General features: G+C 72.3%; 55 protein-coding genes, 1 pseudogene and 1 riboswitch (2 of these 57 running past the window's edge). Of the genes and pseudogenes, 12 read left to right on the top strand and 44 right to left on the bottom strand.

Features of this window, described 5'->3' with window-relative positions:
* The 4 genes from AC4BGB_RS20700 to AC4BGB_RS20685 all read left to right on the top strand — a co-directional run.
* Positions 1-130, top strand: the final stretch of a protein-coding gene (locus AC4BGB_RS20700; RefSeq protein ID WP_490548880.1) for an IclR family transcriptional regulator. Its footprint begins 662 nt before the window's first position; 130 of the gene's 792 nt are visible here — the last part of the coding sequence; the start codon falls outside the window, past its left edge; it ends in the stop codon at positions 128-130.
* Positions 131-242: 112 nt separating this feature from the next.
* Entirely contained in the window at positions 243-809 is a 567-nt protein-coding gene (locus tag AC4BGB_RS20695) for a hypothetical protein (RefSeq protein WP_490548879.1), read from the top strand.
* Positions 806-2,413, top strand: coding sequence for a GMC family oxidoreductase (locus tag AC4BGB_RS20690; RefSeq protein ID WP_490548878.1), 1,608 nt, complete (start codon positions 806-808; stop codon positions 2,411-2,413). Before AC4BGB_RS20695 ends, AC4BGB_RS20690 begins: the two co-directional genes overlap by 4 nt.
* A gap of 74 nt (positions 2,414-2,487) precedes the next feature.
* Entirely contained in the window at positions 2,488-5,235 is a 2,748-nt protein-coding gene (locus tag AC4BGB_RS20685; RefSeq protein WP_490548877.1) for an FAD-binding and (Fe-S)-binding domain-containing protein, read from the top strand.
* A gap of 6 nt (positions 5,236-5,241) precedes the next feature.
* Here the strand turns inward: AC4BGB_RS20685 and AC4BGB_RS20680 are convergent, their stop codons facing one another.
* The 16 genes from AC4BGB_RS20680 to AC4BGB_RS20605 all read right to left on the bottom strand — a co-directional run bounded on the left by AC4BGB_RS20680 (position 5,242) and on the right by AC4BGB_RS20605 (position 21,764).
* A complete protein-coding gene (locus tag AC4BGB_RS20680; RefSeq protein ID WP_490548876.1) occupies positions 5,242-5,427 on the bottom strand; it encodes a nuclear transport factor 2 family protein in 186 nt (61 codons plus the stop codon).
* Positions 5,372-7,852, bottom strand: a complete 2,481-nt coding sequence (pheT, locus tag AC4BGB_RS20675) for a phenylalanine--tRNA ligase subunit beta (protein WP_490548875.1) — start codon at positions 7,850-7,852, stop codon at positions 5,372-5,374. The genes AC4BGB_RS20680 and pheT overlap by 56 nt, the downstream gene beginning before the upstream one ends.
* Positions 7,849-8,955: a phenylalanine--tRNA ligase subunit alpha gene (pheS, locus tag AC4BGB_RS20670; protein WP_490548874.1), complete on the bottom strand. Its 1,107-nt coding sequence runs from the start codon at positions 8,953-8,955 to the stop codon at positions 7,849-7,851. Before pheS ends, pheT begins: the two co-directional genes overlap by 4 nt.
* Before the next feature lie 112 nt (positions 8,956-9,067).
* Entirely contained in the window at positions 9,068-10,111 is a 1,044-nt protein-coding gene (locus tag AC4BGB_RS20665; RefSeq protein WP_490548873.1) for a sensor histidine kinase, read from the bottom strand.
* 118 nt (positions 10,112-10,229) lie between these two features.
* The gene (locus tag AC4BGB_RS20660) at positions 10,230-11,261 is read right to left on the bottom strand and encodes a phosphatase PAP2 family protein (RefSeq protein ID WP_490548872.1); all 1,032 of its coding nucleotides are present in this window, start codon (positions 11,259-11,261) and stop codon (positions 10,230-10,232) included.
* Between the two features lie 87 nt (positions 11,262-11,348).
* Complete coding sequence (locus AC4BGB_RS20655; protein ID WP_490548871.1) at positions 11,349-12,197, bottom strand: PIG-L deacetylase family protein; 849 nt, start codon at positions 12,195-12,197, stop codon at positions 11,349-11,351.
* Positions 12,194-13,282, bottom strand: a complete 1,089-nt coding sequence (locus AC4BGB_RS20650; RefSeq protein WP_490548870.1) for a glycosyltransferase family 4 protein — start codon at positions 13,280-13,282, stop codon at positions 12,194-12,196. Before AC4BGB_RS20650 ends, AC4BGB_RS20655 begins: the two co-directional genes overlap by 4 nt.
* Positions 13,279-14,304 (bottom strand): lysylphosphatidylglycerol synthase transmembrane domain-containing protein, encoded by a 1,026-nt coding sequence (locus tag AC4BGB_RS20645; protein ID WP_490548869.1) that lies wholly within the window; start codon positions 14,302-14,304, stop codon positions 13,279-13,281. The genes AC4BGB_RS20650 and AC4BGB_RS20645 overlap by 4 nt, the downstream gene beginning before the upstream one ends.
* Before the next feature lie 52 nt (positions 14,305-14,356).
* Positions 14,357-16,927 (bottom strand): DUF4153 domain-containing protein, encoded by a 2,571-nt coding sequence (locus AC4BGB_RS20640; RefSeq protein ID WP_490548868.1) that lies wholly within the window; start codon positions 16,925-16,927, stop codon positions 14,357-14,359.
* Positions 16,927-17,634, bottom strand: coding sequence for a response regulator transcription factor (locus tag AC4BGB_RS20635; protein WP_490548867.1), 708 nt, complete (start codon positions 17,632-17,634; stop codon positions 16,927-16,929). The genes AC4BGB_RS20640 and AC4BGB_RS20635 overlap by 1 nt, the downstream gene beginning before the upstream one ends.
* Positions 17,635-17,743: 109 nt before the next feature.
* The gene (locus AC4BGB_RS20630; protein ID WP_490548866.1) at positions 17,744-18,247 is read right to left on the bottom strand and encodes a hypothetical protein; all 504 of its coding nucleotides are present in this window, start codon (positions 18,245-18,247) and stop codon (positions 17,744-17,746) included.
* A gap of 389 nt (positions 18,248-18,636) precedes the next feature.
* The gene (locus tag AC4BGB_RS20625) at positions 18,637-19,470 is read right to left on the bottom strand and encodes a TrmH family RNA methyltransferase (protein ID WP_490548865.1); all 834 of its coding nucleotides are present in this window, start codon (positions 19,468-19,470) and stop codon (positions 18,637-18,639) included.
* 134 nt (positions 19,471-19,604) lie between these two features.
* A complete protein-coding gene (rplT, locus tag AC4BGB_RS20620) occupies positions 19,605-19,988 on the bottom strand; it encodes a 50S ribosomal protein L20 (protein WP_490548864.1) in 384 nt (127 codons plus the stop codon).
* A gap of 87 nt (positions 19,989-20,075) precedes the next feature.
* Positions 20,076-20,270 (bottom strand): 50S ribosomal protein L35, encoded by a 195-nt coding sequence (rpmI, locus tag AC4BGB_RS20615; RefSeq protein ID WP_490548863.1) that lies wholly within the window; start codon positions 20,268-20,270, stop codon positions 20,076-20,078.
* Between the two features lie 21 nt (positions 20,271-20,291).
* Positions 20,292-20,993, bottom strand: coding sequence for a translation initiation factor IF-3 (infC, locus tag AC4BGB_RS20610; protein ID WP_490548862.1), 702 nt, complete (start codon positions 20,991-20,993; stop codon positions 20,292-20,294).
* A gap of 261 nt (positions 20,994-21,254) precedes the next feature.
* Positions 21,255-21,764 carry an SseB family protein gene (locus tag AC4BGB_RS20605; protein ID WP_490548861.1) on the bottom strand — a complete coding sequence of 170 codons (510 nt, stop codon included), beginning with the start codon at positions 21,762-21,764 and terminating at the stop codon, positions 21,255-21,257.
* 50 nt (positions 21,765-21,814) lie between these two features.
* Between AC4BGB_RS20605 and AC4BGB_RS20600 the strand changes: the two genes are divergently transcribed.
* From AC4BGB_RS20600 to AC4BGB_RS20590, 3 genes are read left to right on the top strand one after another with little or no spacing between them, the layout of a single operon-like run.
* Positions 21,815-22,300: a hypothetical protein gene (locus AC4BGB_RS20600; protein WP_490548860.1), complete on the top strand. Its 486-nt coding sequence runs from the start codon at positions 21,815-21,817 to the stop codon at positions 22,298-22,300.
* A gap of 2 nt (positions 22,301-22,302) precedes the next feature.
* Complete coding sequence (locus AC4BGB_RS20595; RefSeq protein WP_490548859.1) at positions 22,303-23,520, top strand: alanine racemase; 1,218 nt, start codon at positions 22,303-22,305, stop codon at positions 23,518-23,520.
* Positions 23,517-24,077 carry a nucleoside/nucleotide kinase family protein gene (locus AC4BGB_RS20590; RefSeq protein WP_490548858.1) on the top strand — a complete coding sequence of 187 codons (561 nt, stop codon included), beginning with the start codon at positions 23,517-23,519 and terminating at the stop codon, positions 24,075-24,077. Before AC4BGB_RS20595 ends, AC4BGB_RS20590 begins: the two co-directional genes overlap by 4 nt.
* A gap of 13 nt (positions 24,078-24,090) precedes the next feature.
* Here the strand turns inward: AC4BGB_RS20590 and AC4BGB_RS20585 are convergent, their stop codons facing one another.
* The 8 genes and pseudogenes from AC4BGB_RS20585 to ribD form a co-directional block, all read right to left on the bottom strand.
* Positions 24,091-24,570 (bottom strand): PH domain-containing protein, encoded by a 480-nt coding sequence (locus AC4BGB_RS20585; RefSeq protein ID WP_490548857.1) that lies wholly within the window; start codon positions 24,568-24,570, stop codon positions 24,091-24,093.
* Positions 24,554-25,429: an ATP phosphoribosyltransferase gene (gene hisG, locus AC4BGB_RS20580; RefSeq protein WP_490548856.1), complete on the bottom strand. Its 876-nt coding sequence runs from the start codon at positions 25,427-25,429 to the stop codon at positions 24,554-24,556. The genes AC4BGB_RS20585 and hisG overlap by 17 nt, the downstream gene beginning before the upstream one ends.
* Before the next feature lie 10 nt (positions 25,430-25,439).
* Positions 25,440-25,703: a phosphoribosyl-ATP diphosphatase gene (locus tag AC4BGB_RS20575; protein WP_490548855.1), complete on the bottom strand. Its 264-nt coding sequence runs from the start codon at positions 25,701-25,703 to the stop codon at positions 25,440-25,442.
* Positions 25,704-25,766: 63 nt separating this feature from the next.
* The gene (locus AC4BGB_RS20570) at positions 25,767-26,204 is read right to left on the bottom strand and encodes a hypothetical protein (RefSeq protein ID WP_490548854.1); all 438 of its coding nucleotides are present in this window, start codon (positions 26,202-26,204) and stop codon (positions 25,767-25,769) included.
* 7 nt (positions 26,205-26,211) lie between these two features.
* Positions 26,212-26,688 (bottom strand): 6,7-dimethyl-8-ribityllumazine synthase, encoded by a 477-nt coding sequence (gene ribH, locus AC4BGB_RS20565; RefSeq protein ID WP_490548853.1) that lies wholly within the window; start codon positions 26,686-26,688, stop codon positions 26,212-26,214.
* Positions 26,685-27,986, bottom strand: a complete 1,302-nt coding sequence (locus tag AC4BGB_RS20560) for a bifunctional 3,4-dihydroxy-2-butanone-4-phosphate synthase/GTP cyclohydrolase II (protein ID WP_490548852.1) — start codon at positions 27,984-27,986, stop codon at positions 26,685-26,687. Before AC4BGB_RS20560 ends, ribH begins: the two co-directional genes overlap by 4 nt.
* On the bottom strand, positions 27,983-28,582 hold the full coding sequence (locus tag AC4BGB_RS20555) for a riboflavin synthase (protein WP_490548851.1): 600 nt from the start codon (positions 28,580-28,582) through the stop codon (positions 27,983-27,985). The genes AC4BGB_RS20560 and AC4BGB_RS20555 overlap by 4 nt, the downstream gene beginning before the upstream one ends.
* Positions 28,583-28,733: 151 nt before the next feature.
* Positions 28,734-29,729 (bottom strand): annotated as a pseudogene (ribD, locus tag AC4BGB_RS20550) (bifunctional diaminohydroxyphosphoribosylaminopyrimidine deaminase/5-amino-6-(5-phosphoribosylamino)uracil reductase RibD); the annotation flags it as partial.
* Between the two features lie 73 nt (positions 29,730-29,802).
* Positions 29,803-29,933, bottom strand: a riboswitch (FMN riboswitch).
* A gap of 148 nt (positions 29,934-30,081) precedes the next feature.
* On the opposite strand from ribD, the gene AC4BGB_RS20545 reads away from it, so the two are divergent.
* From AC4BGB_RS20545 to AC4BGB_RS20525, 5 genes are all read left to right on the top strand, one after another.
* Positions 30,082-30,669, top strand: coding sequence for a carboxymuconolactone decarboxylase family protein (locus AC4BGB_RS20545; protein ID WP_490548850.1), 588 nt, complete (start codon positions 30,082-30,084; stop codon positions 30,667-30,669).
* Between the two features lie 4 nt (positions 30,670-30,673).
* Positions 30,674-31,561: an RNA polymerase sigma factor SigJ gene (sigJ, locus tag AC4BGB_RS20540; RefSeq protein ID WP_490548849.1), complete on the top strand. Its 888-nt coding sequence runs from the start codon at positions 30,674-30,676 to the stop codon at positions 31,559-31,561.
* Positions 31,562-31,632: 71 nt separating this feature from the next.
* Positions 31,633-31,944 carry a hypothetical protein gene (locus tag AC4BGB_RS20535; protein WP_490548848.1) on the top strand — a complete coding sequence of 104 codons (312 nt, stop codon included), beginning with the start codon at positions 31,633-31,635 and terminating at the stop codon, positions 31,942-31,944.
* On the top strand, positions 31,944-33,899 hold the full coding sequence (locus AC4BGB_RS20530) for a hypothetical protein (RefSeq protein ID WP_490548847.1): 1,956 nt from the start codon (positions 31,944-31,946) through the stop codon (positions 33,897-33,899). The genes AC4BGB_RS20535 and AC4BGB_RS20530 overlap by 1 nt, the downstream gene beginning before the upstream one ends.
* The gene (locus AC4BGB_RS20525; protein ID WP_490548846.1) at positions 33,896-34,453 is read left to right on the top strand and encodes a hypothetical protein; all 558 of its coding nucleotides are present in this window, start codon (positions 33,896-33,898) and stop codon (positions 34,451-34,453) included. Before AC4BGB_RS20530 ends, AC4BGB_RS20525 begins: the two co-directional genes overlap by 4 nt.
* Here the strand turns inward: AC4BGB_RS20525 and rpe are convergent.
* The 20 genes from rpe to AC4BGB_RS20425 form a co-directional block, all read right to left on the bottom strand.
* Positions 34,447-35,103, bottom strand: coding sequence for a ribulose-phosphate 3-epimerase (rpe, locus tag AC4BGB_RS20520; protein ID WP_490548845.1), 657 nt, complete (start codon positions 35,101-35,103; stop codon positions 34,447-34,449). The genes AC4BGB_RS20525 and rpe overlap by 7 nt on opposite strands.
* A gap of 13 nt (positions 35,104-35,116) precedes the next feature.
* Positions 35,117-36,541 carry an RsmB/NOP family class I SAM-dependent RNA methyltransferase gene (locus AC4BGB_RS20515; RefSeq protein ID WP_490548844.1) on the bottom strand — a complete coding sequence of 475 codons (1,425 nt, stop codon included), beginning with the start codon at positions 36,539-36,541 and terminating at the stop codon, positions 35,117-35,119.
* Complete coding sequence (locus tag AC4BGB_RS20510; RefSeq protein WP_490548843.1) at positions 36,538-36,975, bottom strand: MmcQ/YjbR family DNA-binding protein; 438 nt, start codon at positions 36,973-36,975, stop codon at positions 36,538-36,540. The genes AC4BGB_RS20515 and AC4BGB_RS20510 overlap by 4 nt, the downstream gene beginning before the upstream one ends.
* Positions 36,976-36,985: 10 nt before the next feature.
* Positions 36,986-37,912 (bottom strand): methionyl-tRNA formyltransferase, encoded by a 927-nt coding sequence (fmt, locus tag AC4BGB_RS20505; RefSeq protein WP_490548842.1) that lies wholly within the window; start codon positions 37,910-37,912, stop codon positions 36,986-36,988.
* Positions 37,912-38,457: a peptide deformylase gene (gene def / locus AC4BGB_RS20500; protein ID WP_490548841.1), complete on the bottom strand. Its 546-nt coding sequence runs from the start codon at positions 38,455-38,457 to the stop codon at positions 37,912-37,914. Before def ends, fmt begins: the two co-directional genes overlap by 1 nt.
* Positions 38,458-38,562: 105 nt before the next feature.
* Entirely contained in the window at positions 38,563-40,647 is a 2,085-nt protein-coding gene (locus AC4BGB_RS20495; RefSeq protein WP_490548840.1) for a primosomal protein N', read from the bottom strand.
* Between the two features lie 48 nt (positions 40,648-40,695).
* Positions 40,696-42,345: an alkaline phosphatase family protein gene (locus tag AC4BGB_RS20490; protein WP_490548839.1), complete on the bottom strand. Its 1,650-nt coding sequence runs from the start codon at positions 42,343-42,345 to the stop codon at positions 40,696-40,698.
* Between the two features lie 171 nt (positions 42,346-42,516).
* Complete coding sequence (metK, locus tag AC4BGB_RS20485) at positions 42,517-43,719, bottom strand: methionine adenosyltransferase (protein WP_490548838.1); 1,203 nt, start codon at positions 43,717-43,719, stop codon at positions 42,517-42,519.
* 102 nt (positions 43,720-43,821) lie between these two features.
* Positions 43,822-45,087 carry a bifunctional phosphopantothenoylcysteine decarboxylase/phosphopantothenate--cysteine ligase CoaBC gene (gene coaBC / locus AC4BGB_RS20480; protein WP_490548837.1) on the bottom strand — a complete coding sequence of 422 codons (1,266 nt, stop codon included), beginning with the start codon at positions 45,085-45,087 and terminating at the stop codon, positions 43,822-43,824.
* A gap of 13 nt (positions 45,088-45,100) precedes the next feature.
* Positions 45,101-45,454 carry a DNA-directed RNA polymerase subunit omega gene (rpoZ, locus tag AC4BGB_RS20475; protein ID WP_490548836.1) on the bottom strand — a complete coding sequence of 118 codons (354 nt, stop codon included), beginning with the start codon at positions 45,452-45,454 and terminating at the stop codon, positions 45,101-45,103.
* 60 nt (positions 45,455-45,514) lie between these two features.
* Positions 45,515-46,087, bottom strand: coding sequence for a guanylate kinase (gene gmk / locus AC4BGB_RS20470; protein ID WP_490548835.1), 573 nt, complete (start codon positions 46,085-46,087; stop codon positions 45,515-45,517).
* Positions 46,088-46,109: 22 nt separating this feature from the next.
* Complete coding sequence (gene mihF, locus AC4BGB_RS20465; RefSeq protein WP_490548834.1) at positions 46,110-46,427, bottom strand: integration host factor, actinobacterial type; 318 nt, start codon at positions 46,425-46,427, stop codon at positions 46,110-46,112.
* A 234-nt stretch (positions 46,428-46,661) separates the two neighbouring features.
* Positions 46,662-47,081, bottom strand: a complete 420-nt coding sequence (locus AC4BGB_RS20460) for a hypothetical protein (protein WP_490548833.1) — start codon at positions 47,079-47,081, stop codon at positions 46,662-46,664.
* 11 nt (positions 47,082-47,092) lie between these two features.
* Positions 47,093-47,962, bottom strand: coding sequence for an orotidine-5'-phosphate decarboxylase (gene pyrF, locus AC4BGB_RS20455; RefSeq protein ID WP_490548832.1), 870 nt, complete (start codon positions 47,960-47,962; stop codon positions 47,093-47,095).
* Entirely contained in the window at positions 47,959-49,044 is a 1,086-nt protein-coding gene (locus AC4BGB_RS20450) for a quinone-dependent dihydroorotate dehydrogenase (RefSeq protein ID WP_490548831.1), read from the bottom strand. The genes pyrF and AC4BGB_RS20450 overlap by 4 nt, the downstream gene beginning before the upstream one ends.
* Positions 49,041-52,343, bottom strand: a complete 3,303-nt coding sequence (gene carB, locus AC4BGB_RS20445; RefSeq protein ID WP_490548830.1) for a carbamoyl-phosphate synthase large subunit — start codon at positions 52,341-52,343, stop codon at positions 49,041-49,043. Before carB ends, AC4BGB_RS20450 begins: the two co-directional genes overlap by 4 nt.
* On the bottom strand, positions 52,343-53,485 hold the full coding sequence (carA, locus tag AC4BGB_RS20440) for a glutamine-hydrolyzing carbamoyl-phosphate synthase small subunit (protein WP_490548829.1): 1,143 nt from the start codon (positions 53,483-53,485) through the stop codon (positions 52,343-52,345). Before carA ends, carB begins: the two co-directional genes overlap by 1 nt.
* Positions 53,482-53,970: a PH-like domain-containing protein gene (locus AC4BGB_RS20435; protein WP_490548828.1), complete on the bottom strand. Its 489-nt coding sequence runs from the start codon at positions 53,968-53,970 to the stop codon at positions 53,482-53,484. Before AC4BGB_RS20435 ends, carA begins: the two co-directional genes overlap by 4 nt.
* A complete protein-coding gene (locus AC4BGB_RS20430) occupies positions 53,971-55,260 on the bottom strand; it encodes a dihydroorotase (RefSeq protein WP_490548827.1) in 1,290 nt (429 codons plus the stop codon).
* A protein-coding gene (locus AC4BGB_RS20425; RefSeq protein ID WP_490548826.1) for an aspartate carbamoyltransferase catalytic subunit crosses the window boundary here: on the bottom strand, positions 55,257-55,426 show its final stretch. It continues 766 nt past the right edge of the window; only the last 170 of its 936 coding nucleotides appear in the window; its start codon lies off the right edge, out of view; its stop codon occupies positions 55,257-55,259. Before AC4BGB_RS20425 ends, AC4BGB_RS20430 begins: the two co-directional genes overlap by 4 nt.

The following is a 55,426-nucleotide window of genomic DNA, read 5'->3' as shown; positions in this document are numbered from 1 at the left end:
CGGCTCGGTGGCGCTCTCCGGACCGGACGCGCGGATGCAGGTGGCCCCCGCCGAAATGGAGGCGGCCCTGCGCACGACCGCGTCGAGGGTGAGCCGGTTCTACCGGTCCGGGCGCACCCAGGAGGGCTGAGCGGCTCCCCGGCACCGGGGTTCTCATCGGCCGATAAGGCGGCTGGCCGGGCGAGGTGGCGGTTCCTAGTGTGGCGAGGGTCACACCGTCCCACCACCCTTGGAGCAACCCCATGGCCGACGCCTCGACCACACCCGCCATCACCGACAGCGCCCGGGACTCCCTGGTGCGCCTGCTCCGCGTGGCCTATCCGCACCCCAGCTTCCCCGACGGTCCCTACGAGCGGACCGCCGCGGAGGTGATCAGGCAGCTCGACGAGTCGCTGTGGCACCGGCTCACGCTGACCCAGGGCCTGGCATCGCTCGACGCCGCCGCCGGTGGCGACTTCGCCGGCCTGGACGACACGGCGGCGCTGGGGCTGCTCCGGGGGATGGAGGACGCGGAGTTCTTCACCTTCGTGCGCAGCGTCGCGGTGGCCTTCCTCTACAACGACCACGAGACCTGGGAGCTCCTCGGCTACGAGGGGCCGTCCTTCGACCAGGGCGGCTACCTGCACCGCGGCTTCGACGACCTCGCCTGGCTGCCGCCGGCGCGGATCGAGGAGTACGACGGGCCCGATCAGCTGGTCGAGGTCGCCCCCGATGACCAGCCCGACGAGCTGCCGGCCGTCGACCCTGCAGCGCCCACGCCCGTGACCACGACGCTGACGACGCCCCTGACGACGGAGGCCGCGCGATGAGCACCCAGGACCCCGGCCTCTCCCTGGGCCGCGACCACGGCAAGCCGATCGGCCACGACGAGGAGGTCGTGGTTGTCGTCGGCTCGGGAGCCGGCGGCGGCACCGTCGCCTACGAGCTCACCGCGCGGGGAGTCCCGTGCGTGGTCCTCGAGGCAGGCCCGCACCTGCTCCCGGAGGACTACGAGAACGACGAGTGGGCGGCGTTCAACCAGATGGCCTGGCTGGACAACCGCACGGCGTCGGGCTCGTTCCGGGTCGCGCGCGACTTCCCCAACCTGCCCGCCTGGCTGATCAAGGCGGTTGGTGGGACGACCACCCACTGGGCCGGGGCGACCCCGCGGTTCCGCGACTACGAGTTCCGCACCGCCACCCACTACGACGGCATCGAAGGCGCGAACCTGCTGGACTGGCCGATCAGCCTGGCCGACCTCGCGCCGTACTACGACCGCGCGGAGCGGGCGATCGGCTCCAGCCACCGGCACGGCCGTCCCCCGATGCCGGCCAACAACAACTACAAGGTGCTGGCCAACGGCGCCGAGAAGGTCGGCTACAAGTTCTTCGCGACCGGCCCCTACGGCACCAACTCCGAGCCGTACGACGGCCGGCCCGGGTCGGTCCAGGACGGGTTCAACTTCCAGGGGGACAAGCAGTCCTCGAAGTGGAGCACCGCCGTGCGCGAGATCCCACGGGCCGTGGCGACCGGGCTGTGCGAGCTGCGGCCCGAGTCCCAGGCCGTCCAGGTCACCCACGACGCCACCGGCCGCGCCGACGGCGTGCTCTACCTCGACAAGGACGGCAACCTGCACCGCCAGGCGGCGAAGGTGGTGTGCGTGGCGGGCAACTCGATCGAGTCCACCCGGCTGCTGCTGATGAGCGCGAGCTCGATGCACCCCGACGGTCTCGCGAACTCCTCGGGCCAGCTGGGGCGCAACTACATGCGCCACACCACCGGCTCGGTCTACGCACGGTTCGAGGAGCCGGTGCACATGTACCGCGGCGAGACCATGGCCGGCATCGTCGCCGACGAGGCGCGGCTCGACACCTCCCGCGGCTTCGCCGGTGGATACTACTTCGAGACCCTCTCCCTCGGCCCGGCCTTCCTCGCCTCGTTCGTCGAGCCGGGAGCATGGGGTCCGGAGCTGACCCAGCTGCTCGACGCCTACGAGAACACCGCAGGGCTGTGGATCGTCGGTGAGGACATGCCCCAGGAGAGGAACCGCGTGACCCTCAACCCGGCCGTGCAGGACCAGTGGGGCCTCCCCGTGCCCGACGTGAACTTCGAGGACCACCCCAACGACGTCGCGATGCGCGAGCACGCCTTCTCCCGCGCGGACATGCTCTACGAGGCCGTCGGCGCGCTCGGCACCCACCACACGCCGCCGTACCCGTCGACGCACAACCTCGGCACCTGCCGGATGAGCGAGCGTCCGCAGGACGGGGTGGTCGACAAGTGGGGTGAGGCGCACGACGTGCCGGGGCTGTTCGTCAGCGACGGCTCGGTGATGACCACCGGCGCCGCGGCCAACCCGACGCTGACGATCGTCGCGCTGGCGATCCGCCAGGCCGAGCACATCGCGGACCGGCTGGCCGGAGCGGGCTCCTGAGCACCCAGCATGCAGAAGCCGGCACCGGGCTCGCGTCCTCCCTCAGACGCGAGCTCGGTGCCTCTGCGTGCACCGTGAGCGGACGGGCGATCGACCTGCTCGCCCATGCCCACGACGCCTCGCACTACCTGCTCCACCCGCAGGTGCTGGTGACGCCCACGGGGGTCCCGGACGTCGCCGAGGTGATGCGCGCCTGCGGTCGCCTCGGCGTGCCGCTCACCTTCCGCGGCGGCGGCACCTCGCTCTCGGGCCAGGCGCTGAGCGACTCCGTGCTGGTCGACACCCGCGAGGGGTTCCGTCAGATCGAGGTGCTCGACGGCGGGGACCGGGTGCGGGTGGGTCCCGGTGCCACCGTGCGGTCGGTGAACGCACGGCTGGCCCCGCACGGGACCCGGCTCGGCCCCGACCCGGCCAGCGAGATCGCCTGCACGGTCGGCGGCGTGATCGCCAACAACTCCTCGGGGATGCAGTGCGGCACCGAGCTGAACACCTACAACACCCTGGAGTCGATGGTCGTCGTGCTGCCCTCGGGCACGGTCGTCGACTCCGGTGCGGCCGACGCCGCCCGCCACTTCGCCCAGGCCGAGCCCGAGCTGCACCGGGGGCTGGCCGAGCTGCGCGACCGGGTCCGCCGCGACCCGCGCTCGGTGGCGACCCTGGAGCGGCTGTTCAGCCTGAAGAACACGATGGGCTACGGGCTGAACGCGTTCCTCGACCACGACGACCCGCTGGAGATCCTCGTCCACCTGATGGTGGGCAGCGAGGGCACGCTGGGCTTCGTCGCCTCCGCGGTCTTCCGCACCGTCGAGGTGCTCCCCCGGGCCGCGACCGGGCTCTACGTCTTCGACGACCTCACCCAGGCGTCGAGGTCGGTCCCCGACGTCCTGGCCACCGGGGTCGCGACTGCGGAGCTGCTCGACGCGGCATCCTTGCGGGTGGCCCAGCAGGACCCCGGCTGCCCCTCGCAGATCCTGCGGCTCGACGTACGCCAGCACGCGGCGCTGCTGGTGGAGTTCCAAGCGCGCACGGCCGAGGAGCTCGCCGGGCTGCGCGCGGACGCCGAGCCCGCCGTCGGCCGGCTGCCGCTGTCGATGCCGGCCGAGATGACCGCGGAGCCCCGGGAGCGGGCCAGCCTGTGGCGCACCCGCAAGGGCCTCTACAGCGCCGTCGCCGGAGCACGCCCCCAGGGGATGAGCGCACTGCTGGAGGACGTCGCGGTGCCGGTGGCCAGCCTCGAGGAGATGTGCCGGGGGCTGACCACGATGATGGACGCCCACGGCTACGAGGACTCCGTGATCTTCGGGCACGCGCGCGACGGCAACCTGCACTTCATGCTCAACGAGCGCTTCGACGACCAGCGGCTGCTGGAACGCTACGAGGCGTTCACCCACGAGATGGTCGACCTGGTCCTCGGGCTCGGCGGCACCCTCAAGGCCGAGCACGGCACCGGGCGGATCATGGCGCCCTTCGTGGAGCGGCAGTACGGCGCCGACCTCACCGCGGTGATGCGCGACCTCAAGCGGCTGGTCGACCCGGCGCAGACGCTGAACCCCGGCTCGGTGCTCACCGACGACCCGCGCGGCTGGCTGAGCGACCTCAAGCCCAGCACCCGGGTCGAGGAGGAGGTCGACCGCTGCGTGGAGTGCGGCTTCTGCGAGCCGGTGTGTCCCTCCCGGTCGCTGACCACCACGCCCCGGCAGCGGATCGTGCTGCGCCGGGAGATGGCGCTCGCCGAGGCCCGCGGGGACGACGACCTGGTCCTGGAGCTGCGCCGCGACTTCGAGTACGACGGCATCCAGACCTGTGCGGTGGACGGGATGTGCGCCACCGCCTGCCCGGCGCTGATCAACACCGGCGACCTGGTCCGCCGGCTGCGGGCCGCCACCGAGAGCCCCCGGGAACGCCGGGCCTGGTCGTTCGCGGCCGGGCACTGGTCCGCGGCCACCCGCGGGGCCGCCGCCGCGCTCACCGTCGCCGACCGGCTCCCGGCCCCGGTGCCGGTGGCGCTCTCCCGGCTCGGTCGCGAGGTCGCCGGTGCCGAGCAGGTGCCGCTCTACGACCCGGGCCTGCCCCGGGGCGGCAGCGCCCGCTCCCCCGGCCCGTCCGCTGCTCCCGCCGCATCGCAGGGCGAGCCGGAGGCGGTCCTGTTCGCCGCCTGTGTGGGGACGATGTTCGGCGGCGGGAGCACCGCCGCGCTGCGCCGGGTGTGCGAGCGCGCCGGCGTGGTCCTGCGAACCCCCGACGACCTCGACGGGCTGTGCTGCGGGACCCCGTGGAAGTCCAAGGGCCACCTCGACGGCTACGCCCGGATGGCCGACCGCGTGCGGGCGTCGGTGCTGGTCGCGACCGAGGGAGGCCGGCTGCCGGTGATCGCGGACGCCAGCTCGTGCACCGAAGGGCTGGTGCAGATGCTCGCCCCCTCCGGGGTCGAGGTGCGCGACGCCACCGACTTCGTCGCCGACCGGGTGCTGCCCGGCCTGCGGGTCAGCACGCCGGTGCCGGCGGTGGTGGTCCACCCGACCTGCGCGAGCACCGCCCTGGGCAGCACCGACGCTCTCGTGCGGATCGCCGGCTTCCTCTCCGAGGAGGTCGTCGTCCCGGCCAGCTGGGGGTGCTGCGGGTTCGCCGGCGACCGGGGGCTGCTCCACCCCGAGCTCACCGCGTCGGCCACCGCCCCCGAGGCGGCCGAGATCGCCGGACTCGCGACACCGGCCGGGACGGCGTACGTCTCCAGCAACCGGACCTGCGAGCTCGGCATGCACCGCGCCACCGGCCAGGAGTACCGCCACGTCCTCGAGGTCCTCGACGAGTCGACCCGCTGACCCGGCTCAGGCGTCGGGGACCGAGCCGTGGAAGTGCGCGATCCTCCAGTCCCCGTCCACCCGCACCAGCCACAGCGAGAGCCGGTGGCCGCACCCTAGTGGCTCTCCGAGAGCCTCGCCGGAGTTCGGGAGGAGATCAGGCGCGCTGCTCGGCCCCGTGCCGCTCGACCGCCAGCGCCACCGCTGCGTCACGGGCGGCCGAGGTCTCCGGCTCGGTCAGCGTCCGGTCCGGTGCCCGGAAGCGCAGCGCGAACGCCAGTGACTTGCGGCCCTCACCCACCTGCTGCCCGGTGTAGACGTCGAAGAGACGCACCGACTCGCACAACGTCCCGGCTCCCTCGCGCAGCGTCGCCGCGAGCTCCTCGGCCGGCAGGTCGGCTGCCACCACGAGGGCGACGTCCTCCTTGGCGACCGGGTAGGTCGAGAAGTCGGGTGCGGCCGGTACGACGTCCGCGCGGGACAGCAGCGCCTCCAGGTCCAGCTCGGCGACCGAGGTGCGCGGCGGCACCCCGAAGTCCCGGCACACGTGCGGGTGCAGCTCACCGGCGTGGCCGACCGAGATCTCGCCGACGAGCAGCTCGGCGCAGCGACCCGGGTGCCACGGCGCAACAGCCGCCGACCTCACGGTGAGCTCGAGACCGAGCGCCTCCGCGAGGACCCGCGCGGTCTCGATGACGTCGCTCCAGCCGGCTGCCCGACCCTTGCCCCACCAGCCACCACGGTCGCGCTCACCGCACACGGCGAACGCGAGGTGGAGCGGCTGGTGCGGGACGGCTCGGTTCAGCGCCTCCCACTCCTGCTCGCTCGGTCGGCGGTCGACGGGCAGGATCGGCGCGCCGCCTCCGCGCGGGAGCGTGACCGGGGACGCCTCGAACAGGGCCAGGTCGTTCGCGCCGCGGCTGACGTTGCGGGCCACAGTGCGCAGCAGCCCGGGCAGCAGCGTCGTGGTCATCAGCGGCTCCTCGCTGCTCAGCGGGTTCGCCAGCCGCAGCGTCGTACGCCGGGCGTCGTCGGCCTCGAGCCCGAGCCGGTCGAGGTCGGCCTCCCCGACGAACGGGAAGTTCAGCACCTCGACGTACCCCTGGCCCGCGAGCGTGCGACCCACGCGGCGGCGCAGGGACTGCTCGACGGTGAGGCCGCGTCCGGGCGGCGCCTGCGGGAGCACGCTGGGGATGTCGTCGTACCCGACGATCCGGGCGACCTCCTCGACGAGGTCGAAGGGGTCGTTGAGGTCGGGGCGCCACGGCGGCACCGTCGCGGTGAGCGTGTCCGCCGCCGCGTCGACCTCGCAGCCGACCGCCTCGAGGTTCGCGATCGAGGTGTGCGAGGCGATGTCCATCCCGGTGACGCGGGCAGGCAGGTCGATCGGGATCGTGATCGAGGGCTGCACGGGCGGCTCGCCGACGACGGTCACGCCGTCCTCGATGGTGCCGCCGCCGTACTCCGCGAGCAGCTCGGCGACCCGGTCGGCCGCGGCCTCGCAGATCGTCGGGTCGACGCCGCGCTCGTTGCGCTTGCCGGCCTCCGAGGTCAGCTTGTGGCGCCGGCCGGTGCGGAACATCGAGCGCGCGTCCCAGTGGGCCGCCTCGATCAGCACGCGAGTGGTGGTCTCGGACATCTCCGTGGTCTGGCCGCCCATCACCCCGCCGAGGCCGATGATGCCCGAGTCGTCGGTCACCACCAGGTCCTCCGGTGACAGGGTGCGGTCGTTGCCGTCGAGGGTGGTCAGGTGCTCGCCCTCGGTGGCGCGGCGTACCCGGATCGGGCCGGTGAGCTTGTCGGCGTCGTAGCCGTGGATCGGGCGCCCCAGCTCGAACATCACGTAGTTGGTGACGTCGACGGCCAGGGAGATCGGCCGCTGCCCGACGAGCAGCAGGCGCCGGGCCATCCAGTCCGGGGTCGGCGCGCTCGGGTCGAAGCCGGAGACGGTGCGGGCGACGAAGACCGGGCAGCCCTCGGCGTCGTCGACGACGACCGGGTAGCCGTCCGCGTTCGGCGCCGGGGTCTTCCGGTCGGCGGGGTCGTGGAACGCGACTCCGTGGGCGAGCGCCGCCTCGCGGGCGACGCCGCGCAGCGACAGCGCGTAGGCACGGTCGGGGTTGATCTCGAACTCGATCACCTCCTCGCGCAGCTTCAGCAGCTCGAAGACGTCGTCGCCCGGCTCCCCCGCGTCGGCGGGGAGCACCAGGATGCCGTCGTGGTCGTCGCCGAGGCCGAGCTCGCGGGTGGAGCAGATCATCCCGGCGGAGAGGTGCCCGTAGGTCTTCCGCGCGGAGATCTCGAAACCGCCGGGCAGCACGCCGCCCGGGAGCACGACCACCACGAGGTCGCCGGGGGCGAAGTTGTGCGCGCCGCAGACGATCCCCTGGGGCTCACCGGTCCCGTTGGCCGCACCGACGTCCACGGTGCACCAGTTGATGGTCTTGCCGTTCTTCTGCGGCTCGGGCTCCATCGTCAGCACGCGGCCGATCACCAGCGGGCCGGTGATGTCGTGGCCGGGGCGCTCGATCGCCTCGAGCTTGAGGCCGAGCGCGGTCAGCCGGGCGGCGAGGTCGTCGACGGAGACGTCGGCCGGGAGGTCGGCGTACTCGCGGATCCAGGAGACGGGGGCCTTCATGACAGATCCGATCCGAAAGCGTTGGAGAAGCGGACGTCACCCTCGAACATGTCGCGCATGTCGGCGACTCCGTGACGGAACATCAGGGTGCGGTCGATGCCCATGCCGAACGCGAAGCCGGTGTAGCGCTCCGGGTCGACGCCGCAGGCGGTGAGCACCCGCGGGTTCACCACGCCGCAGCCGCCCCACTCGATCCAGCCCTCGCCCTTGCAGGTGCGGCAGTCCTCCACGGCGGGCGACTGGCCGCGGCACACGAAGCAGCGCAGGTCGACCTCGGCGCTCGGCTCGGTGAACGGGAAGTACGACGGCCGGAACCGGGTCGTGATCCCGGCGCCGAAGATCGACTCGGAGAAGTGGTCCAGCGACCCCTTCAGGTGGGCCATCGTGATCCCGCGGTCGATGACGAGTCCCTCGACCTGGTGGAACATCGGGCTGTGCGTGGCGTCGTACTCGTCGGTGCGGAACACGCGGCCCGGGCAGACGACGTAGATCGGGGGCTCGCGGGTCAGCATCGTGCGCGCCTGCACCGGGGAGGTGTGCGTGCGCAGCACCAGGTGGTCCTCGGGCGGGTCGGCCCAGAACGTGTCCTGCATCGTCCGCGCCGGGTGGTCCGGGCCGAGGTTGAGCGCGTCGAAGTTGAGCCACTCGGCCTCGACGAGCGGACCCTCGGCGACCTCCCAGCCCATCGCCACGAACACGTCGGCGATCCGCTCGGAGAGCGTCGTGATCGGGTGCCGGGCGCCCTTGGTGGCCCGGTCCCAGGGCAGCGTGACGTCGACGGCCTCCTCGACGAGCATCCGGGCCTCGGCCTCGGCCTCGAGCTCGGCCTGCTTCTTCGCGAGCGCCTGGTTGACCGCGCCGCGTGCCTGCCCGACCCGGCGGCCGGCGTCCTTGCGGGCCTGCGGGGGCAGCGCCCCGATCTCCCGGTTCGCCAGCGCCAGCGGCGACCGGTCCCCGGCATGCTCGGTCCGCACCTGCTTGAAGCTCTCGAGGTCGGTGGCCGCGGCGATCGCCGCGAGGGCGCTCTCCCGCATCGCGTCCACCTGCTCCTCCTCCAGCGGGGTCACCTGGACCGGGTCGTACTCGGAGTTGGGGCCCGACATCGTTGCCTCTCGCTGGACTCACACGGAACAGTGCGCCTGCCAGTCTAGGAAGTCGGAGCCCGGACCGGCGAACCGACCGGCCAACCCACCGGCCAGCCGGTACCGCCTGCGGCTAGCTCCGCAGGTCCTCGCAGGGCCAGCGGACCTCGATCCGGGCGCCGCCGGAGTCGGAGTCGGTGATCTCGACCTCGCCGCCGTGGACCCGGACGAGGCCGTTGACGATGTACATCCCCAGGCCGCTGCCCCCGCGGACGCCGTGCTTCCAGAACTTGGTGAACACCCGCGCGCGGATGGGCTCGGCGATGCCCTCGCCCTCGTCGTCGACGCGGATCCGCACGCCGGCGAAGGGCTCGGTGATCGCCGAGACGCTGACCTGGACGGTGCCCTCCCCGTGGCGCAGGGCGTTGTCGACGAGGTTGGTCACGACCTGGGTGCACTTGTCGGGGTCCGCGGACACCTGCGGGAGGTCGTCGTCGTACGCCGACTCGATGGTGCGGTGCGTACCGACCCGCAGCGACTCCACGCACCGCTCCACCAGGGCCTGCGGGTCCACCGGCCGGGGGTAGAGCGGAAGCCGCCCGGTGTCGATGCGGGCCACGTCGAGGAGCTCGGTGATCAGCCGGGACAGTCGCTCGGCGTCGGAGTGCACCGTGTGCAGCATCAGCTTCTTCTGCTCGTCGTTGAGCCGGTCCCACTTGCTGAGCAGGGTGGAGACGAACCCCTTGACCCCGGTCAGCGGGGAGCGCAGCTCGTGCGCGACGGTGGCCACCAGGTCGGAGCGGTCCCGGTCCAGCCGGGCCCGCCCGCGACCGGAGCGGATCACCAGGCCGACGCTGCCGACGGGGCCGAACCGGCCCACCCGGTTGATCCGTCCGGTGACCAGGACCTCGACGCCGGCGGAGGTCAGCCAGGACTGCTCGGTGAGGCCGACCCGGCTGCCGAGCCCGTCGTATGGGTTGTTCACGGAGTACCAGTCGTGGCTCTCCTGGTCCTGCAGCGCCATCACGTCGCGGAGGTGCTGACCGGGTTTAGCACTACGGCCGAGCAGCCGCCGCGCGACCGCGTTCACCACGGTGACCACGCCGTCGGCGTCCGCGATCACGACCCCGTCTGGCAGCTGGTCGACGACACTGGCGCTGGGCTCCTCCTGGTCCACGGGCGTCAGCCTAGGGTGCGGGCGCCGTCTCGACGGCCGACGCGCTGCCGCCGAGAAGGCGCTTCTCCCGACCAGCGCTCACCGCACGGGCTCAACGCACGGGCCTCATCGCACCGGCTCACCGAACGGGAGCAGCCACGGCCCCGCGGTCGGGCACCCGGGGCGAGACGGTCCACCGGCCGAGCCGCACGCTGACCCAGGCGATGAGCAGGCCGGCCACGTCGTCGAGGGCGAAGTGCCAGCCCAGGTAGACGGTCGCCACGATCGTGGCGACCAGGTAGACGGCCAGCACGCGGGCGGTGCGGCGCAGGCCGTAGTACGCCGCCATCAGCACGATCACCGCGGTCACGCCCACGTGCAGGCTGGCGAAAGCGGAGACCTGCGCGAAGGCGTCCGGCGCCCCCGGGTCCGCGAGCAGGTGGGCGCGCTGAGCCAGGTAGCGGGCCTGGGTGTCCTGGATCATCGTGTGCGGCAGGCCGGCGAACTCCTGGGGGGCCGACCAGAACGGGCCCAGTGACGGGATCGCGTAGTAGCAGGCGACGCCGAGGATCCACACCCACACCATCGAGGCGACGTAGACCGCGCCCTCACGGAGCCGCTCGGTGAGCACCACCGCGGCGACCAGCGCCACCGAGACCAGCGAGGAGAACGACTCGTAGACGACCATCAGCACGTAGGCGGCAACGTGCTCGCCCAGCAGGTCGTGCAGCAGCACCGCCGGGCTGTGCCCACCGAGCAGCCAGCGGTCCGCGGCCAGGAGCAGGTCGTCGCGGGGGCGGTTGAACACGTCCCAGCTCTTCAGGTTGTGGTAGCACAGGTAGACCAGCTGGTAGGCCAGCAGCAGGCTGCCGGCCCCGGCCAGCCGCAGCCAGGTCCACCGCGCCCGTGCCGCTCCCCAGGCCGCGCGGGGCGTACGCCGTCCGCCGGCGCGACCGGCCCGGACCCAGCCGTCGAGCAGCACCAGCACGACCAGGATCCACAGCAACTCGGCCCCGCGGCCCCAGAAGAAGCCCCCGTGGGGGTCCCGCACCGGGATGCCGACCTGCGCCGAGCGCACCAGGGTGATCGCGGCGAACACGGCGACCACGGCCCACAGCCGCAACATCCACCCCGGCGGCCCACCGAGCGGCGACCCTGCGCTGTGCTGCATCTGCGCCTCCCTGGTCGGTTGTCCTGTCCTGGTCTGGAGGGGTCTGGTCGGGTCTGTCTCGCGGCGCCGTCCGGTGGGCGGTCGGCCTCAGTCGCGCAGCGAGGCGAACACGTCCTCGAGCCGGTCGGGGGCCCGGCGGCCGTGCTCGACGTACCACTCCCGGCCGAAGACCACCCAGAACAGCGGCAGCGGTAGCCGCGCGAACCGGTCGAGCGCCCGGACACCTCCTCCGCCCCGCCGCTGCGAGCCGTGTGCCGCGATCGCTGCCCGCTTCTGGCGCAGCGCCCCCCGCACCCCGACCCGGTGGGTGATCGTCCCGGGGTCGGCGAAGACCCGGGTGGTCGCCACCGGCGACGTGCCGAGCGGGTGGCCGAGCAGGGCGAGCAACCGCAACCCGGTGGAGAACAGCCGCCCCGGGACCGTCGCCTCCAGCACGACCGGCGTCCCCACCAGCCGGGCAGCGAGCACGCCCACCCGGTGCACCTGGACATGGTCGGGATGCCCGTAGCCGCCGTTGCGGTCGTAGATCGTGAGCACGTCGGCCTGCTCCTCGCGCAGCACCGCGGCCAGGTCGGCCGCGCACCGGTCGGCGTCGGCGCGGCTGAACGACTCAGGCCCACCCAGCCCATGGTCGGGCCCAGAATCCAGCCCGGAATCCAGCCCAGAATCCAGCCCGGAGTCGGCGAGGCCCAGCCCCACCACCCGGGCACAGCCCAGGATCCGCGCGGAGGCGGCGAGCTCGGTCATCCGTACGCCGGCGAGGGTGTCGCCGGAGCCGTCCCGCTCACCGGCCAGCCCGCGCTCCCCCGCGGTCGCCGTGACCAGGACGACGCGGTGCCCCTGCGCCGCCGTCCGGGCGAGCAGTCCGCCGGTCAGCAGGGCCTCGTCGTCGGGATGGGCGTGGAAGGAGACCATCGTGAATCGCTGCTCGCTCATCGCGACTGCTCCACGCGTGGTGCCGCGCCCCGGGCCTCGGCGTAGACGCGCTCGTGGGTCCCCAGGGACCGCTCCCAGGAGAGGCCGTGCGCGACGGTGCGGTTGTGCTCGGAGATCTCCTGGCGCAGCGGCGCGTCCTCGACGAGGCGGACCAGTGCACGCGCCAAGCCGGTGTCGTCGACGCCGAGCAGCCCGTCGACACCGTCCTCGATGAACTCCACCAGGCCCGTGCCGCGCCGCCCCACGACCGGGAGCCCCACCGCACGTGCCTCGAGCGCGGCCAGTCCGAAGGACTCCAGGACCGCCGGGGCGACGTAGACCTCGGAGTGCGCCAGCTCCTCCAGAACTCCCTCGGGGTCGAGCCGGCCGGTGACCCGGACCCGGTCCGCGACGTGCAGCCGCCGCGCGAGCCGCTCCAGCCCGCGCCGCTGCGGACCGTCCCCGACGACGGTGAGCCGGACCGGTCGGCTGGTCGCCTCGCCGACCGCCGCGAAGACCCGCAGCAAGTCCAACGGGCGCTTGCGGTGGGCGACCCGCATGGTGCTCACCAGCCGGACCTCCTGGCCCTCGGCCGGCGTCCGCGCACGGGGTGCGGCGTCGACCGCGTTCGGGATCACCTGTACCCGGGTGCCGACTGGCAGCCGGCGGCGTACCTCGCCCGCCGCCACCCCGCTCACCGCCGTCCAGGTCACTGGCGCCGAGCGCAGCCCGCTCAGTGCCGCGGCCAGCGCCGGGACCGGTCCCATCCCGCTCCACAGCGAGTGCACCGTCACCACCGTGGGCACCCCGCGGCGGGCCAGCACCCCGGCCAGCGGAGCGGTGAACGGCGCGATCACCGAGACGTGGGCGTGCACCAGGTCGAAGTCCTCGGCGCGGACCCGGAGGCCCTGGGCCAGCGACCGCGCCCGGATCACCTGCACCGGTCCTGCGTCCGCGCTGGTCACGGTCTCCGCGGTGCGGGGGCTGGAGGTGAGCACGGTGACGCGGGCGCCGTCGAGCGCCTGCTGCAGCGCCAGGCAGGCGACGTGCGCCTCGATGCCGCCGACCACCGGCGGGTAGTGGTCGGTCAGGTGCAGGATCCTCATGCGGCCGCCCCGGCCCGGGAGCGCGTCCCTCGCTGGCACCACAGCCAGCCCGCGAGCATGGCGCCGCCGAGCGGGATCTCCATCACCACCAGGAAGACGCGGCACAGCAGCACCCCGGCCACGGCCTGGACCGGCGAGAGACCGGACCCGACCAGCCAGGCGATCGCGCCCACCTCGGCGACCCCCGCGCCCCCGGGCGTGATCGCGACCAGGGTGCCGAGCCGCTCGATCGCCGCGGCCATCAGCACGACTGTCACCGGGGCCTGGAGACCGACCGCGCGCAGGCTGACGTCGAGCAGCGCCACCTGGGCCGCGATGTAGCCGGCGCTGGCGAGGAGCAGCCGCGGTGCCCCGGCGCGGAGCAGCCCGCGGACCCGGGACCAGCACTCCACCGTCTGCTGCCGCAGCCGTCCGAGCACCACGACCCGGCTGCTCGTGCCGGGGCTGAGCCGGTGCAGCGCTGGCACCAGCAGCGCCGCCGCCAACAGGCCCACCGCACAGCAGGCGGCCATCGCCCAGACGGTGGTCGGCACCTGCGCGGAGACCAGGACCAGCCCGGCCACCGCCACCAGCGGCAGCACCAGCTTGGTGAGCGCGTCCAGCGCGTTGGTGAGCAGGCAGTACGCCGCGAACGCATGGTTGCTGTGCCCCCACCGGGTCACCATCCGCCAGTTCAGCGCCGTACCGACGGCCCCGCCGAGCGGCACCACGTTGGCCACGGCGCTGCCGCTGAGGTTGAGCAGCAGGCTGCGGGAGACGCCGAGGCCGGGAAGCGCTGCGGAGAGCACCAGGCAGTAGACGGCCAGCCCGCCGAGCCAGATCGTGGTCAGCACGAGGAGCTGCTCGGCAGAGACACCCCGCAGGATCGCGGCGACCTCACCCCACCCCACGTGGGCGACGCCGTGGGTGGCGGTCCACAGCCCGCCGCCGAGCACCGCCGCCACCAGGAAGGTCCTTCCCAGCAGCCGCGCACACGCACTGCGTCGCGACCTGCGGATCCGAGGCACAGGAGTGATCTCCATCACTTCAGTACAGCAGGGCACGCCTGACCTGCACAGGTGGACCTTCGGCGGGCTACGGGCAGCTCTGCCTGCCGCCCGGCGTCCCGGGTCCGGGCAGGACCAGCCTCGCCCACGTGTCGTCGGCCCTGGCCCGGGACAGGTTCCAGCCCTGCCAGGAGTCCTCGGCGGGACGGAACCCCCGGAGCGCGCATGCTGCCTGCTCGGGCGGGAGCTCGGCGAGGGTGGGCACCGCGTCCGCGCTCAGCCCGCGCAGGTAGCCCCAGTCGACCTTGCCGGTGGCCTCGTACCGCTCGAGGTTGTGCCGCGCGATCCACGCGTCCGGGTTGGCGACCGCCAGGCCCAGCAGCATCGCGGCGCCGGAGAGCAGCGCCATCCGGGGCAGCCACCAGCCGCGCAGCCGGATGCCCGCCACCACGACCGCGACCACCACCAGCCCCAGCCAGAGCTCGAACACGTCGACCAGCAGCCGAAGCCGGGTGAAGCCGTAGGCGTCCTGGTAGAGGTCCATCCGGTGCAGCGCGGAGACCACGACCACCAGGGTGAGCAGGCACAGCACCCCCAGCGATCCCCGCAACCACCACTGGTCGGCGGGGGTCGTGCCCGCCTTGCGCGATGCCACCCACACCACCAGCAGGGTGAGCGCGGTGGCGACCGTGAGCTGGCCGAACCCCTGGTGCACGTACTGCGCGTAGGTCAGCCCCGTGACCCGGCGCACGTAATCGTGCCCGCCGAGGAACGCGGCGGCCTGCGCCGCGAGGAAGAGCACGAACACCGCGTCCACGAGCAGCACCGGCGCCAGCCACTCGAAACGGTGCTGGGCCGGTCGGCGTACGACGGGAGACTCGACGGCCGGCGGGTTGATGGCGAGGTACGCCGCCGCGAGCACCACCCCGCCGACCGCCACGGTCACGAACACCCGCAGGAGCACGCTGTCCCGCACGTCGGGGACGACCGTGTTGACCCAGTGGCCGAAGATCGCGTCCCCGCTGGCGAACAGGACGCCGAAGACGAGCACACCCATCACGGAGAGCGCGACCGTCCTGGCCACGGCCGCGCTGTTGCTGCCACCGGCGAGGACCCGCATGGTGCGGCCCAGCCAGGGCAGTCCGCGCAGCCCGGCGAACGGCCAGGCGATCGCCGCGAGCACCATCCCCCAGGCCGACCTGGCGCCGGTCACGGCCGCGGTGACCAGCACGACGGAGACCAGGACGCCGAGCGCCGTGAGCCACCCGGCGTCGCGGAACGTGGGCAGCAGGGCGAACCCGGTGGCCAACGCGGCGCACGCCCAGGCGAACGGCGTACGCCGCCGCCGGCTGACCCAGAGCACCACCAGGCCGGAGGCCAGCATCACCAGCGACGCCCCCAGGCCCAGGGCCGCGAACGGGAGCGCGAGCCCGGCGAAGACCCCGATCGCGAGGCAGGCGAGCAGCACCCCGCGCCTCGGCGGCACGCCGCGGTCCGGCCACACCTGGCCGAACAGGGAGTCCAGGACGCCCTCGGGCATCGGGCGCGGCGGCAGCGGTCGCGCCACTGGCGGGGACGCAGGCCCCGGGGCCGTGGGAGGTGGGGTCATCGTGGGGTTCCTCTCGTGGTTTCCGGGGGGTGCGGTGGGGGTGGCGTGCGCCGGCAGCTCGACGCGGAACCGGGCGCCGGCCTCACCGGCCCCGGGCTCCACCAGCCGGATCTGCCCCCCGTGCAGATCCGTCACCCACCGGGCGATGGCCAGTCCCAGACCGGTCCCGCCACCCAGCGGGTCGTGCAACGTGCCGAACCGCTCGAAGACCCGTTCCCGGTCCTCCGGCGCGATTCCCGATCCCTCGTCCGACACCTCGATGCGCACCAGCTCGCCGACCCGGCCCGCGTGCACCCGCACGGTCGCGCCGGCAGGGCTGTGCCGCACGGCGTTGTCCAGCAGGTTGGCCAGCAGCTGGTGCAGTCGCGAGCGGTCGGCGTGCACGACCAGGTCGGCCGGCTCGACACGTACGTCGAACCGCACCTCTCGCGCCGGGGCACCCGCCTCCCCCACGGCCTCGGCGACCAGCTCGGCCACCGGCACCTCGGTGCGGTCCAGGGGCACCACGCCGGCATCGACGCGGGAGAGGTCGAGGAGGTCGGCGACCAGGTTGCTCAAGCGCTCCGCCTGGCCGAGCGCGACCCGGATCGTGGCCGGGTCGGGCTCGCTGACCCCGTCGTCGAGGTTCTCCAGGACGGCGACGAGCGCCGTCAGCGGCGTACGCAGCTCGTGGGAGACGTTCGCGACCAGGTCGCGGCGCTGCCGGTCGACCCCGGCCAGGTCGGCGGCCATCCGGTTGAAGGCGCGCGCCAGCTCCCCCACCTCGTCGTTCGAGGAGGTCTGCACCCGCACGTCGTAGTCGCCGGCGGCCATCCGCCGGGCCGCCTCGGTCATCTGCCGCAGCGGGGAGGTCATCCCCACGGCGAGGAGCTGGGTGACGCCAAGTGCGAGCAGCACCGTCACCGGGATGCTCAGCGCCGCGGGCACCGTCCCTGCGCCCAGGGTCGCCAGGACCGCGGCGACCAGCACGCTGACGGCCACGAGCAGACCGAGCTTCACCTTGATCGAGGTGAGCTGGCGCAGCGGCTCGCGTGGGGCCGGAGCCGACATCAGCAGGCCTCGAGCGCGTACCCGACGCCGTGCACCGTGCGCACCCGCTCCGCGCCGATCTTCGAGCGCAGCGCCTTCACGTGGCTGTCCACCGTGCGGGTGGCGCCGGCACCGCCGTCCCAGCCCCAGACGTCGGCCAGCAGCCGCTCCCGGGTCAGGACCTGGCCCGGCTTGCTGGCCAGGGCGCCGAGCAGGTCGAACTCGGTGGGGGTCAGGTGCAGCTCCACGCCCTGCAGCCAGGTACGCCGGGCGCCCGGGTCGATCCGCAGGGCGCCGACCTCCATGCTCCGGGGCGGGCTCGCCGCAGCCTGGTCCACCAGCTGCTGGGCGCGGCCCACCCGGCGCAGCAGGGCGGCGACCCGGGCGACCAGCTCGCGCATCCGGAACGGCTTGGTCAGGTAGTCGTCGGCCCCGACCCCGAGCCCGACGAGCACGTCGGCCTCGTCGTCGCGGGCGGTGAGCATCAGCACCGGGACGGGACGGCGCTGCTGGATCCGCCGGCACACCTCGAGGCCGTCGAAGCCGGGCAGCATCACGTCGAGCACCACCAGGTCGGGGTGGTGCTCCTCGAAGGCGACGACCGCGCCAGGGCCGTCGTACGCCGAGACGACGCGGTGCCCCTCCGCCCGGAGCCGGTCCCCCACGGCCTGGTTGATCAGCGGCTCGTCCTCGACGACCAGCACGGTCGTGGGGTTCTCCGGGTCCATGTCAGGAGCGTAGGAGCGCCGGTGGTCGGGAGGTGTGCGCGCAACGTGAAGGTTGTGTGCAGATCGCGCGGTCCCGGCCGCCCGGTGATGCGTAGTGGGGCCGGGACGCCTACGGCAGGCGTGCCACGTAGTCGGTGAGCAGCTTGCGGGCGAGGTCCTCGGCGTGTCCGGCTGGGTGACCGTCGTCGTCGGAGCCCACGTTGACGGTGATGGTCACGCGGCCCTTGGCCACACGCAGGTTCACGGACTGGCGCTGCATGGTCCTGCCGTCGAAACCGAAGGAGCCCGAGCGAGAGCTGATGAAGCCCTCCCAACCGTCCAGGGACAGGTTCTCGTTGACGCCGGTACCTCGTTCTCCCGGGATGATGTAGTCGTCCTTCCGAGCCTCCTTGATGGAGTACTTCCCGGCGTAGACGGCGACCGCATCCTTCGCGGTCCGCACGTTCCTCTGCGCTGCTCCTGGACTCTCGTGCCGCCACACGTCGATGCTCGCGTCGTCCTCGATGACGGCCTCAGCGGCCGCGCGTTCGAGGTCGGCGCCCTTCGGGCTGCCCGGGAGCTCGAGCGCGAAGCTCACGCTGACGGAGGCACCCTCGTCGCGCTCAGGGCACATCGGGCTGTCCTTCTTCGGGCAGACGATCAGAATCTTCCTGGCCCCCGGAACGTCCGCCCTGGACGGCAGGGTCGCCTTCAGCTCCTGGAGGGTGTAGTCCCTCTCGGTGGCCGGAGCAGCAGACGTCGCCACCGGTTGCCTTGGTGTTGCCGCCGGAGCCGGCTTGTCCTGGGCGGGGGTTCCTCCACACCCAGCCAGCAGCGTGATCGTGGACAGGGCAGCCGCGACGCGCGCGAGAGTGTTGATGGTCGTCCCACCTTCTTGGTGTAGTTCGCTGACGGGCCGCTCCGTGAGATCGGCCGCGCAGCTGGGATCACGACCAGCCGTGGCCCAGGCGCGCGGCCGGGCGGCAGGTTCGAGGACCCTGGACCTGGTGCCGGCGGCGAACGCTAGCGCAGAGCGCGCGCGCTCGCATAGAGGCAGATCGCGGCTGCGGTGGAGAGGTTGAGGCTCTCGGCGCGCCCCAGGATCGGGATCGAGACGCGGTGGTCGGCCAGCGCGGCGAGGTCCTCGGGCAGGCCCCAGGCCTCGTTGCCGAACAGCCAGGCGACCGGCTGCCGGAGCAGGCCGGAGGACTCAGCCTCGAACAGGTCGGTCTCCCCTGCCCCGTCGGCGGCAAGCACGGTGAACCCCGCTGCCTGCGCGGCACCCACGCACTCGGCGGGGCTCTCGGCCCGGGCGATCGGGAGGTGCCACAGGCTGCCGACACTCGCCCGGACGGTCTTGTCGTTGTAGGGGTCCACGCTGTTCCCGGCGAGCACCACCCCCCGCGCTCCGGCCGCGTCCGCGGTGCGGATCACGGTGCCGGCGTTGCCCGGGTCGCGCACGTCGGCGCAGATCACGAGCGTGGGCGCCTGTGCCTCGGGGCTCGGCCCACTTGCCTCGAGGAGGAGGTCGAGCTCGACGTCGAGGAACCGGCACACCGCCACGATCCCCTGGGGCGTGACCGCTCCGCTCAGGGCGGCGACGGCTCCCTCGTCCGCCTCCCGCCACGGGACCCCGAGGTCGTCGACGGCCTTGCGCAGCGCGGCGTACTGCTCGGTCGCGGCCTCGGTCGCATAGACCTCGACCACCCCGCCGGGCAGGTGCAGCGCCTCGGTGAGCGCCTTGGCCCCCTCGGCGAGGAACAGCCGCTCCTCGGCCCGCGCACTGCGCCGCGTGAGCCGGCGTACCGCCTTGACCCGCCCGCTCTTCGCCGACAGCGGCCGCTCGGGTGGGGTCACTGGGTTGCCTGGGTGGTTGCGTCGGCGGCGGCAGTTTCCCAGGTCATGAACCAAAACTGCCTCTTCACACACGTGGTGGTGTGTGTGAAGAGGCAGTACGGGTTCATGACCTGGGAAACCGGACGAGCGTCAGGTCACGCCGAGACGGGCGCGTTGACGTCCTCGGGCAGGTTGGCCTTGGCGGTCTCGACGAGGGCGACGAAGGCCGGGAGGTCGTTGACGGCCAGGTCGGCCAGGATCTTGCGGTCGACCTCGACACCCGCGGCCTTGAGGCCCTGGATGAAGCGGTTGTAGGTGAGGCCGTTGGCGCGGGCGCCAGCGTTGATGCGCTGGATCCAGAGCTTGCGGAAGTCACCCTTGCGCTTCTTGCGGTCGTTGTAGCTGTAGACCAGCGAGTGGGTGACCTGCTCCTTGGCCTTGCGGTAGAGCCGCGAACGCTGACCCCGGTAGCCGGAGGCGCGCTCGAGGACGACCCGGCGCTTCTTGTGGGCGTTTACTGCCCGCTTGACGCGTGCCATTTCAGTACTCCTTTGAGATTCTTCGTGGTCCGCTGGTCGCGACCACCCGGGTGTGCACCCGGTGTGTCAGGGGGTGAGCGGGGTGACTTACAGGCCGAGCAGCTTCTTGGCGCGCTTCACGTCGGCCTTGGCCACCTCGGCGGTGCCCGACATGCGGCGAGTCACCTTGGAGGACTTCTTCTCGAGGTTGTGGCGCAGGCCCGTCTTCTGGCGACGGATCTTGCCGGAGCCCGTCACGCGGAAGCGCTTCTTCGCACCGGAGTGCGTCTTGTTCTTCGGCATCTGTGTCTATTCCTTTTCTCGTTACGCTTCGATCTCGGGGTCGAGGTTCTCGGAGCGACCGCGCTCCTTCTTCGGAGAGGGAACCGGGTGCGCCGCCTTGATCTCGGCGCGCTCCGCCTCCCGCTCGGCCGTGCGCTCGGCAGCTCGTGCGTCGCGCTCGGCCTTTACCTCGGCCTTGGCCTCGGACTTCTTCTTGTGCGGGCCGATCACCATGGTCATGTTGCGGCCGTCCTGCTTGGGCGAGGACTCGACGAAGCCGAGGTCACTCACGTCCTCGGCCAGACGCTGCAGCAACCGGTATCCCAGCTCGGGACGGTGCTGCTCGCGACCGCGGAACATGATCGTGATCTTGACCTTGTCGCCCGAGCGAAGGAACCGTACGACGTGACCCTTCTTGGTCTCGTAGTCGTGCGCGTCGATCTTCGGTCGGAGCTTCATCTCCTTGATGACCGTGTTGGTCTGGTTACGCCGGGCTTCACGGGCCTTCTGGGCGTTCTCGTACTTGAACTTGCCGTAGTCCATGAGCTTGCAGACCGGGGGTCGCCCCATCGGCGCGATCTCGACGAGGTCGAGGTCCGCCTCCTGGGCCAGCCGTAGGGCATCGCTCGTGGAGACGATGCCGACGGTTTCGCCGTTGGGTCCAACGAGCCGGACTTCCGGTACCCGGATCCGATCGTTGATTCGCAGCTCGGTGCTGATGGGTCCTCCTGTGGTGGTCTTCATGGTTGACCCCGGGAGAACATCCGCTGCGGCGCATTTCTGCCCCGACATGGAAGAAGGCTCCCGGCGTGACGCACGGGAGCCTCAGTCGTCGAGCTGATCGGCGACAGGCGTCACCCAACTCGTTGACCAGAACCCGACGACCTGGTGGAGAACGGTCGATGCGGGTGGGAGAAGGCCTCCGCTTGTCAGATCGGTACCACCCTCACGGGCAGGACTGATCGGTCACAGACAACTCTACTAGGCGGGGCCCGGTAATGCACATCAGCCGAGCACCCAGGCCCAGCCTTCCGCGTCGCGGACCAGCCGGTGGCCCTGGGCGAGGGCGGCGAGCTCCTCGGAGTCGACCACGAACATCACCGGTCCCGCGAGGTCGAGAAGCAGCGCCGACGCCTCGTCCTGGATCGCCGACCGGGCCGCCTCCCGCAACGTCACCGGCACCGGCCGCGGGTCGCTGCCGGGCTGGGTCTGCGCCCAGCGCTGGAGAGGCTGGGTCCCGGTGAACCCGAGCAGCGCCGTGCGTCCGTCCCGGCCGGTGATCAGCACCGCAGCCATGTCGCTGGTCTTGTCGTGGGCCAGGCCCTGCTTGTCGTACTCGACCTCGCCGAGCACGGCCACCACGGGGACGAGCACGCGCGAGTCCTGCAGCACGGCCAGGGTGGCGAGGTGCTGCTCGGCGCCCGGCGCCGCGTCGTACGCCGCCAGGGCGGAGGTGACCTCGGGGGCGGGGCGGCCGTCGTCGCCGGCGAAGCCCGGATCGGGAATGGTGCGCATCATCGCGATCCTGCCAGACCGATCTCTCGCCGATTCCGTAGGCTGGGGCCATGCCCCTGGCCACCGACGTCACCGTGGACTCCACCACCTGGGCCGCGCTCGCTCTCGTGCTGACCTTCGTCGGCGCCGCCCTCTCCTGGGTCGCCTGGCGCCGTCGCGGCGTCGCGGCCGGCCTGCGCGGCCTGGCCTGGACCCTGCTGCCCGTCGCGGCCTGGCTCACCGGCACCCTGAAGCTGGCCGCGAACATCGCCAACGACGTCGTCAACTGGGCCACCCGGCTGGTGTTCTCCCCCACCGTGTGGGCAGGCATCTCCGTGGCCGGCGTCGCCGTGGTGCTGTGGCTCGTCTCCGGCCTGCTGCGCTCCCGCGGCGTCGGGACCCGCGCACCCGCGAGGAGCGTGCCCGAGGCCAAGGCCGGGCCGGCAGCGGTCGAGAAGGCCCCCGCGAAGCGCGCACCCAAGCGCGGCAAGGCCGCCGACGACGACATCGAGGGCATGGACGACATCGAGGCCATCCTGAAGCGGCACGGCATCTAGCCGTGCCCCGTGGAGCCTTCGGCAGCGACGCTGCCCGCACGCAGCTTGCCCGACGCCTGGACGCCGCGGTCGCCCACCTCGAGGACCCCGCGACCCCGATGGTCGTGATCGACCTCGACGCGTTCGACGCCAACGCCGCAGACCTGGGCCGTCGCGCCGCCGGCAAGCCGGTGCGGGTGGCGTCGAAGTCGCTGCGGATCCCGGCGCTGGTCGAGCGCGCTCTGGCCCGCCCCGAGTTCACCGGGGTGCTCGCCTACACCTTGCGCGAGGCCCTGTGGCTGGTGCGCGAGGGATTCACCGACGACGTGGTGATGGGCTACCCCTCGGTCGACCGCGGCGCCATCCGGACGCTCCTGGCCGACCCCCGGGCGCCCGCGGCGATCACCCTGATGGTCGACGACCCCGCCCACCTGTCCCTGATCGAGGCCTGCGGGGACGCCCGGGGCGTGCGGGTCGCGATCGACATCGACGCCGGGCTGCGGCTCGGGCCCTCCCACGTCGGGCCGAAGCGCTCCCCGCTTCACGACGCCGACGCGGTGGCCGCGTTCGCCGAGCAGGTGGTACGGCGCGGCTTCGCGCTCGTCGGGGTGATGACCTACGAGGGCCAGGTGGCCGGCGTACCCGACGCTGTGCCCACACAGAAGGCGCGCTCGCTCGTCGTACGCCGGCTCAAGTCCGCCTCGATCACGCAGCTGGCCGACCGCAGGCGCACGATCGCCGACGCCCTCGCCGACCTGGCCGACCTCGAGTTCTGGAACGCGGGCGGCTCCGGCAGCGTGGAGACGACCGTGGCCGACCCCGTGGTCACCGAGGTCGCCGCCGGGTCCGGGCTGCTCGTGCCGGGCCTCTTCGACCACTACGCGAGCTTCGATCCCCGCCCCGCGGCCTTCTTCGGCGTCCAGGTCGTACGCCGCCCCGCCGCCGGTGTGGCCACAGTCGCTGGCGGCGGCTTCGTCGCGAGCGGGGCCACCGGCAAGGACCGCGCTCCCCTGCCCTGGGCACCACCCGGCCTGGCGCTGACCGGTCTCGAGGGCGCCGGTGAGGTGCAGACGCCGCTGACCGGAAAAGGAGCCGGGCTGCTGCAGATCGGCGACTGGGTGTGGTTCCGGCACGCGAAGTCCGGTGAGCTCGCCGAGCACACGAACACCGTGCACCTGCTCAGCGGTGACTCGTTCGTCGATCGCGTGCCCTCCTACCGGGGCCTCGGCCTGGCCTGGTGAGCACCGGCCCGACCCCCGCGTCCGACGCGGCTGCCGTGGTGGACCTGGCGCTGGCCCGGCCGGCGACCCTGGGCGCCGGGCGGCTGGTGTGCATCGACGGTCCCGCCGGCTCGGGCAAGACCACCCTCGCTGCCGCCGTGGGCGCGCTGACCGGCTGCCCGGTGATCCACATGGACGACCTCTACCCCGGCTGGTCCGGCCTCGCCGAGGTCGAGACCCAGCTCGACGGGCTGCTCACCCCGCTCTCCGCAGGCGCGACCGGCCGCTACCGTCGCTACGACTGGGTCGCGGGCCGGTTCGCCGAGACCGTGGCCGTGGAGCCGGGACCGCTGCTGGTGCTCGAGGGCGTCGGGAGCGGAGCCTCCCGGTTCGGGGCGCTGGTCACCGTGCTGGCCTGGGTGGAGGCGCCGCACGACCTGCGCCTGGAGCGGGGCCTGGCGCGTGACGGCGAGGCCTTGGCGCCCCACTGGGAGCAGTGGGCCCGCGACGAGGCGCTGGTGTTCGCCCGGGAGCGGACCCGGGAGCGTGCCGACCTGGTCCTCGACGGGACCCGGTGACGGGTTCGTCCGCTCAGGAGGGGGCGGTGCCGGGTGTGTTCGCCTCCACGGTCGCCCGGATCTCGCGCACCGCCCTGCGCGCCCGCTCACCGTCGGAGCCCTGCACCCCGACCATGGACACGGTGGTGCCGTCGGAGAGGTCGATCGTCCCCCACGGCGCTCCCCGGCGCATCGACACCGAGATCACCTGCGACCACTCGTAGTGGCGCTTGCGGAAGCCGTTGACCACGGTCAGCCCCCCGGCGGTGGCCGTCACCCGTGAGCGCACCAGCGCGAACCAGCAGCCGAACAGCAGCAAGCCAAGGACCACGAGGGTGCCGCGCTGGAAGGGGGTGAACTGGGAGCGGGTGTCCTCGGGGAGGAAGACCCACACCGCACCGACCAGGACGAGCAGCAGCACGCCCAGCGCCCACACCGCGATGCGGACCCCGAGGGGCCGCCACGTGTGCGGCAGGCTGGGGGCCGTCGTCTCCCGCTCAGAGCCGGCAGGCATGGATGTCGGTCAGCAGGATCGCGCGGGCGCCGACCCGGTAGAGGTCGTCCATCAGCTTCTGGGCCCCGTCGCGCGGCACCATCGCCCGGACAGCCACCCAGCCCTCGCGATGCAACGGCGACATCGTCGGGCCCTCCAGGCCCGGGGTCAGGGCGACGGCCGCCTCGACCGATGCCTGGGGGCAGTCGTAGTCCATCATCACGTAGGTCCGCGCCACCAGGACTCCGTCGAGCCGCCGCTTGAAGACCTCGAAGCCGGTCGGCTCCGGCGCGTCGGCGCGGGTGATCAGCACCGCCTCGGAGTCGAGGATCACCTCGCCGACGATCTCGAGCCCGGCCGCCTTCAGGGTGCTCCCGGTCTCCACGACGTCGGCGATCACGTCGGCCACGCCGAGCTGGATGCTGGTCTCCACGGCGCCGTCGAGGCGGATCACCTCGATGCCGCTGGTGTCGATGCTCATCTGCTCGAGGTAGCGGCGCACCACTCCGACGTACGACGTGGCGATGCGCTTGCCGGCGAGGTCCTCGAGCGAGGACAGCGTGCCGGGACGCGCCGCGAACCGGAACCGTGAGCGGCCGAACCCGAGCTGGCGGGCCTCGTGGGCCTTGGCACCGGAGTCGAGCAGCAGGTCGCGGCCGGTGATGCCGATGTCCAGGGTCCCCGCGCCGACGTACAGCGCGATGTCGCGCGGGCGCAGGTAGAAGAACTCCACGCCGTTGGCGGGGTCGAGCAGGCTCAGCTCCTTGGAGTCCGTGCGCTGGCGGTAGCCGGCTTCGCGCAGGATCTCGGAGGCGGCCGTGGACAGCGAGCCCTTGTTGGGGATCGCGATCTTCAGCAGTGGTGCAGGGGTGTCGCTCATGGGGGTCCTCTTACAGGTGGGCGTAGACGTCGTCGAGGGAGATTCCGGCGGCGAGCATCAGCACCTGTGCGTGGTAGAGCAGCTGGCTGATCTCCTCGGCCGCCCGCTCATGGCCCTCGAACTCGGCCGCCATCCAGGACTCGGCTGCCTCCTCGACCAGCTTCTTGCCGATCGTGTGCACCCCGGCGTCGAGCGCCGCGACCGTCCCGGAACCCTCGGGGCGGGTCGCCGCCTTCTCGCTCAGCTCGGCCCAGAGCCCCTCGAACGTCTTCACGCGCCCAGCCTATGTGCAAGGCGACCGCGGCAGGCAGTCGCCCGTGGCCCGGGCCGCGGCACCCTACGCCCGGCCCAGCTGCGGGAAGGCCTCGCGGAGCGCGCGGTACTGCGCGGTGTCGAGGTACGACGGGTTGCTGCCGGCCGGCATCCGGATCACCTCGAGGGTCATCAGGGTGGGCTCGGCGAGGATCTCGTCCCTGGCGACGAACGGCTCCAGCGGCTCGAGGCGCACCGGCATCGCGAGGTCCTCCCCGCGCTCCACGGGACCGGTGGTGTGGCCGGTCGCATAGATCCCCGCAGGGTGCTCGCGGTCACCGCCGCTGACCCACAGCAGCACCGGCTGGCCGGCGCGGATCAGCTCGGCGCGGTACGACGGGCGCACGCACCGGCTGGTGATGGTGCTGAACCGGGTCCGCAGCACCTCGCCGACCTGCAGGCTGGCCGGGCTGGCCTTCACCAGCCAGGCGCCCAGGGAGCTCTCGGAGACAGCGGGGGCCACGCGGGTCTCACCCGGCGATCTCGCGCAGGGTGCGCGCGGTGAGCAGCGCCGCGGAGGTGGCCTCGTAGCCCTTGCTCTCGCTGCTGCCCTCCAGCCCGGCCCGGTCGAGTGCCTGCTGCTCGGTGTCGCAGGTGAGCAGCCCGAAGCCGATCGGCACGCCGGTGTCCAGCGCGATCCGGTTCAGGCCGTCGGTCGCGGCCGAGCAGACGAACTCGAAGTGCGGAGTGCCGCCACGGATCACGACGCCCAGGGTGACCACGGCGTCGTACCCCTGGCGGGCGAGCGCCTGGGCCACCACGGGGAGCTCGAAGGACCCGGGCACCCGGACCACCGTGGACTCACCGACCCGGTAGCGCTCCAGCGCCTCGCGGGCGCCGGCGAGCAGACCGTCCATCACCTGCTCGTGCCAGCTCGCCGCCACCACGGCCACCCGGAGGTCGCTGCAGTCGACGGGGACGTCGGCGGGGCTGCCGTCGCCGCTCATGACAGCACCGTCTTCCCCGGCAGGCCGAGCGCCTCGGGGTCGAACCCGTCGAGGCCGTCGAGCTGGTGGCCCATCCGGTCGCGCTTGGTCAGCAGGTAGGCGAGGTTGTGGTCGTTGGGCCGGGGCGTGAGCGCCACCCGCTCCGCGACCGCGATCCCGTAGGACTCCAGGCCGGAGGTCTTGGCGGGGTTGTTGGTGAGCAGGCGCACGGACTCGACACCGAGGTCACGCAGGATCTGGGTGGCGGTCCCGTAGTGCCTGGCGTCGGCCGGGAGCCCGAGGTCGAGGTTGGCGTCGACGGTGTCCCGCCCGCCGTCCTGGAGCTCGTAGGCCTGCAGCTTGGCGAGCAGGCCGATGCCACGGCCCTCGTGGCCGCGCAGGTAGATCACCACTCCCCTGCCCTCCTTGACGATCAGCTCCATCGCCTCCTCGAGCTGCGGGCCGCAGTCGCAGCGCTCGGAGCCGAAGACGTCGCCGGTGAGGCACTCGCTGTGCACCCGGGTCAGCACGGGCTCACCTCCGCGGAGGTCCTCGGGGTCGCCGTACACCAGCGCGACGTGCTCGGAGTCGTCGATCGTGATCCGGTAGCCGAACGCGGTGAACGCACCGTGGCGCGTGGGCAGCGCGGTCTTCGCCAGCCGCTCGACGTGGCTCTCGTGCCGGCGGCGGTAGTGCACCATCTGCTCGATCGAGATCATCTTCAGCCCGTGCTCGTCGCAGAACTCGCGCAGCTCGGGAGCCCGCTTCATCGTCCCGTCGTCGTTGACGACCTCGACCAGCACGCCCGCCGGGGTCAGCCCGGCCATCTTGGCGAGGTCCACGGCCGCCTCGGTGTGCCCACGACGGACCAGCACCCCGCCCTCGGTGTAGCGCAGCGGGAACACGTGGCCCGGCCGGGTGAGCTCCCAGGGCTCGGTCGCGGAGTCGGCCAGGACCCGCGCGGTGTGCGCCCGGTCCGCGGCCGAGATGCCGGTGCTGACGCCGTCGCGCGCGTCCACCGAGAGGGTGTACGCCGTGCGGAGCTTGTCCTTGTTGTGCGGCGTCATCAGCGGGATCTCCAGCCGGTCGAGCATCCGGCCCGGCATCGGCACGCAGATGACTCCGCTGGAGTGCCGGATCGTGAACGCCATCAGCTCCGGCGTCGCCTTGGAGGCGGCGAAGATGATGTCGCCCTCGTTCTCGCGGTCCTCGTCGTCGACCACGACCACGGCCTGTCCGGCGGCGATCGACGCGATCGCCTCCTCCACCGTGTCGAGGCGGATCTGGCCCTGCTCGTGGGCCCGTTGGTTCTCAGTCACTGCTTCACCATCTTCTCGACGTACTTCGCGATCACGTCCACCTCGAGGTTGACGACATCGCCGGGTTGCTTGAAGCCCAGGGTGGTGCGGGCCAGGGTCTCGGGGATCAGGCTGACCGTGAAGCTCGCGGTGGTCGAGCTCGTCGAAACCTCCACCACCGTCAGGGAGATCCCGTCGACGGTGATCGACCCCTTGTCGACGAGGTAGCGGTCCAGCCCCTCGGGGAGCGATACCTCGACCAGCTCCCAGTGCTCGCTGGGGGTACGCCGCAGCACGGTCCCGGTGCCGTCGACATGGCCCTGCACGATGTGACCGCCGAGCCGGGTGGCCGGCGTGACCGCGCGCTCGAGGTTCACCCGGGCACCGGGGGCCAGCGAGCCCAGGGAGGTCTTCGCCAGGGTCTCGTGCATCACGTCAGCGGTGAACGAGTCGTCCTCACGGGTGGCCACGGTGAGGCAACAACCGTTGACCGAGATCGAGTCCCCGAGCGCGGCGTCGCCGGTGACCAGGGGTCCGTGCACGGTGAGCCGGATCGCGTCGCCCTGGTCCTCCAGGGCGGCCACGGTACCGAGCTCCTCCACGATGCCGGTGAACATGTCAGCGTCCTTCCTCGGGGGCGCCGCGACCCAACAAATGTTGGGTTGTGACGTCCTGATCGGTCGTTTCGGCGTTCCGATCCAACATTTGTGGGGCGGGGCCGCTCACCCGCCCGCTCATGGTGATCCGCACGTTGGTCTCGGCGCCGGTGCCGATCGTGGCCACGTCGGTGATCGAGAACCGGCGGGCGTCGGCGATCGTGGTGATGCCGAGGTCCGCGACGGCCGGGGTGCCGGCGCCGAGCAGGGCGGGGGCGAGGTAGGCCACCACCTCGTCGACCAGGCCGGCCTCGAGGAAGGCTGCGGCCAGGGTGGGCCCGCCCTCGAGGAACACGTGCTGCCGGTCGCGGGCGTGCAGCAGGTCGAGTGCCTCCCGCGGGTCGCGGGTCGCCAGCACGACGGTCTCGGCGCGGTCGTTGAGCACCCGTCGCTGCGGGTCGACGGGCCGCAGGCCCATCACCGCGCGCAGCGGCTGGTGCGGCAGGAGGTCGTCGTACTCGTCGCGAACGGTGAGCTCGGGGTCGTCCTGCTCCACGGTCCCGGTGCCGACGAGCATCACGTCGCACTCCGCGCGCAGGCGGTGGCTGTCGACCCGCGCGGCGCGCGAGGTGATCCACCGGCTCGACCCGTCGGCCGCGGCGCTGCGGCCGTCCAGCGTGCTCGCGAACTTCCAGGTGACGAACGGGCGGTGGTGCTCCATCGCGAACGTCCAGGCGCGGTTGAGCGCACGCGCCTCGTGCTCCATCAGGCCGTACTCCACCGAGATGCCGGCCTCGACCAGCGCCGCCTCGCCACCGGCCGCGACCTCGTTCGGGTCCGGCTGCGCGAAGACCACGCGGGAGACCCCGGCCTCGATCAGGGCGCGCGAGCAGGGCCCCGTGCGACCGGTGTGGTTGCACGGCTCCAGGGTCACCACGGCGGTCGCGCCGCGGGCCTGGGGGCCGGCCTCGGCCAGCGCGGCCGCCTCGGCGTGCGGGGTCCCCGCGCCACGGTGGAACCCCTCCGCGATCATCTGTGAGGACCCGGCCGCGTCGCTGCTGAGCAGCACGCAGCCCACCCGCGGGTTCGGTCCGTGGGGTACGCCGGGAGTGCTCGCCAGCTCCAGCGCGCGACGCATCGCGTGCTGCTCCGCCGGGGAGAATCCCATCGCCTGACTGTCCTCACTGGTCCTTGCGGGCACCGGGGGACCTCAGACGGCTCGCGGCGTCGCCGCGGGCCTCCTGCGTGCACTTCTCATCCGGACTTTGACCGTCGGTCCAGGAGTTCCACCTGGTCAACCGATCGCCGTGAGGCCACCGGGTCGCGGACTGTCACCGCCGGTGCGGAGTTTCACCGCCCCCAGAGCACGCGAGTCTTCACTCGTCGGGGCCAAGTCTGCCACAGCGGCCGGGGGCCGGCTCCGGTGACCTCGCTCACCCGATGTCACATCCCCGGCAGCGGCCGGGTCCACCCAGAAAGCCCAGCAGACCCAAGAAAGCCCAGCAGACCCAGGAGATGCCATGACCACCGACGCACCCATGACCCCCACCACCAACCGCGCGCGGGTCCCCCTCGAGCACCCCGGCAGCGGGCTCGCCCGGCTGCTCCGCTTCTGGACCCGCCGCACCTACGGCCAGGAGATGGAGCCGATGCTCGCGCTGCTGCACCACCGCAGGGTGACGACGGCGGTCGCCCGCTTCGAGCTACGGGTCGCGAAGTGGTCCGCCCTCGACGACGGGCTCAAGGATCTCGCCTGCCTCGCCGTGGCCTCGCAGATCGGCTGCAGCTGGTGCATCGACTTCGGCTACTACCTCTCCCGCGGCAACGGCACCGACGCCGCCAAGCTGGAGCAGGTCGCGGACTGGCGCTCCAGCACCGTCTACACCCCGCTGGAGCGCATGGTCCTGGAGTACGCCGAGGCGATGACCGCCACTCCCCCGCAGGTGACCGACGAGATGGTCGCCGACCTGCGCAGCGAGCTGACCGACGCCCAGCTGGTCGAGCTGACTGAGATCATCTCGGTGGAGAACCTCCGCTCGCGGACCAACTCCGCCCTGGGCCTGACCAGCCAGGGGTTCAAGAACCAGTGCGACTTTCCTCAGAGGTGAGCCGATGACCAGCGATCCGGTGCCCACGGACGCGGCGTCGCTGTTCGAGCAGCACCGCCCGGTGCTGGTCGGCGCGGCGTACCGCATCCTCGGCAGCCACGTCGAGGCCGAGGACGTCGTCCAGGAGGCGTGGATCCGCTGGTCCCGGGTCGAGCACCGGGACGTCGCGGAGCCCCGCGCCTACCTGCTCACCGTCACCAGCCGGCTCGCCCTGAACCGGGTCCGCGACCTGGCCACCCGGCGGGAGAGCTACGTCGGGCCGTGGCTGCCCGAGCCGGTCGCCAGCGAGCCGGACCCACGCGTCGACGGCGCTGCGGCAGCGCAGCTCGCCGACGAGGTGTCCATGGCGATGCTGATCGTGCTCGAGTCGCTGAGCCCGCTCGAGCGGGCCGCGTTCGTGCTCACCGAGGTGTTCGCGATGCCTGCTGCCGAGGTGGGCCGGGCGCTCGACCGGAGTCCCGCGGCGGTCCGCCAGCTCGTCCACCGCGCGCGCTCGCACGTGGCCGCTCGCCAGCCCCGCCAGGTCGTCTCCGGGGACCGGCACCGCGAGGTCACCGAGCGGTTCCTCGCCGCCGCGGCGGGCGGTGACGTGCCCGAGCTGCTGGAGCTCCTGGCCCCCGACGTCGTCCTGGTCACCGATGGTGGCGGCAGGAGGACGTCGGCGCTCCGGCCGATCCAGGGCGCCGACAAGGTGCTGCGCTTCCTCGCCGGGGTGCTCTCCAAGCCGGAGAGCGCGGGGGCCGAGTTCGCCCTGCGACCGGTCAACGGCGAGCTCGCGATCGTGGTGAGGCTGGACGGCGAGCTCGACGGCGTCTACTTCGTGACCGTGCAGGACGACCGGATCACCACGCTGCACGGCATCCGCAACCCGGAGAAGCTCGGCGCGATGTGACCCGTCTTCGCGGTGCCGAGCGCTGATAGCCTCGGCGCGTCGGAGCCGGTACGACGGGGGGCGGGGGCCGCATGGGGGAGACCGCTGAGCCGAAGGTGCCCAACCCCTATCTGGGCGCGATCCGCGCGGCTCGCGGGCGCAGCACCGGCCCCGCGCAGACGCTGGACACAGCGCTGGACGCCGCCGTGGCCGCGATGGAGTCCGGGGCCTGGGTGGGCGGGCGCGCCGACAGCTTCGCCGGGAGCCTGTCCGGCTGGCGCTCCTCCGCCCGGCATGCGTCGAGCGGCGCGCTGCAGGAGTTCGACGACGCGATCGCCGCGCAGCCGGAGATGGTCGAGCGCAACGCGTGGCAGGTCCGCTGGCGCAACCTCGGACCGATCTGATGGCCGAGGTCTCCATCGACATCGACGCCCTGGCCGACCTCGTCTCGAGCCTCGGCTCGGCGAAGGCCGACCTGGCAGGTGCCGCCGGCTCGATCCGGGGGAACCTGACCGGCGTCTGGCTCTCCACGGGTCCGCTCTCGCCGGTGGACGCGCTCGAGGGCGAGATCAGCTCGGCCGTGCGCGACCTCAACCGCCGGCTGGCGCTGGCGCGGGTCATCCAGCAGAGCACGCCGGGGATGTCGGTGGTCACCTTCGACGACTCCGTGCTCTCCACCGCCAGCGACACCGAGGTACGCCGCCGGGTGGACCGGGCCATGGAGCTGCTGAAGGTCGACGACGACGACTACAGCATGCGCGACGTCGACCAGGAGCTGGTCGACCTGCTCGTGGAGAACTCGCTGGACCCCTACTTCGCCAAGCTGCTGGCCGAGCGGCTCTCCCCCGAGGGGCTCGACCGCTACCTCAACGTGGTGAACCAGAAGCGCCAGAACATGTTCTCCGAGGGCGAGGAGGCCACCAAGGACTTCGACGCGCGCTACGAGCAGCTGCTCCGCGGCCTCGGCGAGACGCTCAGCCTGGCCAGCAGGGGCACCGGCGAGGTCGGCGTACCCGCGATGACCGCCACCTGGACCGAGTTCGTCGACGCGCACGGCGGTGACCGCACCGGCAGCATCAAGCGGCTCAGCCTGGTCTTCGGCCGCGGCCAGTGGTCCGACGAGTTCATCACCGGCATCTACCGCTCCATGCGCGAGATCGAGGGCGACGACGGTCCCGAGGTCTGGGCCAGCATGGACCTGGTCTTCGACCCCGACCTGGAGCGCTCGCCGGGCGCACGGATCATCGACGACCCGATGTACGGCGTCTTCAAGGCGATGCAGCACAACCCGGGGGCCGTCCGCGAGCTGTTCACCACCGGCGACACCACCGAGGTCGACATCAGCGACGACGACAGCGTCGCGGTCAACAAGGAGCTCTTCGACTTCCTGCGGCACCGCGGCGGGATGAGCGACGACGCCGCCGAGGCGTTCATGAACGCGATGGCGTCCGCGATCGGGAGCCCGCCGGTGGAGGGCACCACCGCGTTCCAACCGCTGCTGGCCAACGACCTGAAGAACATCGGGGACGCGCTCCAGCACGAGGCCGACGTGGCCGCCGAGGAGGCGGGCCCGCTGTGGAAGCAGATCGGGCACGGCCTGCTCGACGTCCTCGGGATGATCCCGGTGATCGGCGAACCCGTCGACTTCGTCAACGGCGTCTGGTACTACGCCGACGGCGACGTGATCAACGGGTCCCTCTCGATGGGTGCCCTGATCCCCTTCGCCGGCTGGGCGGCCACCGGCGGCAAGTGGACCAGGCACGCCCTCGGCGCCGAGGAGGTCGCCCGACTCACCCGGATGGCCGAGAACGGTGAGAACATCCGGATCTTCGCCAAGGACGGCAGGCTCCTCGACAGCGCCGCGGACCTGCGGCTGCCGGAGAGCTTCGCCGCCGACCGGTTCCTGTCCCCCGACGAGCTCGCGCGCTGGAGCGGCAGCCGCGAGTTCATGCGCAAGGTGATCGCGGGCAACCGGTTCAACCACTTCCTCAACCCGCGCTACCGCTACAACGAGATCCCGCTGACCACCGGCAACCAGCGGTCGTTCCGCCTCGACAGCTACACCCCCGGCGAGGTGATCGTGTCGCGGAAGCTGACCCAGTTCGGGGAGATCAGCGAGCAGACGGCGAAGAGCTACATCGACGAGTTCGTGCGCAAGTACCCGGCCGGCACCCGGATCGCCGACACCCCCAAGACGCGTGAGCTCGGGATCAACGGTCGTCCCCTCGACGGCGACATGATCCTGGAGGTGCCTCCCCAGGCCGGTGGCAGGATCCCCCGCGAGATCATCGAGTACGCCGAGGACCGCGACATCTTCATCCGTGACCTCAACGGGCACTTCTACACCCAGGCCCCGTGACCCCACCCATGACCGACCCGGAGAACGAGGAGACCATGCAGCACCTGTACGGCTGGAAGTGGAATCCCCGCAAGCAGCGGGTCGTCGACGAGCTGACCGAGGACCAGGCGAGGGCAACCTTCGAGACCGGTCCGCAGCTCGGCGTGATCGCCCTGCCCGAGACCGGTGAGGTCCCGGCGTACACCCTCGAGCTGAGCGCGGGCGCCGAGGACGTCGTGGTCACGAGGTTCACCGAGGGAGGATCCGTCGCCGCCCGGCTGCACTACCGGGTGCTGCCCGACGACCCGTCCGCGCTCTTCCTCTCCGATGTCAGTGAGTGGCTCTATCCCGACGACACGGGCTTCCACAGCATGAGCAGGGCGCGGGCCTACCGCTCCTACGCGTTCGGTCCCGACGGGACTGCGGAGGTGCGCAGCCGTCTCGCGGACGCGGAGGCAGAGACGGTCGAGCAGCTCACCGACGTCGATGTCTCCGACCACCGGGTGGACCGGGTCACCTGGGGCGACTGGGACCGGATCGGGCTGCACCAGCCGAGCGGCCCGCAGGCTCAGTGAGCGGAGGCCCGCTCGCGCAGCTGGGCGACCATCGCGTCGGGGTCCTCGGCTGAGTAGACGGCTGACCCGGCCACGAACACGTCCGCGCCGGCCTCGGCGCAGCGCTCGATCGTCTCCAGCGAGACGCCGCCGTCGACCTGCAGCCAGACCTCGAGGCCGGCAGCGGAGATCAGCTCACGCGCGCGCCGGATCTTCGGCAGGCACAGGTCCAGGAACTTCTGGCCACCGAACCCCGGCTCCACGGTCATCAGCAGGAGCATGTCGAGCTCGCCGAGCATGTCCGCGAACGGCTCCACCGGGGTGGCCGGCTTGAGCGCCATCGAGGCACGGGCCCCCTTGGCGCGCAGCTCCCGGGCAAGGCGGACCGGGGCCGCTGCGGCCTCGGCGTGGAACGTGACCGAGCCGGCTCCCGCCTCGGCGTACGCCGGCGCCCACCGGTCCGGGTCCTCGATCATCAGGTGCGCGTCCAGCGGCAGGTCGGTCGCCTTCGCCAGGCTCTCGAAGACCGGCAGCCCGAGGGTCAGGTTGGGCACGAAGTGGTTGTCCATCACGTCCACGTGCACCCAGTCGGCGCTCGGGATCCGCGCGACCTCGTCGGCGAGGCGGGACAGGTCGGCGTTCAGGATGCTCGGGGTGATCTGGATGCTCATGGTGGCTCCGATCCTAGGTGCGGCGCAGCAGCGCCATGAACATCGCATCGGTGCCGTGCCGGTGCGGCCACAGCTGGACCGCGCCCGGCAGGTGGGCCGACTCCGCGTCGGTGGCCTCCGGCACCAGCGACAGGGCGTCCTCGAGCCGGGCGTCGTCGCGCTGCCCGAGCACCGACCGGACCACCGCCGCGGTCTCCTCGACCACCGGTGAGCAGGTGGCGTAGAGGACGACGCCGCCGGGCCGCACTGAGTCCAGCGCGCTGGTGAGCAGTGCCGCCTGGAGGGGCGCCAGGTCCTCGACGTCGGCGCGGGTACGCCGCCAGCGACTCTCCGGACGGCGGCGCAGGGCACCGAGCCCGGAGCACGGCGCGTCGACCAGGACCCGGTCGAAGGTGGCCGGCGACCAGGGCGGCACGAGGCCGTCGCCGGTGACCACGTCGCCCGGGGTCAGCCGCATCGCCTGGGCGACGAGCTTGGCCCGGTGCGGAGCGCGCTCGTTGGCCAGCAGCCGGGCGCCTCGTTCGTCGGCCAGGGCTGCCAGCAGCACCGCCTTGCCACCCGGCCCGGCGCACAGGTCCAGCCAGTGCTCGTCGCGGCCCTGGACGCCGGCCCTGGCCAGAGCGAGGGCGACCAGCTGCGACCCGGCGTCCTGGACCCCGGCCCGCCCCTCACGGACAGCCGGTACCTCCCCCGGGTCACCGGAGTCCAGCGTCACCCCGAGCGGGGAGATGGACGGCTCCTGCGAGCCCGCCGCCGCGAGCTCCTCGACCGTGGAGAGTCCCGGTCGCGCGGCCAGGGTCACCAGCGGCCGCTCGTTGTCGGCGCGCAGCAGGTCCTCGAGCTCGTCGGGCCGGTCCAGCGCGGTCGCCAGGGCAGCCACGATCCACTCCGGGTGGGAGTGCCGCACCGCCGGGGACGCGTCCAGGAGGTCCATCCAGGACTCGAGGTCGTGACCGGCCAGCTTGCGCATCACCGCGTTGGTGAACCCGGCGGGCTTGTGGCCGATGCGCGCACGCACCAGCTCCACGGTGCTGGTCACCGCGGCGTGGTCGGGCACGCGCATCCCGAGCAGCTGGTGGGCGCCGAGGCGCAGCGCGTCGCGCACGGCCGGGTCGGGAGCGCGACCGGCCAGGTGGTCGATCACCGCGTCGTAGCTGCCCAGCCCGCGCAGCGTGCCGCCCACGAGCTCGGTGGTGAAGGCGGCGTCGCGTCCGGTGATCTCGCGCTCGCGGAGCACCTGCGGCAGCACCAGGTTGGCGTAGGCGTCGTCCTCACGCACGGCCACCAGCACGTCGTACGCCGCCAGCCGGGAGGCGTCCACCTTCGGCTTGTCCGGGAGCCTCTTGCCCTGCGCCGTTCTCTCCTGGGCCGTCTTCTTCTCCTGGGCCCCGCCGCGAGCCGGCTTGCCGGGCGTGCGCTTGCCTGGGGTGCTGCTCATGCCAGGAACTCGCGGACCAGCTTCTTGGGAGCTGTCGCCAGCCAGGCATCGGTGATGACCTCGGCGAGCTCGTCCCGGGTGATCTCCCCGAGACGGGACTGTTGCACCAGCACTGCGTTGTACCCCTTGAAGTGGTCGATGGTGAAGAACGGCCCGGCGGCCTCGACGAGCGCGTCCTTGTCGTCCGGGTTCGCGGTGCGGATCACGAGGAGGTCGTCGTACTCCGCGCCCGTCGCCGGGTCGATGGCCGACCGGTGCGGCTTGCGGTAGAGCACGAACCCGCGGCCCTTGTCGCCCTTCTCCCGCAGCGGCACCAGCCACGTGGGGACGTCGCCCCAGGAGGTGCCGAACCAGGTCTGTGGCAGGCCGCGGCAGATCTCGTCGACGTCCTCGGGCCGGGCCGGTGGCGACGGGGTGGACGACTGGCTTGGCATGGCGCCGACGCTACCCGCCGAGCCGGGCACCGGACTCCAGCCGGACACCGCGCGCCCAGTCGGCGGCGTCCATCTCCTTCTTCCCGAACGGCTTGACCCGGCCGAGCCGGACCGGCTCGGTGCCGGTGCCCACGAACACGGCGTTCTTGGTGACCTCGAGACGACCCGGCTCGAGCAGGTCGCGGTCGACGTGGAGCACGGGGCCGAGCTTGATCCGCTCCCCCTCGAACGTCGACCAGGCGCCCGGCGCCGGGGTCATCGCCCGGACCCGGCGGTCCACGGCGACGGCCGGCTCGGACCAGTCGACCTCCGCGTCCTCGACGGTGATCTTCGGGGCGAAGCTGATCCAGTCCTCGGGCTGCTCACGCGCCTCCAGGGTGCCGTCCTCGATGCCGTCAAGGGTCTGCACCAGCAGGCCGGCACCGCCCTCGGCGAGGCGGTCGAGGAGGTCGCCGGCGGTGTCCTCGGGACGGATCGTCTGGGTCATCAGCCCGAAGGTGGGACCGGCGTCGAGCTCCTTGACGATCCGAAAGGTGGTGGCCCCGGTGACCTCGTCACCGGCCCAGATGGCGTGCTGCACCGGCGCCGCACCGCGCCAGGAGGGCAGCACCGAGAAGTGCAGGTTGACCCAGCCGTGCTCCGGGATGTCCAGCGCGGACTGCGGGAGCAGCGCGCCGTACGCCACCACCGGGCAGCAGTCGGGTCGCAGCGCCCGCAGCTCCTCCTGGAAGGCGGGGTCGCGCGGGTGCTCCGGCTTCAGGACGGGGACTCCGAGCTCAGCCGCCCGCAGCCCGACCGGGGAGGCGACCAGCTTGCGCCCGCGGCCGGCCGGGGCGTCGGGCCGGGTGACGACGCCGACGAGCTCGTGCCGGCTGGCTGCCACCGCCTCCAGCGCGGGTACGGCGACCTCGGGGGTGCCGGCGAAGACGACCCGCACTAGATTCCGAGCCCGTTGGTGGCGTGCGGCGAGAACTTCACCTGCGGGGCATTGGCGCCGAACCACTCCGCCTCGCGGATGAACCGCATCGCCTCGCGCCGGGCCTCCCGGTCGAGGCGGTCCACGAAGATGATGCCGTCGAGGTGGTCGGTCTCGTGCTGGATCGCCCGCGCGAGCATCTCGCTGCCCTCGACGACCACCGGCTCGCCGTGCATGTCGAAGCCGTGGGCGACGACCGAGAGGGCCCGCTTGCAGTCGATGGTGAGCCCGGGGATCGACAGGCATCCCTCGGGGCCGTCCTGGATCTCCTCGGAGAGCCGCAGCTTCGGGTTCACCAGGTGGCCGAGCTCGCCGTCCACGTTCCAGGTGAACACCCGCAGCCCGACGCCGAGCTGGGGCGCGGCCAGTCCGGCCCCCGGCGCCTCGAGCATGGTGTCGGTGAGGTCCGCGACCAGGGTCCGCAGCTCCTTGTCGAAGTCGACGACCGGCTGCGCGGGAGTGCGCAGCACGGGGTCACCGAAAAGACGGATGGGTCTGATGGACACGCGTGCTCCTCTGCTGGTGGGTCGGCGGCAAGTCTAGGAGCGGCGGGGTCACGGGTCAGCCCGGGCCGTCGCCCGACCGTCCCGGTGGCAGGCCCGGCCGGGCCCTCAGCCGAGCTCGGCGGGGTCGACCTCGACCCGCACGTGGGCCAGCTTGCGGGTGGAGCGCTGCGCCTGGAGGGCTCCGAGGGCGGCCGAGAGCGCGGGTCCGGCGCTCCTGGGGACCCGCACCACGTAGCGCACCGCGGCCTCGTCGCCGGCGCCGATGGGCAGGTCCCGCACGGAGTCCCTGGTGCCCGGCACCGGCACCGGGCCCAGCACCTCAGCCCCCGGTGGCAGCTGCAGGGCGGCCACGGCCTGCTCGAGGTCGTCGGGCTCCCCGGTGATCGTGGCGACCCGCGACGCCGGCGGCAGGTGGGCGGACTGTCGCTCCTCGATCTCGCGCCGGGCCAGGCCACCTGGGTCCCACCGCAGCAGGGCCTGCAGCCCCGGGTGGGAGGACTCGCCGATCGCGAGCACGCGGCCCCCCTCGCTCGCCGGGCGAACCAGGGCGGCGGCGTTGGCCCAGCGGCGCACCGCCTCCTCGGTCGCCCGCAGGTCCGAGCGCGCCAGCAGCAGCCAGGTGTCCATCAGCACGACGGCCTCGTAGCCGCCCGGCGCAACCGGCTCGGCGCCCGGGGTCGCGACCACGATCGCGGGCGTGCTCTCCACCTCCGCCAGGACGCGGTCCCCCGAGGACGAGACGCGGACCGGCACCCCCGGGATCGCCCGGCCGAGCTCCTCCGCGGTGCGGGCGTCCCCCAGGACGGGCGCACGCAGCCCGTGTCCCCCGCACTCGCCGCAACGCCAGGCCGGCACGGCCGTCGCGCACCAGGTGCACTCGGGTGGTCGCGCGGGCCCACGCAGCCGGAGCGGGCCGTGGCACGCCGGGCACAGCGCCGGAGTGCGACAGCGGTCGCAGGACAGCCGGGTCGCGTAGCCCGCGCGTGGGGTCTGCACCAGCACCGGCCCCCGGCGTACCGACTCCCGCAGCAGGGTGAGTGCCTCGCTGGGCAGCCTGGCCGAGCGCGCTCCCGGGTCGCGGGCGAGGTCGTGCTCGGAGTCGCCGGTCAGGCCCACCGAGATGCGGCGGCGTACGACGTCGCGCGGCGCCACCACCTCGGTGGCCCACCCGGTGCGCAGGAGGTACTCCGCCTCCACGCTGCGCGCGTGCGCCGCCAGGATCGCGGCGGCCCCCGTCTCCTGGGCCCGCATCAGCAGCACCTCACGGACGTGCGGGTACGGCGCCCGCGGCTCCTCGTGGAGGTCGTCCCCGTCGTCCCAGACCGCCACCAGCCCGAGGTCCTGCACCGGCGCGAACGCAGCGGCGCGGGTGCCGATGACGACCCGGACCGCCCCGCGGCGGATCGCGAGGAACGCGCGGTAGCGCTTGGCCGGTCCGGAGTCGGCCGCCAGCACGACGTGTCTCCCCGCGCCCAGGCGCGCGGTCAGTGCGGCGTCGAGACGGTCCACGTCGCGGCGGTCCGGCAGGCACACCAGCGCCCCGCGGCCCGCGGCCGCCGTCAGCGCGACGGCCTCGGCGAGCAGCTCGGCCCAGTCGTCGCCGGGCACGACCGTCCACACCACCCGCGGGGACCGGCCCTGCGCCAGCGCCTCCAGGACCCCGGCCGCCTCGGGATAGTGCGCGGTCAGCTCCGGCCGCGGCTCGACGCTGACCGGGGGTGCCGGATCGGAGGTCTCCTTCTCCACGGTCGCGTGCCGGGGCGGCACCGCGAGGCGAAGCACGTCGGAGCGGGTCCCGGCGTACCGCTTGGCGACGGCACCGGTGAGCGCGGCGACGTCGGGGCTGAGCACCGGCTCGGCACCGACGACGCGGCGCAGGGGCTGAAGCCGGCCGGTGTGCTCGGTGGTGGCGGCGCGCTCGATCACGAACCCGTCGACGTCCTGGCCCGCGAACCTCACCTTGACCCGCACCCCGGGCTGGGCGACGGCGGACATCGTCTCGGGCACGGCGTAGTCGAAGGGCCGGTCGAGGTGGGCGAGCGCCACGTCGACCAGGACCCGGGCGACCGGGTCCACCGCGGCCACGGGGACCGGCTTGCGCTCCTTGGGCGGCTTGGCCTTGCGAGCGACCGCCTTGACCCGTTCAGGCGCCGGGAGCAGCGCCGGCTGCTCCTCGTCTCCTGTGGTCACACGCGCATGCTTTCACCCGGGAGTGACAGGTCCCGCGCACCCCGGCGGTCAGCGCTTCGGCAGCTCGTAGGCCCGGCCGTCGAGGCGGTGCGTGGGCTTGATCTTCATCGCCTTGAGGATCGTCGGCACGATGTCGACCGACCGGACGCCACCCTTGAGGTCCTTGGACCCCACGTTGGCCCCGGCGAAGAGGATCGGGATCTGCTGGGAGCGGCGCTGGATGCCGCCGTGGTCGCCCTTGACCGAGTACGTCGTGTCGTCGACCAGCGTGGCGATCACGTCGGCGCCGTGGTCGGCCGCGGTGGTGTTCAGCAGCTCCTGGGCCTTGCTCTTGAACCAGGCCCGCTCCCCCTTCGAGGGCATCCGGTCCCAGCGCACCGGGGTCACCCGGTCGAAGTGGCCCCCGTGCCGCTTCCACACCGCGGAGACGCCCGGCATCTTCGCCATCACGGCCGCGGCCTGCTTGACCTTCGCCGGGGACTGGTCCTTCAGCCAGGCGCGGACCATCGAGTCGGAGTAGGTCATCGCCACGTTGCCGGTGGCCACCAGCGGCTTCAGGGCGTCCTGCGGGTCGAGGTACTCGTCGTTCTCCAGGCTGCCGTAGTACCAGTTGTAGTAGCCCTGGCCGGCGGCGTCCTTGCCGTGGAAGTGCCGGCCGGGGACCGAGCCGTGGTCGGAGGTCAGCACGACCAGGGTGTCCTCGATCTCGCCGGTGCTGCGCAGGTGGCTCATGATCTTGCCGACCTGCTGGTCGGCGACCTGGGTGGACGCGTCCATGTGCGTCATCGGGACGGGGCCGCCCGGGTCGTCCATGGCGCCCCACATGTGCGCCGCCTTGTCCACGCCCGGGAGCGTGACGAACACGCCGCTCCACTTGCGCTCGTTCTTCATCGTGGCGATCGCCGCGTCGGCCGCCCACACGTCCCCGCCCTGGTGGGCCGGGTCGGTGCCGACCGTGTACCGGTTCCCGTCCAGGGGGTACATCCAGGCCGGCGAGACGTCGGTGTCGTACTTCAGCGAGGACGGCGAGTTGACGTAGAAGCGGCCGCACTCGGGAGCGGAGAGGTAGGCGGGCACACCGATGCCGGCGGGGCCGCGCCAGTTGTTCGCCGCCGCGCCGTCGCAGTTGTAGGACCGGCCCGAGAACGTGATCGTCCTGTCCGCGTGCGCGCCGCCGAGTCCCCAGGCGGCGTACGACTTCGGGCTGATCGCGACCACGGTGGAGCCGGGGCGCTTGGCGTGGAGGTACTCCGCGAGCTTCGGGTAGCCCGCGTGCTCCTGCAGCGGGAAGATCTCCTTCTCGGAGAAGTTGCTGGTCAGCCACATGTTGCCGGGTCTGTCCGGGTTGTCGGGGAGCACCCCGTCGACGTCGCGGTAGCCCTCGTCGGCCCAACCCATGTTCTTGGGCAGCGCCCCGGTGGTGATCACGTTGTGGGTGACCACGGTGACCGCACCGAGGTGCCCGAGGTAGGAGTTCGGCGCGTCCGCGCCGGTGCGCATCAACGCCTGCACGTTGCGCATCTTGTACTTCTCGACGATCTCGCGGTTCAGCCCGTCGACCACGATGACGACCACCTTGGTCGGGGTGTGCGCCTTCGGCGGCAGCTTCCTCGTGGCCGTCGCGCCCGGGGCGGAGAGTCCCACCAGGGCCAGCGACACGGCCAGCAGGGTGGGCAGGACGAGACGGGACCGACGCATGCGGGACCTCCGGGGTGACGAGGCCGGGTACCCGGCGCTCGATGCCCGCGAAACTAGCACCGCGCGGGTCCGGAGAGATATAGCGCGCGCGGGTCCGGTTTCCCAGGTTCTAGACCTGGGAAACCGGCCGGCCCAACCCGAGGAAGCCCGAAGCCAGCCCGAGCAGCAGGCTCAGGCGCCCGCGGCGGCCTTGAGCTTCTCGGCGCGGTCGGTGCGCTCCCAGGTGAAGTCGTCGAGCTCGCGCCCGAAGTGCCCGTAGGCAGCGGTCTGGGCGTAGATCGGCCGGAGCAGGTCGAGGTCGCGGATGATCGCGGCGGGCCGCAGGTCGAAGACCTCGAGGACTGCCTTCTGGATGACCTCGTCGGAGACGATGCCGGTGCCGAAGGTCTGCACGAAGACGCCCACGGGCTGCGCCTTGCCGATCGCGTAGGCGACCTGGACCTCGGCGCGACGGGCCAGCCCGGCGGCGACGATGTTCTTGGCCACCCAGCGCATGGCGTACGCCGCGGAGCGGTCCACCTTGGACGGGTCCTTGCCGGAGAACGCCCCGCCACCGTGACGGGCCATGCCGCCGTAGGTGTCCACGATGATCTTGCGACCGGTCAGGCCGGCGTCACCCATCGGTCCCCCGACGACGAACACGCCGGTCGGGTTGACGAGCAGGCGGTAGTCCTCGGAGGGGATCTCGAAGCCGGCGAGCACGTGGTCGATCACGTGCTCCTTGACGTCGGCCTCCAGCCGCTCCAGGGTCACGTCGTCCGCGTGCTGGGTGGAGAGCACCACGGTGTCCACCCGGACCGGGCGGTCGTTCTCGTCGTACTCGATGGTGACCTGGGTCTTGCCGTCCGGGCGCAGGTAGCCCAGCGTGCCGTCCTTGCGGACCTCGGTGAGCCGCTCGGCGAGGCGGTGCGCGATGGTGATCGGCAGCGGCATCAGCTCGGGGGTGTCGTCGGAGGCGTAGCCGAACATCAGCCCCTGGTCGCCCGCGCCCTGCTTGTCGAGCTCGTCGGAGGACTCGCTCACCCGCGACTCGTGGCCGTGGTCCACGCCGGCGGCGATGTCGGCGGACTGGCCGCCGATGGCGACCTGTACGCCGCAGGACTTGCCGTCGAAGCCCTTGACGGAGGAGTCGTAGCCGATCTCCAGGATCTTCTTGCGGACCAGGTCGGCGACCGGCGCGTAGGCGTTGGTGCGCACCTCGCCCGCCACCACGACCAGCCCGGTGGTCAGCATGGTCTCCACCGCCACGCGGAGGTTCGCGGTGTCCGAGTCGTTCGCGAGCAGGTAGTCCAGGACCGTGTCGCTGATCGCGTCGGCGATCTTGTCCGGGTGACCTTCGGTCACGGACTCGGATGTGAACAGTCGTCCGGTCACTTCAAACTCCTACGCGGTGGGGTGCACGACTCGTGGCAGCCGATCGTGCCGCTTCTCGGCGGGCCGAGCCTAACTGACCGTCTCACGGCTCAGACACCCGTCTCACTGGGTGTCGGACGACTCCGTGGACGGGCGCAGGTCCGCTACCCGGTCCCAGATCACGTGGGCCAGCGCTGCCTTCGACCCGAGCGGGACGGTGACCGCGCTCCCGTCGGCGGCGAGCACGACCGCCTCGTTGTCGGTCGACCCGAACACCGCTCCCCCGCCCACGTCGTTGACCACCAGCAGGTCGCACCCCTTGCGGGCGAGCTTGGCGCGTGCGTGCTCCATCACGCTGCCGCTCTCGTCGCCGGTCTCGGCGGCGAAGCCGACCACGACGATGTGCTCGTTGGGCCGCTCCGAGGCGAGGTGGGCCAGGATGTCGGGATTCTGGGTCAGCCGGATCTCCGGTGCTGTGCCGTCCTCGGACTTCTTGATCTTCGAGGTGCTGCTGCTCTCGGGACGGAAGTCGGCGGGCGCTGCCGCCATCACCACGGCGTCCGCGGCCGACGCTGCCTCGAGGACCTGGTCCCGCAGCTGGGCCGTCGTCTCCACCCGGACCACCTTCACCCCGGCGGGGTCGGGCAGGCTCACGTTGGCCGCGACCAGGGTGACCTCGGCCCCGCGGGCGGCCGCGGTGCGGGCGAGGGCGTATCCCTGCAGTCCCGAGGACCGGTTGCCGATGAACCGGACCGGGTCGAGGTACTCGCGGGTGCCGCCTGCCGAGACCACGACCCGCATCCCGGCCAGGTCCTGGACCGGCGCTCCCTGCTGCCGCCCAGCGCGAGCCAGCAGGTCGGTGGCCACCCAGAAGATCTCGCCCGGGTCCGGCAGCCGGCCCTTGCCCGTGTCGGCGCCGGTGAGCCGGCCCTCGGCGGGCTCGATCACGACTGCGCCACGGGAGCGAAGCGTGGCCACGTTGGCCTGGGTAGCGGGGTGCTCCCACATCTCGGTGTGCATCGCCGGGGCGAAGACCACCGGGCAGCGGGCGGTGAGCAAGGTGTTGGTGAGCAGGTCGTCGGCCAGGCCGTGCGCGGCCTTGGCGAGCAGGTCGGCGGTCGCCGGAGCCACCACGACCAGGTCGGCCGACTGGCCGATCCGCACGTGGGGCACCTCGTGGACGTCGGCCCACACCGTGGTGCTGACCGGCTTGCCGGACAGCGCGGCCCAGGTGGGCGCCCCGACGAACTCCAGCGCCGAGGCGGTGGGTACGACGGTGACGTCGTGGCCGGACTCGGTGAGCCGGCGCAGCAGCTCGCAGGCCTTGTACGCAGCAATCCCGCCGCTCACGCCGAGGACGACGCGAGGGCGGGACACAGCGTGTTCCACGCGGGGCTGCTTGCTACTCGCTGGCCGGGTCGGCCGCGGGTGCCTGCGGAGCGGGCACGGATGCGGCGAGCGCCTCGGCGGCAGCCTCGTCGGGGTCGATGTCCTCACAGGTGAGCAGGTCGGCGTTGATCTCGCGAAGCGCGATGGACAGCGGCTTCTCCTGCACGTGGGTGTCCACGAGCGGGCCGACGTACTCGAGCAGGCCCTCGCCGAGCTGGGAGTAGTACGCGTTGATCTGACGTGCACGCTTGGCGCTGTAGAGCACCAGCTTGTACTTGGAGTCGGTCTTGGTCAGCAGGTCGTCGATCGGGGGGTTGGTGATCCCCTCGGCGACGGGGGCAACTGGCTGGGCACCGGACAAGCTCATCGAGCCTCACTAACGAAGAGGTGGTTCTGCGCAGACGCGCCAAGGCAACTTGGCGGGCGGTCACGATCCGGGATGGACCCCGGACTGCATCAACTCTACCAATTCCTCGCCTGCAGCGTGAATCTTGCGGTTGACGATGGTGACGTCGAACTCCGACTCGGCCGCCAGCTCCGCCCGTGCGCTCTCCAGGCGGCGCTCCCGCTCGGCCTCGTCCTCGGTGCCGCGGCCGACCAGGCGACGCACCAGCTCCTCCCAGGAAGGGGGCGCCAGGAAGACGAACAGCGCCTCGGGCATCCGCTCGCGCACCTGCCGGGCACCCTGGAGGTCGATCTCCAGCAGGGCCGGCCGGCCGGCGGCGACGGCTTCCTCGACCGGTCGTCGCGGGGTGCCGTAACGGGCGCCGCGGTGGACCACGGCCCACTCCAGCAGCTCGTCGTCCTCGACCATCCGGTCGAACTCGGCGTCGGTGACGAAGTGGTAGTGCACGCCGTCCTGCTCGCCGGGACGCCGGCGCCGGGTCGTCGCGGAGACCGAGATCCAGATCTCGGGGTGGTGCTCGCGAACCCAGGCGGTGAGCGTGCCCTTGCCCACCGCGGTGGGTCCCGCGAGGACGGTGAGCCGGGAGGCAGTCACCAGCAGGTCCAGGTCGGCGCGATCACTCGGAGGAGAACTCCTCGACCAGTGCCGCGACCTGCTTGACGCCGAGGCCGCGCACCCGGCGGGACTCGGAGATCTTCAGCTTCTCCATCACCTGCTGGGCGCGGACCTTGCCGATGCCGGGCATGGACTGGAGGAGCTCCTTGACCCGCATCTTGCCGATGACCTCGTTGGTGCCGGCCTCCTCGACGACCTCGGCGATGGTGGCACCGGAGTGCTTGAGGCGGTTCTTGACCTCGGCGCGCTCCCGTCGGGAAGCTGCTGCCTTGTCGAGAGCAGCCTGGCGCTGCTCGGGGGTGAGGGGCGGCAAGGCCACTGCGGTTTCCTCGACTTCCTGCTCGACTGCTTCGAGCGGGTGGGACATGACTGGGTGAAAAGTGGGAATGTGCTTGGGGGAAAGGATGCCCGGATCTCTCGGACACCCGGCAATCTAGTCACGGCCCGCCGGACCCTGCAACGCGAGGGGCCTCTGGTCGTGCTGGGTCGAGATCAACGTCACCACGCGTGTGCATCTGCACGGTCCTCGGCGGTGCCGCGGACCCGCTGGGCGTCACTGCCCCAGGTTGATCTTGCAGACGTCGCGGGCCTGGGTCTCGATCCCCTTCGAGGCCGCGACGACGTCCTCGGTGCCGATCTGGTCGGCGGCGGCCGCGATCGCCTTCTGGTCGGCCGCGCCGAGCCCGGCCGGGGGCTGGCTGTCCACGAAGTCCGCGGGCTCCACCCCGGCGTCCTCCAGGGCGTCGTCGAGCCCTTCCAGCGCACCGAGGAAGACCTGCCACTCGTCGGTGAGGTCGTCCGGGGAGCTCTCGGCGAGGTCGCGCCACATCGGCAGTCCCTCGAGGAGGCCGGTCGGCGACCCCGAGGCCAGCAGCTCCGCGATCTGCTTGCGGTCGGACTCCAGAGCACCGCAGTAGTCCTGGCCGCCACAGCCCACGAGCGGGAGCAGCAGGGCCAGGAGGACCGTAGCCACCCGGGAACGCCTCACCGACCGTCCCGCAGGGCGATGAAGGCGTCCAGCGAGCGTCCCGCGGCCGCGACCAGCGACGCCCCGTCCGGGCCGGCGCCGAGGATCTCCCGCGAGCTCGAGGGCAGCACCAGGTCGATCACGTCGCCGAAGATGCGGCGTACGTCGTCGACCGTGCCGCCCTGCGCGCCGATGCCCGGCACCAGCAGGGGCCCGTTGATCGCCAGGTCCTCGGCGGTGTCCTGGATGGTCGCCCCCACGACAGCCCCGAAGGACCCGAGCGTGCCCGCCGCCGCGTTGAGGCCGCGAAGCTCGTCGAGGACGGTGCCGGCGACGCTGGCTCCGGCCTCGGTGCGGGCGTGCTGGAACGCAGGCGCCTCCGGGTTGGAGGTCAGCGCCAGGACGAAGACCCCGGTGCCGTGCTCGCGCGCCGTCTCGATCATGGGGGCGAGGCTGCCGAAGCCGAGATAGGGCGTGGCCGTGATCGCGTCGACCGCCATCGGGGACCGGGGGTCGAGGTAGGCGTCGGCATAGGCCTGGGCGGTGGAGCCGATGTCTCCGCGCTTCACGTCGAGCACCACCAGCGCGCCGGCCTCCCGGCAGGTCTCGACCACCCGCTCGAGGACGCCGATCCCCCGTGCGCCGAACCGCTCGAAGAACGCCGACTGTGGCTTGATCGCGGCCACCCGGGGCGCGAGCTCCTCGGCGGCGCGGAGGGCGAACTTCTCCAGGCCGTTGACCGAGTCGGTCAGGCCCCAGGCGTCCAGCAGGCCGACGTGGGGATCGATCCCCACGCACAGCGGTCCGCGGCCGTCCATCGCCTCCTGGAGGCGGGCACCGAAGGGCACGGGCGCCTGCTGGTCCTGCGCCGGACGGGTACCGGTCATGGCTGCTCCCCCACTGCTCTGGTTGCCTGCATCCTCGCCGAGATCTGCGCGTTCGTCCTCGAGGGCCACCAGGGTCCTTCGAAGACGAACCCGGTGTAGGCCTGCACCAGGTCGGCGCCGGCGGCCAGTCGGTCCAGGGCGTCCTCGGTCGAGCTGATGCCGCCCACGCCGATCAGCGCCAGCCGGTCGCCGACCCGGCCGCGCAGCAGCCGGATCACCTCGTCGGCCCGTGCGCGAAGCGGTGGTCCCGAGAGGCCACCGGCCCCGGCGGCCTCCACCTCGGCGGGGGTGGAGGCCAGGCCCGCCCGCGAGATGGTGGTGTTGGTCGCCACGATCCCGTCGAGGCCCAGCTCGAGCGCCAGGTCCGCCACCGCGAGCACGTCCTCGTCGCTGAGGTCGGGCGCGATCTTCACCAGGAGCGGCACGTGCCCCGGCGACACGTCGTCGCTGCGGCGGCGTACGGCGCTCAGCAGCGGCTCGAGCCGGGCCACGGCCTGCAGGTCGCGCAGGCCCGGGGTGTTCGGGGAGGAGACGTTGACCACGAGGTAGTCGGCGAACGGCGCGAGCAGCGTGGTGCTCTTCTCGTAGTCGGCGATCGCCGCGTCCTCGGGCACCACCTTGGTCTTGCCGATGTTGATCCCCAGGGGAACGCTCCCGCTGCGGCCGGTGCGGTCCAGGCGGCGCGAGGCGAGCCTGCGTGCGACCTCCTCGGCGCCCTGGTTGTTGAAGCCCATCCGGTTGACGATGGCCCGGTCGGCCGGCAGCCGCGCCAGTCGCGGCCGCGGGTTCCCGGGCTGCGGCTCACCGGTCACCGTGCCGATCTCGACGAACCCGAAGCCCAGGTCGGCCAGGGCGTCGAATCCCTCACCGTTCTTGTCGAACCCGGCGGCGAGCCCGAGCAGCCCGGGGAACTGCAGTCCCATCACCGTGTGGGTCCCGGGCGCCCAACCCCGGCGCGCCCGGGCGCCGACCACGCGGGTCAGCGGCCGGGCGGCCCGGATGGCTCGGAAGGCGACGTGGTGCGCGGACTCGGGGTCGGTCCTGGTCAGCACCCGGTCGAAGAGCTGCCGGTACAGGCTCACCGAGCCCAGTCCTGCAGGGAGCGGACCCCGATGTCGGAGGCCCGCATCGCCTCGATGCCCTGCACGGCGGCACCCAGACCCTGCACGGTGGTGATGCACGGGATGTTCCTGGTGATCGCCGCGGTGCGGATCTCGTAGCCGTCCAGCCGCGGCGAGCCGCCGCTCGTGCTGCCGTGGGGCGTGTTCACGACCAGGTCGACCTCACCGTCGAGGATCCTGCCGACGATCGTCTTCTCGCCGTCCTCGGCGTCGCCCTCGCTGTGCTTGCGCACCACGCTCGCCGAGACGCCGTTGCGCCGCAGCACCTCCGCCGTCCCCACGGTGGCCAGGATCTCGTAGCCCATGTCCGCGAGCCGCTTGATCGGGAAGATCATGCTGCGCTTGTCGCGGTTGGCCACCGAGACGAACACCCGTCCGGTCAGCGGCAGGGAGCCGTACGCCGCCGTCTGGGCCTTCGCGAAGGCCTTGCCGAAGTCGGCGTCGAAGCCCATAACCTCGCCGGTCGAGCGCATCTCCGGGCCGAGGATCGCGTCCACGTTCTTGCCCTCGGTCGTCTTGAACCGGTTGAAGGGCATCACGGCCTCCTTGACCGCGATCGGGGCGTCGCCGGGCAGGTCGCCGCCGTCCCCGGTGGCGGCCAGGACGCCTTCGGCACGCAGGTCGGCGATGGTCTCGCCGAGCATGATCCGCGCCGCCGCCTTGGCCAGCGGGCGGGCGGTCGCCTTGGACACGAACGGCACCGTGCGGCTCGCCCGCGGGTTGGCCTCGAGCACGTAGAGCACGTCGGAGCCCAGTGCGAACTGGATGTTCAGCAGTCCGAGGACGCCGACACCGCGGGCGATCCCCTCGGTGGCCTCGCGGATCCGAGCGATCTCCTCCCTGCCCAGCGTGATCGGCGGGAGCGCGCAGGAGGAGTCGCCGGAGTGGATGCCGGCCTCCTCGATGTGCTCCATCACGCCGCCGAGGTAGAGGTCGGTGCCGTCGAAGAGTGCGTCGACGTCGATCTCCACCGCGTCGTCGATGAACCGGTCGACGAGCACCGGGTGCTCGGGGCTGATCTCGGTCGCGCGCTGGATGTAGCCGCTCAGCGACTCGTCGTCGTACACGATCTCCATGCCGCGACCGCCCAGGACGTACGACGGCCGCACCAGCACCGGGTACCCGATCGTGGCGGCGATCTGCTGCGCCTCGGGGAACGACGTCGCCATCCCGTGCTTGGGAGCCGGCAGGCCGGCCTCGGCGAGGACCCGGCCGAACGCGCCGCGCTCCTCCGCGAGGTGGATCGCGGCCGGCGGGGTGCCGACGATCTTCACGCCGGCGTCCTCCAGCCCCTGGGCCAGGGCGAGCGGGGTCTGCCCGCCGAGCTGGCAGATCACGCCCGCGATCGGGCCCGCCTTGGACTCGGCGTGCACGATCTCGAGCACGTCCTCGAGGGTGAGCGGCTCGAAGTACAGCCGGTCGGAGGTGTCGTAGTCGGTGGAGACCGTCTCGGGGTTGCAGTTGACCATCACGGTCTCGTAGCCGGCCTCGTGCAGCGCGAGGCTGGCGTGCACGCAGGAGTAGTCGAACTCGATGCCCTGACCGATCCGGTTGGGCCCGGAGCCCAGGATGATCACCGCCGGCTTCTCGCGCGGGGCCACCTCGGTCTCCTCGTCGTAGGAGCTGTAGTGGTAGGGCGTCTTCGCGGCGAACTCGGCGGCGCAGGTGTCCACGGTCTTGTAGACGGGGCGTACACCGAGCGCGTGCCGCACCCCGCGGACCACGTCCTCCTTCATGTCGCGGATCTTGCCGAGCTGGCCGTCGGAGAACCCGTGCCGCTTGGCCCGGCGCAGGAGCGCGGGCGTGAGCTCCTCGGCGGCGATGATCTCCTGGGCGATCTCGTTGATCAGGCACAGCTGGTCGACGAACCACGGGTCGATGCCGGTGGCGTCGTGCACCTCCTGTGCCGTCGCCCCGGCGCGCAGCGCGTCCATCACCACGCGCAGCCGGCCGTCGTGCGGCCTGCTGGCCTGCTGGAGCAGGGTGTCCTTGTCGAGCTCGACCAGCCGGTGGCTCCAGTCGAAGACAGCCTTGCCGACGCCCGAGGTCGGGGCCTCCAGCGAGCGCAGCGCCTTCTGCAGCGCCTCGGTGAAGTTGCGCCCGATCGCCATCGCCTCGCCGACCGACTTCATGTGGGTGGTCAGCGTGGGGTCGGCGGCCGGGAACTTCTCGAACGCGAATCGCGGGACCTTGACCACGACGTAGTCCAGGGTCGGCTCGAAGCTGGCCGGGGTCTCCTTGGTGATGTCGTTGGGGATCTCGTCGAGGGTGTAGCCGATCGCGACCTTGGCGGCGATCTTCGCGATCGGGAAGCCGGTGGCCTTCGAGGCCAGCGCGCTGGAGCGCGAGACCCGCGGGTTCATCTCGATCACGACGACCCGGCCGTCGGCGGGGTTGACCGCGAACTGGATGTTGCAGCCACCGGTGTCGACGCCCACCGAGCGGATGATGCCGATGGAGAGGTCGCGCAGGTACTGGTACTCGCGGTCGGTCAGCGTCATCGCGGGTGCCACGGTGATCGAGTCACCGGTGTGCACGCCCATCGGGTCGAGGTTCTCGATGGAGCACACGATCACCACGTTGTCGGCGGTGTCGCGCATCACCTCGAGCTCGTACTCCTTCCAGCCGATGATCGACTCCTCCAGGAGCACCTCGGTGGTCGGGCTGGCGGCCAGGCCCGCACCCGCGATCCGGTCCAGGTCCTCCGCGTTGTAGGCCATCCCGGAGCCGGTGCCGCCCATGGTGAAGCTCGGGCGCACCACCATCGGCCAGCCGAGGTCCTTGGACGCCTCGACGCACTCCTCGAGGGTGTGGCACACCACCGAGCGGGCCACCTCGCCGCCGAGCTCCTCGACGATCTTCTTGAACGACTCGCGGTTCTCGCCGCGGTTGATCGCCTCGATGGAGGCTCCGATCAGCTCCACGCCGTACTTCTCCAGGACGCCGAGCCGGTCGAGGTCCATCGCGGTGTTCAGCGCGGTCTGGCCGCCCAGCGTGGCGAGCAGCGCGTCGGGGCGCTCCTTCTCGATCACCTTCTCGACGTACTCCGCGTTGATCGGCTCCACGTAGGTCGCGTCGGCGAACTCGGGGTCGGTCATGATCGTGGCCGGGTTGGAGTTCACCAGGATGACCCGCAGGCCCTCCTCGCGCAGCACCCGGCAGGCCTGGGTGCCGGAGTAGTCGAACTCGGCTGCCTGCCCGATCACGATCGGCCCGGAGCCGATCACGAGCACGCTCTTGATGTCCTCGCGCTTCGGCATCAGATGGAACCTTCCGGTGAAGTTGCGGTCATCAGGTCGGTGAACCTGTCGAAGAGGTACGCCGCGTCGTGCGGGCCGGCTGCTGCCTCGGGGTGGTACTGGACCGAGAAGCTCTTCAGGTTGCCCTCGTCATCTCGGAGTTCGAGGCCCTCGACGACGTCGTCGTTGAGGCACACGTGGCTCACCGTGGCCGTCCCGTAGGGGGTCTCGGTCGACCCGTCGAGCGGGGCGTCGACGGCGAAGCCGTGGTTGTGGGCGGTGACCTCGACCTTGCCGGTGGTGCGGTCCATCACCGGCTGGTTGATCCCGCGGTGGCCGTACTTGAGCTTGAAGGTGCCGAAGCCGAGCGCCCGGCCGAAGAGCTGGTTGCCGAAGCAGATCCCGAAGTAGGGCAGCCCCGCCTCCAGCGCCCCCTGGAGCAGCGCGATCTGGTGGGTCGTCGCGGCCGGGTCACCGGGGCCGTTGGAGAAGAACAGTCCGTCCGGGCCGGACTCCCCGACCGCCTGCACGTCCTCGAGGGTGGAGGTCGCCGGCAGCACGTGGACCTCGATGCCGCGCTCGGCCATCATCCGCGGGGTGTTCGACTTGATGCCCAGGTCGAGCGCCGCGACGGTGAACCGCTTCTCGCCGATCGCCGGGACCACGTAGGCCTCCTTCGTGGAGACCTCGCCGGCGAGCTCGCTGCCGGCCATCTCGCCCGACTCGCGGACCCGGGCGAGCAACGACTCGACGTCGGAGGTCGCCGAGGAGATGCCCACCCGCATCGCCCCGCGCTCGCGCAGGTGGCGGGTCAGGGCGCGGGTGTCGATCCCGCTGATCCCGACGACCCCCTGCTCGCGCAGCTCGTCGTCGAGCGAGCGCGTGGAGCGCCAGTTGGACGGGATGCGCGCGGGGTCGCGGACGACGTACCCGCTGACCCAGATCCGGCGCGACTCGATGTCCTCGTCGTTCATGCCGGTGTTGCCGATGTGCGGGCTGGTCATCACCACGACCTGCCGGTGGTACGACGGGTCGGTGAGCGTCTCCTGGTAGCCGGTCATCCCGGTGGAGAACACCGCCTCGCCGAAGGTCTCGCCGGTGGCCCCGTAGGACTCGCCCCGGAACACCCGTCCGTCCTCGAGAACGAGGATCGCGTCGCTCATGCTTCTCCCTTTTCCTGGCCAGCGTGCTGGCCCTGCGCTGACTTGCGTGTCATCTTCGAGATCGTGCGCACCCACCGGTCGGCGTCGGGTGCGGTGCGTGCCTTGTCGGCCCTGCCTGCCTTGCCTGCCTCCAGCCGGAAGCCGGTGCGCCACTGCTGCTCACCGTGCTCCCACCGGACGACCAGCAGCGCGTCGCTGCCGGTGCCGTCGAACTCCCCCGCCGAGGTGGCGCCGCGCAGGGCCGCGGCCGGGATCCGGAAGGACCCGGCCATCCGGACCACGTCGAGGGCCTCCTCGGACAGGTGCAGCCGCGAGGAGCTCTTCGCCGAGAGCGTCTTGCCGACGACCTTCTCGCCGGACGCGGTGAGCGTGCCGAGGTAGCGCGCCGGGGACTGCAGCTTGTGCGGCGGGAGGTCCGCCATCTTGGGCACCGGGACCAGGTCGGGCAGCCCGTCGGTGCGCGGGCGCCTGCGGAACAGCCCCATTCAGACCAGGCTCCCGTCGAGGACGGTGGGGACTCCGCGCAGCACGGTGGCGACGACTGCGCCGGTGAGCTTGCGCTCGTGCCACGGGTTGTTGCGCGACAGCGAGGCCGAGCTCGTCGCGTCCACCACCACGACTGCGGCCGGGTCGACCAGGGTGACGTTGGCCGGCTGGCCGACGCCCAGCGTGCCGCCGTGGCCCTCGAGCCCGGCGATCCGGGCGGGGTTCTGCGACATCACCCGGGCCACGTCGGCCCACGACATCGCCCCGGAGGCGACCATCACGTCGCTGACCACCGACAGGGCGGTCTCGAGGCCGAGCATCCCGAAGGCGGCGTCGACGAACGCGTGCTGCTTGTCGTGCCGGGCGTGCGGCGCGTGGTCGGTGGCGACCGCGTCGATGGTGCCGTCGGCGAGCGCCTCGCGCAGCGCGGCGACGTCCTCGTCGGGGCGCAGCGGCGGGTTCACCTTGTAGACGGGGTCGTAGCCGGTGAGCAGGTCGGCGGTCAGCATCAGGTGGTGCGGGGTGACCTCGGCGGTCACGTCGATCCCTTGGGCCTTGGCCCAGCGGAGCACCTCGACCGAGCCGGCGGTCGAGACGTGGGCGACGTGCACCCGGCTGTTGGTGTGCCGCGCGAGCATCACGTCGCGGGCCACGATGGTCTCCTCGGCGATCCCGGGCCAGCCGGGCAGCCCGAGGCGGCCGGAGAGCTCACCTTCGTGGCAGCAGGCGGTGGGCCCGGCGAGGTCGGGGTCCTGCGAGTGCTGGGAGACGACGCCGCCGAACCCGCGGACGTACTCCAGCGCACGCCGCATCACCCGCGGGTCGTGCACGCACTTGCCGTCGTCGGAGAACACCCGCACCCTGGCGCGCGACCGCGCCATCAGCCCGAGCTCGGCGAGCTCCTCCCCGGCGAGGCCGCGGGTCACCGCGCCGACCGGCTGCACGTCGACCAGCCCGGCAGCGCGACCGAGGTCGAGGATGCGCTCGGCGGCCTCGGCGGTGTCGGTCACCGGCGAGGTGTTGGCCATCGCCAGCACGGCGGTGAACCCGCCCAGCGCGGCCGCCCTCGACCCGGTGAGCACGGTCTCGGCGTCCTCGCGACCCGGCTCGCGCAGGTGGGTGTGCAGGTCGACCAGTCCGGGCAGCGCGACGAGGCCTTCGGCGTCGATGACTCGGGCGTCCTCGGGCTCCTCGGCGACGAGGACCCCGTCCGCGACGTACAGGTCCTGGGGCTGCTCGCCCAGCGGCGCGGCCCCCTTGATGATCAGTGCCTGCGTAGGGGTACTCACGCCGCACTCCCTTCTCCTGCGAGCAGGTGGTAGAGCACCGACATCCGGATCGCGACGCCGGCCGAGACCTGGTCGAGCACCGCGGACTGCGCGGCGTCGGCCGCGTCGGCGGCGATCTCGAGCCCGCGGTTCATCGGGCCGGGGTGACAGATCGGCGCGTCCGGCT

This window comes from Nocardioides sp. Z30_9 (assembly GCF_058215735.1).
Note: the sequence above shows the minus strand (reverse complement) of the source record. Positions and strands in the feature narration are given on the sequence as shown.

Coding starts and splice junctions, on each gene's coding strand:
- carB (WP_490548830.1), bottom strand. CDS start 52,343: ATGCCGAAGCGCGAGGACATCAAGAGCGTGCTCGTGATCGGCTCCGGG.
- AC4BGB_RS20645 (WP_490548869.1), bottom strand. CDS start 14,304: ATGGAGATCACTCCTGTGCCTCGGATCCGCAGGTCGCGACGCAGTGCG.
- AC4BGB_RS20435 (WP_490548828.1), bottom strand. CDS start 53,970: ATGGGGCTGTTCCGCAGGCGCCCGCGCACCGACGGGCTGCCCGACCTG.
- AC4BGB_RS20510 (WP_490548843.1), bottom strand. CDS start 36,975: ATGCCAAGCCAGTCGTCCACCCCGTCGCCACCGGCCCGGCCCGAGGAC.
- AC4BGB_RS20490 (WP_490548839.1), bottom strand. CDS start 42,345: ATGCGTCGGTCCCGTCTCGTCCTGCCCACCCTGCTGGCCGTGTCGCTG.
- AC4BGB_RS20600 (WP_490548860.1), top strand. CDS start 21,815: ATGCCCCTGGCCACCGACGTCACCGTGGACTCCACCACCTGGGCCGCG.
- AC4BGB_RS20640 (WP_490548868.1), bottom strand. CDS start 16,927: ATGTCGGCTCCGGCCCCACGCGAGCCGCTGCGCCAGCTCACCTCGATC.
- rplT (WP_490548864.1), bottom strand. CDS start 19,988: ATGGCACGCGTCAAGCGGGCAGTAAACGCCCACAAGAAGCGCCGGGTC.
- AC4BGB_RS20555 (WP_490548851.1), bottom strand. CDS start 28,582: ATGTTCACCGGCATCGTGGAGGAGCTCGGTACCGTGGCCGCCCTGGAG.
- carA (WP_490548829.1), bottom strand. CDS start 53,485: ATGAGCGACGCGATCCTCGTTCTCGAGGACGGACGGGTGTTCCGGGGC.
- hisG (WP_490548856.1), bottom strand. CDS start 25,429: ATGAGCGACACCCCTGCACCACTGCTGAAGATCGCGATCCCCAACAAG.
- AC4BGB_RS20690 (WP_490548878.1), top strand. CDS start 806: ATGAGCACCCAGGACCCCGGCCTCTCCCTGGGCCGCGACCACGGCAAG.
- AC4BGB_RS20605 (WP_490548861.1), bottom strand. CDS start 21,764: ATGCGCACCATTCCCGATCCGGGCTTCGCCGGCGACGACGGCCGCCCC.
- AC4BGB_RS20655 (WP_490548871.1), bottom strand. CDS start 12,197: ATGAGCGAGCAGCGATTCACGATGGTCTCCTTCCACGCCCATCCCGAC.
- AC4BGB_RS20530 (WP_490548847.1), top strand. CDS start 31,944: ATGGCCGAGGTCTCCATCGACATCGACGCCCTGGCCGACCTCGTCTCG.
- AC4BGB_RS20660 (WP_490548872.1), bottom strand. CDS start 11,261: ATGCAGCACAGCGCAGGGTCGCCGCTCGGTGGGCCGCCGGGGTGGATG.
- infC (WP_490548862.1), bottom strand. CDS start 20,993: ATGAAGACCACCACAGGAGGACCCATCAGCACCGAGCTGCGAATCAAC.
- sigJ (WP_490548849.1), top strand. CDS start 30,674: ATGACCAGCGATCCGGTGCCCACGGACGCGGCGTCGCTGTTCGAGCAG.
- AC4BGB_RS20515 (WP_490548844.1), bottom strand. CDS start 36,541: ATGAGCAGCACCCCAGGCAAGCGCACGCCCGGCAAGCCGGCTCGCGGC.
- pheT (WP_490548875.1), bottom strand. CDS start 7,852: ATGAAGGCCCCCGTCTCCTGGATCCGCGAGTACGCCGACCTCCCGGCC.
- AC4BGB_RS20650 (WP_490548870.1), bottom strand. CDS start 13,282: ATGAGGATCCTGCACCTGACCGACCACTACCCGCCGGTGGTCGGCGGC.
- AC4BGB_RS20630 (WP_490548866.1), bottom strand. CDS start 18,247: ATGTGCCCTGAGCGCGACGAGGGTGCCTCCGTCAGCGTGAGCTTCGCG.
- pyrF (WP_490548832.1), bottom strand. CDS start 47,962: ATGACCGGTACCCGTCCGGCGCAGGACCAGCAGGCGCCCGTGCCCTTC.
- AC4BGB_RS20695 (WP_490548879.1), top strand. CDS start 243: ATGGCCGACGCCTCGACCACACCCGCCATCACCGACAGCGCCCGGGAC.
- ribH (WP_490548853.1), bottom strand. CDS start 26,688: ATGAGCGGCGACGGCAGCCCCGCCGACGTCCCCGTCGACTGCAGCGAC.
- rpe (WP_490548845.1), bottom strand. CDS start 35,103: ATGAGCATCCAGATCACCCCGAGCATCCTGAACGCCGACCTGTCCCGC.
- AC4BGB_RS20635 (WP_490548867.1), bottom strand. CDS start 17,634: ATGGACCCGGAGAACCCCACGACCGTGCTGGTCGTCGAGGACGAGCCG.
- AC4BGB_RS20545 (WP_490548850.1), top strand. CDS start 30,082: ATGACCACCGACGCACCCATGACCCCCACCACCAACCGCGCGCGGGTC.
- AC4BGB_RS20535 (WP_490548848.1), top strand. CDS start 31,633: ATGGGGGAGACCGCTGAGCCGAAGGTGCCCAACCCCTATCTGGGCGCG.
- rpmI (WP_490548863.1), bottom strand. CDS start 20,270: ATGCCGAAGAACAAGACGCACTCCGGTGCGAAGAAGCGCTTCCGCGTG.
- pheS (WP_490548874.1), bottom strand. CDS start 8,955: ATGTCGGGCCCCAACTCCGAGTACGACCCGGTCCAGGTGACCCCGCTG.
- AC4BGB_RS20585 (WP_490548857.1), bottom strand. CDS start 24,570: ATGCCTGCCGGCTCTGAGCGGGAGACGACGGCCCCCAGCCTGCCGCAC.
- rpoZ (WP_490548836.1), bottom strand. CDS start 45,454: ATGAGCTTGTCCGGTGCCCAGCCAGTTGCCCCCGTCGCCGAGGGGATC.